The sequence below is a fragment of the Bradyrhizobium manausense genome, assembly GCF_001440035.1.
GTDB lineage: Bacteria > Pseudomonadota > Alphaproteobacteria > Rhizobiales > Xanthobacteraceae > Bradyrhizobium > Bradyrhizobium manausense.
Genome location: NZ_LJYG01000104.1, coordinates 112,887 through 170,218 on the forward strand (window position 1 = coordinate 112,887; position 57,332 = coordinate 170,218).

General features: G+C 64.1%; 51 protein-coding genes (1 of these 51 only partly in view). 17 read left to right on the forward strand and 34 right to left on the reverse strand.

Features of this window, described 5'->3' with window-relative positions; all coding sequences use genetic code 11:
* Positions 1–140 precede the first annotated feature (140 nt).
* Both AOQ71_RS27640 and AOQ71_RS27645 read right to left on the reverse strand, forming a co-directional pair.
* Positions 141–1,136 carry a TRAP transporter substrate-binding protein gene (locus AOQ71_RS27640; protein WP_057753300.1) on the reverse strand — a complete coding sequence of 332 codons (996 nt, stop codon included), beginning with the start codon at positions 1,134–1,136 and terminating at the stop codon, positions 141–143.
* 63 nt (positions 1,137–1,199) lie between these two features.
* A complete protein-coding gene (locus AOQ71_RS27645; protein WP_057753302.1) occupies positions 1,200–2,912 on the reverse strand; it encodes an IlvD/Edd family dehydratase in 1,713 nt (570 codons plus the stop codon).
* Between the two features lie 173 nt (positions 2,913–3,085).
* On the opposite strand from AOQ71_RS27645, the gene AOQ71_RS27650 reads away from it, so the two are divergent.
* Positions 3,086–3,766, forward strand: coding sequence for a GntR family transcriptional regulator (locus AOQ71_RS27650; RefSeq protein WP_057753304.1), 681 nt, complete (start codon positions 3,086–3,088; stop codon positions 3,764–3,766).
* Positions 3,767–4,060: 294 nt separating this feature from the next.
* Here the strand turns inward: AOQ71_RS27650 and AOQ71_RS27655 are convergent, their stop codons facing one another.
* A complete protein-coding gene (locus AOQ71_RS27655) occupies positions 4,061–4,471 on the reverse strand; it encodes a hypothetical protein (RefSeq protein ID WP_057753306.1) in 411 nt (136 codons plus the stop codon).
* A complete protein-coding gene (locus AOQ71_RS27660; RefSeq protein ID WP_057753806.1) occupies positions 4,468–4,731 on the reverse strand; it encodes a GlsB/YeaQ/YmgE family stress response membrane protein in 264 nt (87 codons plus the stop codon). Before AOQ71_RS27660 ends, AOQ71_RS27655 begins: the two co-directional genes overlap by 4 nt.
* A gap of 197 nt (positions 4,732–4,928) precedes the next feature.
* On the opposite strand from AOQ71_RS27660, the gene AOQ71_RS27665 reads away from it, so the two are divergent.
* Together AOQ71_RS27665 and AOQ71_RS27670 are read left to right on the forward strand one after the other, a co-directional pair.
* Complete coding sequence (locus AOQ71_RS27665; protein ID WP_057753308.1) at positions 4,929–5,834, forward strand: transglutaminase family protein; 906 nt, start codon at positions 4,929–4,931, stop codon at positions 5,832–5,834.
* Between the two features lie 13 nt (positions 5,835–5,847).
* Positions 5,848–6,678, forward strand: coding sequence for an ion transporter (locus AOQ71_RS27670; protein ID WP_083514528.1), 831 nt, complete (start codon positions 5,848–5,850; stop codon positions 6,676–6,678).
* Positions 6,679–6,998: 320 nt separating this feature from the next.
* Here the strand turns inward: AOQ71_RS27670 and AOQ71_RS27675 are convergent, their stop codons facing one another.
* The gene (locus tag AOQ71_RS27675; RefSeq protein WP_057753310.1) at positions 6,999–7,823 is read right to left on the reverse strand and encodes an NAD-dependent epimerase/dehydratase family protein; all 825 of its coding nucleotides are present in this window, start codon (positions 7,821–7,823) and stop codon (positions 6,999–7,001) included.
* 89 nt (positions 7,824–7,912) lie between these two features.
* Here AOQ71_RS27675 and AOQ71_RS27680 point away from each other — a divergent pair, with 89 nt between their 5' ends.
* Entirely contained in the window at positions 7,913–8,881 is a 969-nt protein-coding gene (locus tag AOQ71_RS27680; RefSeq protein WP_057753312.1) for an SMP-30/gluconolactonase/LRE family protein, read from the forward strand.
* A 379-nt stretch (positions 8,882–9,260) separates the two neighbouring features.
* On the opposite strand, the gene AOQ71_RS27685 is transcribed toward AOQ71_RS27680, so the two are convergent.
* Both AOQ71_RS27685 and AOQ71_RS27690 read right to left on the reverse strand, forming a co-directional pair.
* Positions 9,261–10,691, reverse strand: a complete 1,431-nt coding sequence (locus AOQ71_RS27685; RefSeq protein ID WP_057753314.1) for an aldehyde dehydrogenase family protein — start codon at positions 10,689–10,691, stop codon at positions 9,261–9,263.
* Positions 10,692–10,938: 247 nt separating this feature from the next.
* Positions 10,939–13,302 carry a transketolase gene (locus AOQ71_RS27690; RefSeq protein WP_057753812.1) on the reverse strand — a complete coding sequence of 788 codons (2,364 nt, stop codon included), beginning with the start codon at positions 13,300–13,302 and terminating at the stop codon, positions 10,939–10,941.
* 130 nt (positions 13,303–13,432) lie between these two features.
* On the opposite strand from AOQ71_RS27690, the gene AOQ71_RS27695 reads away from it, so the two are divergent.
* Positions 13,433–13,894, forward strand: a complete 462-nt coding sequence (locus AOQ71_RS27695) for an Lrp/AsnC family transcriptional regulator (RefSeq protein ID WP_057753316.1) — start codon at positions 13,433–13,435, stop codon at positions 13,892–13,894.
* Between the two features lie 34 nt (positions 13,895–13,928).
* On the opposite strand, the gene AOQ71_RS27700 is transcribed toward AOQ71_RS27695, so the two are convergent.
* The 8 genes from AOQ71_RS27700 to AOQ71_RS45425 all read right to left on the reverse strand — a co-directional run bounded on the left by AOQ71_RS27700 (position 13,929) and on the right by AOQ71_RS45425 (position 23,553).
* Positions 13,929–15,008: a zinc-binding dehydrogenase gene (locus AOQ71_RS27700; protein ID WP_057753319.1), complete on the reverse strand. Its 1,080-nt coding sequence runs from the start codon at positions 15,006–15,008 to the stop codon at positions 13,929–13,931.
* A 60-nt stretch (positions 15,009–15,068) separates the two neighbouring features.
* On the reverse strand, positions 15,069–16,010 hold the full coding sequence (locus AOQ71_RS27705) for a DMT family transporter (protein WP_205668268.1): 942 nt from the start codon (positions 16,008–16,010) through the stop codon (positions 15,069–15,071).
* A 186-nt stretch (positions 16,011–16,196) separates the two neighbouring features.
* Positions 16,197–17,036, reverse strand: a complete 840-nt coding sequence (locus tag AOQ71_RS27710; RefSeq protein ID WP_057753322.1) for an aldo/keto reductase — start codon at positions 17,034–17,036, stop codon at positions 16,197–16,199.
* Between the two features lie 311 nt (positions 17,037–17,347).
* Positions 17,348–20,053, reverse strand: a complete 2,706-nt coding sequence (locus AOQ71_RS27715; RefSeq protein WP_057753323.1) for a nitrate reductase — start codon at positions 20,051–20,053, stop codon at positions 17,348–17,350.
* 1 nt (position 20,054) lies between these two features.
* Complete coding sequence (locus AOQ71_RS27720) at positions 20,055–21,272, reverse strand: NAD(P)/FAD-dependent oxidoreductase (protein ID WP_083514530.1); 1,218 nt, start codon at positions 21,270–21,272, stop codon at positions 20,055–20,057.
* Between the two features lie 10 nt (positions 21,273–21,282).
* Positions 21,283–21,711 carry a globin family protein gene (locus tag AOQ71_RS27725; protein WP_057753819.1) on the reverse strand — a complete coding sequence of 143 codons (429 nt, stop codon included), beginning with the start codon at positions 21,709–21,711 and terminating at the stop codon, positions 21,283–21,285.
* Positions 21,712–21,833: 122 nt separating this feature from the next.
* Positions 21,834–23,216: an MFS transporter gene (locus AOQ71_RS27730; protein ID WP_057753327.1), complete on the reverse strand. Its 1,383-nt coding sequence runs from the start codon at positions 23,214–23,216 to the stop codon at positions 21,834–21,836.
* 142 nt (positions 23,217–23,358) lie between these two features.
* Positions 23,359–23,553 carry a hypothetical protein gene (locus tag AOQ71_RS45425; protein WP_157083662.1) on the reverse strand — a complete coding sequence of 65 codons (195 nt, stop codon included), beginning with the start codon at positions 23,551–23,553 and terminating at the stop codon, positions 23,359–23,361.
* Positions 23,554–23,911: 358 nt separating this feature from the next.
* On the opposite strand from AOQ71_RS45425, the gene AOQ71_RS27735 reads away from it, so the two are divergent.
* On the forward strand, positions 23,912–24,751 hold the full coding sequence (locus AOQ71_RS27735; RefSeq protein ID WP_057753329.1) for a formate/nitrite transporter family protein: 840 nt from the start codon (positions 23,912–23,914) through the stop codon (positions 24,749–24,751).
* Positions 24,752–24,834: 83 nt separating this feature from the next.
* Positions 24,835–26,568 carry a bifunctional protein-serine/threonine kinase/phosphatase gene (locus AOQ71_RS27740; RefSeq protein ID WP_057753331.1) on the forward strand — a complete coding sequence of 578 codons (1,734 nt, stop codon included), beginning with the start codon at positions 24,835–24,837 and terminating at the stop codon, positions 26,566–26,568.
* A 12-nt stretch (positions 26,569–26,580) separates the two neighbouring features.
* Here AOQ71_RS27740 and AOQ71_RS27745 read toward each other — a convergent pair whose 3' ends face one another.
* Entirely contained in the window at positions 26,581–27,498 is a 918-nt protein-coding gene (locus AOQ71_RS27745; protein ID WP_057753333.1) for an intradiol ring-cleavage dioxygenase, read from the reverse strand.
* Between the two features lie 161 nt (positions 27,499–27,659).
* Between AOQ71_RS27745 and AOQ71_RS27750 the strand changes: the two genes are divergently transcribed.
* On the forward strand, positions 27,660–28,934 hold the full coding sequence (locus AOQ71_RS27750; RefSeq protein ID WP_057753335.1) for a serine hydrolase domain-containing protein: 1,275 nt from the start codon (positions 27,660–27,662) through the stop codon (positions 28,932–28,934).
* A 169-nt stretch (positions 28,935–29,103) separates the two neighbouring features.
* Here AOQ71_RS27750 and AOQ71_RS27755 read toward each other — a convergent pair whose 3' ends face one another.
* The gene (locus AOQ71_RS27755; protein ID WP_057753337.1) at positions 29,104–29,337 is read right to left on the reverse strand and encodes a hypothetical protein; all 234 of its coding nucleotides are present in this window, start codon (positions 29,335–29,337) and stop codon (positions 29,104–29,106) included.
* A gap of 135 nt (positions 29,338–29,472) precedes the next feature.
* On the opposite strand from AOQ71_RS27755, the gene AOQ71_RS27760 reads away from it, so the two are divergent.
* The 3 genes from AOQ71_RS27760 (at position 29,473) to AOQ71_RS27770 (ending at position 32,807) form a co-directional block, all read left to right on the forward strand.
* A complete protein-coding gene (locus AOQ71_RS27760; RefSeq protein WP_057753339.1) occupies positions 29,473–29,817 on the forward strand; it encodes a DUF1236 domain-containing protein in 345 nt (114 codons plus the stop codon).
* 357 nt (positions 29,818–30,174) lie between these two features.
* Positions 30,175–31,632, forward strand: a complete 1,458-nt coding sequence (locus AOQ71_RS27765; protein ID WP_057753822.1) for a sensor histidine kinase — start codon at positions 30,175–30,177, stop codon at positions 31,630–31,632.
* A gap of 14 nt (positions 31,633–31,646) precedes the next feature.
* Complete coding sequence (locus AOQ71_RS27770; RefSeq protein ID WP_057753341.1) at positions 31,647–32,807, forward strand: mandelate racemase/muconate lactonizing enzyme family protein; 1,161 nt, start codon at positions 31,647–31,649, stop codon at positions 32,805–32,807.
* Between the two features lie 20 nt (positions 32,808–32,827).
* Here the strand turns inward: AOQ71_RS27770 and AOQ71_RS27775 are convergent, their stop codons facing one another.
* Both AOQ71_RS27775 and AOQ71_RS27780 read right to left on the reverse strand, forming a co-directional pair.
* Complete coding sequence (locus AOQ71_RS27775) at positions 32,828–33,559, reverse strand: cytochrome c biogenesis CcdA family protein (RefSeq protein WP_057753343.1); 732 nt, start codon at positions 33,557–33,559, stop codon at positions 32,828–32,830.
* A gap of 208 nt (positions 33,560–33,767) precedes the next feature.
* Positions 33,768–34,034, reverse strand: a complete 267-nt coding sequence (locus tag AOQ71_RS27780; RefSeq protein WP_057753345.1) for a hypothetical protein — start codon at positions 34,032–34,034, stop codon at positions 33,768–33,770.
* 470 nt (positions 34,035–34,504) lie between these two features.
* Here AOQ71_RS27780 and AOQ71_RS27785 point away from each other — a divergent pair, with 470 nt between their 5' ends.
* The 5 genes from AOQ71_RS27785 (at position 34,505) to AOQ71_RS27805 (ending at position 39,222) form a co-directional block, all read left to right on the forward strand.
* The gene (locus tag AOQ71_RS27785; protein ID WP_057753347.1) at positions 34,505–35,554 is read left to right on the forward strand and encodes a LysR family transcriptional regulator; all 1,050 of its coding nucleotides are present in this window, start codon (positions 34,505–34,507) and stop codon (positions 35,552–35,554) included.
* Positions 35,555–35,583: 29 nt separating this feature from the next.
* Complete coding sequence (locus AOQ71_RS27790) at positions 35,584–35,955, forward strand: helix-turn-helix domain-containing protein (protein WP_020608151.1); 372 nt, start codon at positions 35,584–35,586, stop codon at positions 35,953–35,955.
* Between the two features lie 405 nt (positions 35,956–36,360).
* The gene (locus AOQ71_RS27795; RefSeq protein WP_057753825.1) at positions 36,361–37,725 is read left to right on the forward strand and encodes a L,D-transpeptidase family protein; all 1,365 of its coding nucleotides are present in this window, start codon (positions 36,361–36,363) and stop codon (positions 37,723–37,725) included.
* Positions 37,726–37,834: 109 nt separating this feature from the next.
* Entirely contained in the window at positions 37,835–38,650 is an 816-nt protein-coding gene (locus tag AOQ71_RS27800) for an enoyl-CoA hydratase (RefSeq protein ID WP_057753349.1), read from the forward strand.
* Between the two features lie 296 nt (positions 38,651–38,946).
* Entirely contained in the window at positions 38,947–39,222 is a 276-nt protein-coding gene (locus AOQ71_RS27805) for a hypothetical protein (RefSeq protein WP_057753352.1), read from the forward strand.
* 42 nt (positions 39,223–39,264) lie between these two features.
* Here AOQ71_RS27805 and AOQ71_RS27810 read toward each other — a convergent pair whose 3' ends face one another.
* From AOQ71_RS27810 to AOQ71_RS27845, 8 genes are all read right to left on the reverse strand, one after another.
* Positions 39,265–40,344, reverse strand: coding sequence for an isocitrate/isopropylmalate dehydrogenase family protein (locus tag AOQ71_RS27810; protein WP_057753354.1), 1,080 nt, complete (start codon positions 40,342–40,344; stop codon positions 39,265–39,267).
* Positions 40,345–40,475: 131 nt separating this feature from the next.
* Entirely contained in the window at positions 40,476–41,543 is a 1,068-nt protein-coding gene (locus AOQ71_RS27815) for an alcohol dehydrogenase (RefSeq protein ID WP_057753356.1), read from the reverse strand.
* Positions 41,544–41,622: 79 nt separating this feature from the next.
* Positions 41,623–42,594, reverse strand: a complete 972-nt coding sequence (locus tag AOQ71_RS27820) for an ABC transporter ATP-binding protein (RefSeq protein WP_057753359.1) — start codon at positions 42,592–42,594, stop codon at positions 41,623–41,625.
* Positions 42,591–43,583, reverse strand: a complete 993-nt coding sequence (locus tag AOQ71_RS27825) for an ABC transporter ATP-binding protein (protein ID WP_057753361.1) — start codon at positions 43,581–43,583, stop codon at positions 42,591–42,593. Before AOQ71_RS27825 ends, AOQ71_RS27820 begins: the two co-directional genes overlap by 4 nt.
* Positions 43,580–44,290 carry an ABC transporter permease gene (locus AOQ71_RS27830; protein ID WP_347336716.1) on the reverse strand — a complete coding sequence of 237 codons (711 nt, stop codon included), beginning with the start codon at positions 44,288–44,290 and terminating at the stop codon, positions 43,580–43,582. Before AOQ71_RS27830 ends, AOQ71_RS27825 begins: the two co-directional genes overlap by 4 nt.
* Positions 44,291–44,441: 151 nt before the next feature.
* Positions 44,442–45,392, reverse strand: coding sequence for an ABC transporter permease (locus AOQ71_RS27835; protein WP_057753366.1), 951 nt, complete (start codon positions 45,390–45,392; stop codon positions 44,442–44,444).
* 7 nt (positions 45,393–45,399) lie between these two features.
* Positions 45,400–46,872 carry an ABC transporter substrate-binding protein gene (locus AOQ71_RS27840; protein WP_245317215.1) on the reverse strand — a complete coding sequence of 491 codons (1,473 nt, stop codon included), beginning with the start codon at positions 46,870–46,872 and terminating at the stop codon, positions 45,400–45,402.
* A 204-nt stretch (positions 46,873–47,076) separates the two neighbouring features.
* Positions 47,077–48,273 carry a CaiB/BaiF CoA transferase family protein gene (locus AOQ71_RS27845; RefSeq protein WP_057753368.1) on the reverse strand — a complete coding sequence of 399 codons (1,197 nt, stop codon included), beginning with the start codon at positions 48,271–48,273 and terminating at the stop codon, positions 47,077–47,079.
* A 204-nt stretch (positions 48,274–48,477) separates the two neighbouring features.
* On the opposite strand from AOQ71_RS27845, the gene glgA reads away from it, so the two are divergent.
* Positions 48,478–49,893, forward strand: a complete 1,416-nt coding sequence (gene glgA / locus AOQ71_RS27850; RefSeq protein ID WP_057753370.1) for a glycogen synthase GlgA — start codon at positions 48,478–48,480, stop codon at positions 49,891–49,893.
* A gap of 138 nt (positions 49,894–50,031) precedes the next feature.
* On the opposite strand, the gene AOQ71_RS27855 is transcribed toward glgA, so the two are convergent.
* The 7 genes from AOQ71_RS27855 to ccoP all read right to left on the reverse strand — a co-directional run.
* Positions 50,032–50,982: an oxygenase MpaB family protein gene (locus tag AOQ71_RS27855; RefSeq protein WP_057753372.1), complete on the reverse strand. Its 951-nt coding sequence runs from the start codon at positions 50,980–50,982 to the stop codon at positions 50,032–50,034.
* A gap of 68 nt (positions 50,983–51,050) precedes the next feature.
* Positions 51,051–52,190 carry a DUF3734 domain-containing protein gene (locus tag AOQ71_RS27860; RefSeq protein WP_057753375.1) on the reverse strand — a complete coding sequence of 380 codons (1,140 nt, stop codon included), beginning with the start codon at positions 52,188–52,190 and terminating at the stop codon, positions 51,051–51,053.
* A gap of 129 nt (positions 52,191–52,319) precedes the next feature.
* Positions 52,320–52,490 carry a cbb3-type cytochrome oxidase assembly protein CcoS gene (gene ccoS, locus AOQ71_RS27865; protein WP_057753377.1) on the reverse strand — a complete coding sequence of 57 codons (171 nt, stop codon included), beginning with the start codon at positions 52,488–52,490 and terminating at the stop codon, positions 52,320–52,322.
* Positions 52,490–54,679: a cation-translocating P-type ATPase gene (locus tag AOQ71_RS27870; RefSeq protein ID WP_057753379.1), complete on the reverse strand. Its 2,190-nt coding sequence runs from the start codon at positions 54,677–54,679 to the stop codon at positions 52,490–52,492. Before AOQ71_RS27870 ends, ccoS begins: the two co-directional genes overlap by 1 nt.
* 10 nt (positions 54,680–54,689) lie before the next feature.
* A complete protein-coding gene (locus AOQ71_RS27875) occupies positions 54,690–55,175 on the reverse strand; it encodes a FixH family protein (protein WP_057753381.1) in 486 nt (161 codons plus the stop codon).
* Between the two features lie 15 nt (positions 55,176–55,190).
* Positions 55,191–56,657 carry a cytochrome c oxidase accessory protein CcoG gene (gene ccoG, locus AOQ71_RS27880; RefSeq protein ID WP_057753383.1) on the reverse strand — a complete coding sequence of 489 codons (1,467 nt, stop codon included), beginning with the start codon at positions 56,655–56,657 and terminating at the stop codon, positions 55,191–55,193.
* A gap of 121 nt (positions 56,658–56,778) precedes the next feature.
* A protein-coding gene (gene ccoP / locus AOQ71_RS27885) for a cytochrome-c oxidase, cbb3-type subunit III (protein WP_057753385.1) crosses the window boundary here: on the reverse strand, positions 56,779–57,332 show its 3' portion. It continues 322 nt past the right edge of the window; the window shows 554 of its 876 coding nt (coding positions 323–876); its start codon lies off the right edge, out of view; its stop codon occupies positions 56,779–56,781.

The window sequence follows — 57,332 nt, forward strand, 5'->3', positions numbered from 1 at the left end:
CCCGGCGAAGGCCGGGACCCATAACCCCGAAAGGGAGTTGTTGCGCGAGCTGGCGACTCCGAGTCTTCGCCAAACTCAATCCTGTGGTTATGGGTCCCGGCCTTCGCCGGGACGACTCGGTGAAAGAGCCGAGCACCGCCCTAATTAATCGCCCGGATCAGGTCCTTGATCTTCTCGGCATGCGGGCCGAGATCCTTGGCGAGCTTGTCGAGATAGGGATTGGCGATCGCAATGAAGCCCGACTTGTCGACATCGGGAACGATCTTGACGCCGATCGCTTTCAGCTTGACTTGCGATTGATGCTCGAGCTCGATCGCCTTGGCCGGCTGCGTCCTGTTGACTTCGTCCGCCGCGGCCTGAACCCAACCCTGCTGCTCAGGTGTGAGGCTGTTCCAGAGCTTGTCGCTGATCCAGACCAGGCTGTTGTTGGCCTCATGCTCGGTCATCGAGAGCACCGGCGCCACCTCGTAATGCTTGTTGGCGAGATAGACGTTGACGCCGTTCTCGGCGACATCGACCACGCCGGTTTGCAAGGACGTGTAGACGCTGCCGAATGGCATGTGCACGATTTGCGCGCCGTAGGCCGGGAACATGGTGTCCTCGGTCGGCGTCGCCTGCACTCGCACCTTCAGGCCCTTCATGTCGTCGACCTTCTTGATCTCGCGCTTGGAATACATGTTGCGTAGACCAAGAGTCGCAAGCGCAATGACGTGGGCGCCCTGAACCGTGTCCGAGATCATCGCTTTGACTGCGCTCGCCACCGCAGGATCCGCCATTGCCTTGATGAGATGGTCTTCCGAGCGGAACAGGAAATGCATCGACATCACGCCGGCCTGCGGCGAGAGCGTCGCGGCGTTCGCAGACGACGAGATACAGAATTCGATATCACCCGCCTTGACGAGCTGCAGCACCTGCGGCTCCTGCCCGAGCTGCGCGCCGGGATACTGGTCGATGAGCATCGTGCCTTTGCTCAGCGCCTTCAGCTTTTCGGCAAAGATGTCGCCAAGGATTCCATAGCCCGTGATCTTGGGCTGGTCGTAGGCGAAGCGATAATGCTTCACCTCCTGTGCCCCCGCGCCTGTGACGAACAGCATGGCGGCCGCAGCCACCAATGCACGCATGGATCGCGCAATCATCGTCTCCCCCTGTTTTATCGCCCGCCGCTTTCAGCGGTCTCGGCGCTCGTTGGTTGTCAGCCCTTACTCCGTCTTCTTCCCAGTCCTCTGCATGAAGTCGAAGTCGCAGCCCTCGTCGGCCTGCATGATGGTCTCGTTGAACAGCCAGGCATAGCCGCGCCGCGCTTCATCCGGCGCAGCAGCCGGCTTCAAGACCGCGCGCCGGCGCTCCAGCTCGGCGGCATCGACCAGCAGCTCGATGCTGCGCTTGGCCACGTCGAGACTGATCATGTCGCCGTTCTTGACCAGCGCCAGCGGCCCGCCGACGGCGGATTCCGGCGTAATGTGCAATACGATGGTGCCGAACGCGGTGCCGCTCATGCGCGCATCGGAAATGCGCACCATGTCCTTGGTGCCGCCACGCGCCAGCTTCTTCGGGATAGGAAGATAGCCGGCTTCGGGCATACCAGGCGCGCCCTTGGGACCGGCATTGCGCAGCACCAGCACGTCATCGGCGCTGACGTCGAGCTCGGGATCGTCGACCCGCAGGGTCATGTCCTCGACAGATTCGAACACCACGGCGCGTCCCGTGTGCTTCAACAATTTCGGGCTCGCGGCGGACTGCTTGATGACCGCACCGCGCGGGGCGAGGTTGCCGTGCAGGATGGCGAGGCCGCCCTCCTTCTTGATCGGATTGTCGCGCGAACGGATGGCGTCCTGGCCCGGCACGTCCTCGGCGTTGGCGACGACATCGCGCAGCGTCTGGCCGCTGATGGTCTTCGCATCGAGATCGACGAGATCGCCGAGCTGCGCCAGCAATTTCGGCACGCCGCCAGCGTGATGGAAATGCTCCATATAATGCTCGCCCGACGGCTTGAGGTCGACCAGCACCGGCACCTCGCGGCCGATCCGGTCGAACGCCGGGAGATCGATCCGGTGTGGGGAGCGATGCGCCATCGCGGTCAGATGGATCAGGCCGTTGGTCGAGCCGCCGATCGCCTGCAGCACGACCTGGGCGTTCCTGAAGGAAGCCGGCGTCAAGAGTTCGCTCGGCTTCGGGCCCTTGGTCTTGGCCATCTCGGCGGCGACCCGGCCGCTCGCTTCTGCAAGGCGAAAACGCTCGGCATGCGGCGCCGGGATTGTCGCGCTCATCGGCAGCGCCAGGCCCATGGCTTCGATCATGCAGGCCATGGTCGAGGCGGTGCCCATTACCATACAAGTGCCGACCGATGGCGCGAGGCGGCCGTTCACCGCCTCGATCTCGGTGTCGTCGATCTCGCCGGCGCGATACTTGCCCCACAGACGGCGGCAATCGGTGCAGGCGCCCAGCACCTCGCCCTTGTGATGACCGACCACCATGGGCCCGACCGGAATGACCACGGTGGGCAGATCCGCGCTGATCGCCGCCATCACCTGCGCCGGCAGCGTCTTGTCGCAGCCGCCGATCACGATCACCGAGTCCATAGGCTGGGCCCGGATCATCTCCTCGGTGTCCATCGCCATCAGATTGCGCAGATACATCGAGGTCGGATGCGCAAAGCTCTCCGCGATCGAGATGGTCGGGAACACGAACGGCATCGCGCCCGACAGCATCACGCCGCGCTTGGCGGCCTCGATGATCTGCGGGACGTTGCCGTGGCAGGGATTGTAGTCGCTATAGGTGTTGGTGATGCCGACGATCGGGCGCTCCAGCGCATCGTCGGAATAGCCCATGGCCTTGATGAACGCCTTGCGCAGGAACAGCGAGAAGCCGGCATCGCCATAGCTCGTCAGCCCCTTGCGCAAACCACCCGTCATCGGACCGCTCCTTCTCGCCTGCCATTGTGCTACAGCCTGCCCCCTGATTGTCAATAAGACAGGCGTCTACTTCACCATTTCGGGACTGTCGCACCGCCAAACAGTCAGATTATTGACAATCCGCCTCTTCCCTGCTCCCTAAAGGCAACCGGCAGACGCCGGAGGCCGAGGGCATGTCCGACATTCGCACCGCAGATGCCATGCCTGCCAGGCGCGACGACCCCGACGATGTCGTCGCGCGGCTGGAGGAGGACATCATCTTCGGCCGCCTCGCGCCGGGCGCGCGGCTGACCGAGGACGCGCTGATGTCGGCATATGGCACCTCGCGCCATTTCGTGCGGCAGGCGCTGGTGGACGCGGAGCGCCGCGGCATCGTCCGCCGCGAGAAGAATGTCGGCGCCACCGTGCGGTTCTACTCGGCCGAAGAGGTCCGGCAGATCTACGAAGTCAGGGAGATGTTGACGCGGCAAGCTGCGCTGATGATCCCGCTGCCCGCGCCGCAAGCCCTGATCGACGAACTGACCGCTTTGCAGCGCGACTATTGCGCGAAGGCGGATGTGCGCGACCTGCGCGGGATCCACGAAGCCAACGATGCCTTCCACCTCGCGCTATTCTCCGCCTGCGGCAATCCCTACCTGGTGCGGTCGCTGCAGGACTATATGAACCTGACACTGCCGATGCGCGCAAAAAACCTCGCCGACCGCGAGGGGCTGACGCAATCGCGGCGGCAGCACGAACTGATGATCGAGCTGCTGAAAGGCCGCGACAGCTGGGCGCTGGCGCAGCTTTGCGTGGACCACATGCAGTTCAGCAAGGCCGATTATCTGGCGAGGATTGCGGGGGAGGAAAGCTAGCGCCGCCTTCGCCTCTCCCCGCTTGCGGGGAGAAGCCGGAATTCACGCTGAAAGCGGGAATTCCGGGTGAGGGGGACTCTCCGCAAGTTCAACGCTCACGCGATGCATCGCTCCCTCAGCGCNCGTCATTGCGAGCGCAGCGAAGCAAACCAGACTGTCACTGCGGAGGGACTCTGGCTTCGCTGCGCTCGCAATGACGTGTGGTGAGCAGTTGCTCGTCCAACTCTCACCTCCCCCGCTGAGACTCCCCCTCACCCCAACCCTCTCCCCGCAAGCGGAGCGAGGGAGCGCACCTCAGTATCGCCTCAGCAGGCCGCGATCGACGCTGGCGGTGCCATACGCGGCGCAGGCGCGTTCCGGGTCGTCGATCAAGCCGGCTCGAACGCGCTTGAACGTTCTTCCGGCGGCCTCAAGCACCTCGACGCGGAATTTGACGGGATCGTAGCTCTCGCCATCGCGGGCCTTGATGGCGGCGGAATACGCGTCGATCAGCGCCATCGCGGCATTGGGGCTGCCGAGCAGCCGTGCCCCGAGCTGAACGGCGCCGGCGCCATCGACCTCGTAGCCGACGCAACGTTGCTCCAGCACCACGGATGCCGTGACGAGTTCTTCGAGAAACGTCGCCTCGGCGTCGCTGAGCGGTGCGGCGTGCGATGGTCCTGCCAGCATCGCAAGCACCGCGACGACGGACAGGGTGATTTTCAAGCGTGCCCCTGACGGCCCACGACAAGGCCATACAGGAAGAGAAGGATGATGGCGCCAACCACGCTACCGATGAAGCCGGCGCCTTCCCCGAAACGATACCATCCCACGGCTTGACCGAGCCAGGTCGCGACGAACGCGCCGACGATCCCCAAAACTGTCGTCAGGATGAACCCCTTGGGCTCGGATTTGTCGCCGGGCATGATGAACTTCGCGACCAGTCCGACCAGAAATCCGATGATGATCGTCCAAAGGATGCCCATGTCCATCGCTCCATTCGGTCGGTTCGCCTGTCAACGTTTGAAGGATTGCGTCATCCTTTGAGCTAGAGCCGCCCGATCCCGGGTCACGTTGATCTAGATCAATTCGGCGAAAGCGACCGAACCGAAAGCTGGAGGCGTTGTCGACGCTCACTCTGGCGACAGTTGCGCAATGCGGATGCCTCGAAGCGGATCAATGCATGGCGATCATTGGCGAAATCATCCACACCACGACCTACCGCTATGCGAAGCCGGTGACATTCGGCACGCACCGGGCCATGTTCCTGCCGCGGCGCGGCGCCTCGACCCGGCTGCTTCGCTGGTCCGCCCAGACCAACCTGTCGTGCAAGGTGCATTGGGTCACCGACTCACGCTCCAATACCGTCACAGTGATCGACATCGGCGAGCCCGGCACAGAGCTGACATTCACGTTCAGGGTTCGCGGCATCTATTTCGGGATCAAGGGACTTGAGTCGTTTCCGCTCGAGGCTCGCGCCGAGGAAGTGCCGGTGCAGTATACGCCGGACGAATGGACCGACCTTGCCGGTTATCTCCGTCCGCATGCCGATGATCCCGACGGCAGCCACGCGGCGTGGACCAAGAGCTTTGTTGCCGGCGATCAGGATCAGACGGCAGATGTGCTGCGCCGCTTGCTGGGCTCGTTTCGCAACGAGTTCAACTATCGCAGCAGAGATGCGGAAGGCACCCAGTCGCCGGCGGAAACGCTGCGCACGAAATCGGGCACCTGCCGGGATTTCGCCTGGCTGATGATCGAGACGCTGCGCCGCCTCGGCTTCGCGGCGCGCTTCGTCAGCGGCTACCTCTACGACTCCGCGCTCGACGGCGGCGCCGTGGGCATGACCGGCTCCGGCGCGACCCACGCCTGGGTGCAGGTGTTCCTGCCCGGGGCCGGTTGGCTGGATTACGATCCGACCAATAGCCTGAGCGCCGGTTTCGACCTCATCCCCGTGGCGATCGCGCGCCATCCGGGCCAGGCCATTCCGCTGGCCGGCTCGTGGTTGGGCGATGCCGGCGACTATCAGGGCATGTCGATCAACGTCGCAGTTCACAAGATCGGCGAAATGCTCGATCCCTCGGAGGGATAGGCGCGCAGCGACGATGACATCCTATCGCAACAAGGCAAAGGGACATGAACTCCTCGACGCCCTCGTCGGCCCATTTGAGACTCTCAAGATCAGGATTCGACAGCTCTATGAAGGCGACACGCCCGGCTGCATAAAGTTCCGATACGCTCTGCTCGCGCTCGACATCGTCACGGTTCTGTTCATCATCGCGACATCGTTCCTGCCCCGCACCGGGGTCATCGAGTCGTTCGATATCGTGTTCGGCGTCCTGATCCTTGCCGACTTCGCTGCACGGATGATCATCAGCCGTCAACCGCTGCATGACCTTGCGCGGCTGTCGACCTGGACCGACGTCGTCGTCATCATCTCGTTCCTTGCGCCGCTCGCCGGGGAAGCCGGCGGCTTCCTGCGGGCATTTCGAACATTGCGGCTGCTGCGCGACTATCGAATGGTCGCGCGCTTGCGGACCGACAGCGCCTTCTTTCGAAAAAACGAGGAAGTCGTCTTTGCGGTCGCCAATCTCGGCGTGTTCATCTTCGTGATGACAGGGGTCGTCTACGAAACCCAGAAGTCTCACAACCCCCAGATTACCAATTATGCCGACGCACTCTACTTCACGGTCACCGCGCTGACCACGACCGGTTTCGGCGACATTACCCTGCCCGGCACCATGGGGCGGCTGATCACAGTCGTCATCATGATTTTCGGCGTGACGTTGTTCCTGAATCTCGCCAAGGCCCTGCTCGCGCCCTCCAAGGTGCGCTTCCCCTGCCCGGTCTGCGGCTTGCAGCGGCATGACGTGGACGCCGTGCATTGCAAGGCTTGCGGAACGATTCTGAACATTCCGGATGAGGGGATGGACTAAGGCGCGATGAGATTGGGATGAATCGTCATCGCGCTTTAGGTTATTGTTTGAGCATGATCTTTTCGGAAAATCGCTTCGCACTTTTCCGGATCATGCTCTGGGTTCCGCGAGTTAGGTGCTCGTTGGTGGCTCGCTCTTTCAACTCGTCATTGCGAGCGCAGCGAAGCAATCCAGAGTCTTTCCGCGGAGGGATTCTGGATTGCTTCGCTGCGCTCCCAATGACGGGTGGGGCGGCTGCGAGCCTAACCTTCACCGTTGTTGTAGAGGCAACCGCTCACCCCAACCCTACCCGAGCGAGCACACCCGTATCGCAGCAAGCGCTAGCGCTTATTCCAATCGATGATCCGGCTGGCGTCCCCATCGAATTCGTTGCTGCAGAATGTGCCGCCCTGGAAATGATCGCCGACCGGATCCGGCTTCAGCTTGGCCTGCTCGGCCATCGCGTGCTCGCGGAAATCCTCGGCCCGCCCCGTGGGACGATAGCCGAATTCGTAGGCGCGATGATTGTCCCACCAGGCGCGCTCGTTGAAAGAGGCGCCATAGAACACCTCGAAATGGATGTCGGGATGCTCTAACCCGATCCGGCAGAGCTGCACCAAATCTTCCGGCTTCAGCCAGATCGAAAGCCGGCGCTGGTCGAGCGGCATGTCGCCGAAATTGCCGATGCGCAGGCACGTCACCTTCAGCCCGTGCTTGTCGGCATAGAGGGCGCCGACGGCTTCGCCAAAGACCTTGCTGACGCCGTAGCGGCTGTCGGGGCGCGCGGTGACGTCGGTGCCGATCTTGTGGTGGCGCGGATAGAAGCCGACGGCGTGGTTCGACGAGGCGAAGACCACACGCTTGACGCCCTTGCGATACGCCGCCTCGAACAAATTGTAACCGCCGATGATATTGGCCTGGAGGATCTGGTCCCAGCTGCCTTCGACCGAATAGCCGCCGAAATGGATGATGCCGTCGACGCCCTCGCAGATCGCCTCGACTTGCGCGAGATCGGCGAGGTCAGCCGCCTTGAACTGCTCGTTCGCGCCGAGATCGGCGGGCGGCTTGATGTCGGAGAGCAGGAGGTCCGGATAGATCGGCGGCAGCAATTTGCGCAGGCTCGTGCCGATTCCGCCCGAAGCTCCCGTCATCAAGATACGCGCCATGTTGTCCCTCGCCGTTGGTGACCGATTTGCGGTCACGTGTCTCTAATGATAGCAGCATTGTCCAGAGGGAACGAAACGAGAGAACCGACATGAATGAGGCATCGTCCCATAACCAAGGCTGGCGGCCGGCGACTTATTACCCTGATCCCGCGATAAAAGCACTGGATCCCCGTTTCGAAAAATACTGGCTAAAGCTGTCGGCGGTGGAGCGGCTGGCGACCGGCCTGCGCTGGGCCGAGGGTCCCGTGTGGTTCGGCGACGGGCGTTATCTGCTCTGTAGCGACATTCCAAACCAGCGCATCATCAAATGGGAGGAAGAGACCGGCGCGGTTTCGGTGTTCCGCAAACCCTCCAATTTCGCCAACGGCAATACGCGTGACCGCCAGGGCCGGCTCGTCACTTGCGAGCATGGCGGGCGCCGCGTGACCCGCACCGAATATGACGGCGAGATCACCGTGCTGATGGATCAATTCAACGGCAAGCGGTTGAACTCGCCGAACGATGTCGTTGTCAAATCGGACGGCTCGATCTGGTTCACCGATCCGACCTTCGGCCTGCTCGGCAATTACGAGGGCTACAAGTCCGAGCCCGAGCTCGACATGAACGTCTACAGGCTCGACCCGGAGACCCGCAAAGCCACAATCGTCGCCGAGGGTGTGCTCGGGCCGAACGGGATCGCCTTCTCGCCGGACGAGAAAATCCTCTATCTCATCGAATCCCGGGGCGTTCCGACCCGCAAAATTCTCGCCTATGACGTCTCGCCTTCCGGTGACAAGCTTTCGAACAAGCGCGTCTTCGTCGATGCCGGCCCCGGAACGCCGGACGGTTTCCGCGTCGACATCGACGGCAATCTCTGGTGCGGCTGGGGCATGGGCGATCCCGAGCTCGACGGCGTCGTCGTGTTCGCACCCGACGGAATCATGATCGGCCGCATCGCGCTGCCCGAGCGCTGCGCAAATCTCTGCTTCGGCGGCGTCAAGCGCAACCGCCTGTTCATGGCGGCGAGCCAGTCGATCTACGCGCTGTATGTGAACACGCAGGGCGCGTTGGGGGGATAGGTCTTTCCTCCACGGCGGTCTCGTAGGGTAGGCAAAGCGAAGCGTGCCCACGCATTTTAGCTACCGAGAGAGATGGTGGGCACGTCGCTTCGCTCCTTTGCCCACCCTACGAGATCTCTCCTCCGTCATTGCGAGGAGCTCGCGACAAAATTGCGTAGCAATTTTGCGCTGATGCGACGAAGCAATCCAGACTGTCCCCGTGGAGGGATTCCGGATTGCTTCGCTTCGCTCGCAATGACGAAGGAGAGACTTGATAGCCCGAATGGAGCGAAGCGCAATCCGGGATCGGTCCCGCATTACGCTTCGCTCCATGCGGGCTACAAAGAAAAACGCCGGAGCGGAGGCCGCTCCGGCGTCATGTTCATTCAACCGCTAGAACTTACGCCGCGTTGAAGCCGGCGACGGCCTTCACTTCGAGGAAGTCCTCGAGGCCGTACTTGCCCCACTCGCGGCCGTTGCCCGACTGCTTGTAGCCGCCGAACGGCGCGGTGCGGTCGTTGGGCACGCCCTGGAGGTTGACGTTGCCGGCGCGGATCTGGCGGCCGACGCGCTTGGCATCCTCGACCGACGGACCGTAGACGTAGCCGGCGAGGCCGTAAGGCGTGTCGTTGGCAATCTTGACGGCGTCGGCTTCGTCCTTGGCGCCGAGGATGGTCAGCACCGGTCCAAAAATCTCTTCGCGCGCGATCGTCATCTCGGGCGTGACGTCGGCGAAGATGGTCGGGCGGACATAGAAGCCCTTGTTGACGCCTTCCGGCAGACCAGGACCACCGGCGACGAGCGTTGCGCCCTCGTCGATGCCCTTCTTGATCAGCGCCTGGATCTTGTCCCACTGGCCGCGGTTGACGACGGGGCCGATGGTGGTGCCATCGGCGCGCGGATCGCCCGCCTTGGTCTTGTCGGCGACGGCTTTCGCGATCGCGGCGACCTCTTTCATCTTCGACAGCGGCACGATCATGCGCGAGGGCGCATTGCAGGACTGGCCGGAGTTGTTGAACATGTGCATCACGCCGCCGGTCACCGCTTTCGTCAGGTCGGCGCCTTCGAGGATGACGTTCGGCGACTTGCCGCCGAGCTCCTGGCTGACGCGCTTCACGGTGGGCGCGGCGCGCTTGGCCACATCGATGCCGGCGCGGGTCGAGCCGGTGAAGGAGATCATGTCGATATCGGGGTGCTCGCTCATGGCGGCGCCGACCTCGGGGCCGAGGCCGTTGACGAGGTTGAACACGCCCTTCGGCAGGCCGGCTTCATGCAGGATCTCCGCAAAAATCAAAGCCGAAGTGGGCGTGAACTCGCTGGGCTTCAGGATCATGGTGCAGCCGGCGGCGAGCGCGGGCGCGACCTTGCAGGCGATCTGGTTGAGCGGCCAGTTCCAGGGCGTGATCATGCCGACCACGCCGATCGGCTCGCGCAGCACCATGGCGGTGCCGATCGGCTCCTCGAAATGATAGTTCTTGAGCACGTCGAGCGTGGTCATGAGATGGCCAAGGCCGGCGCCGGCCTGGAGCTTCTCCGCCATCGGCAACGGCGCGCCCATCTCGTCGGAGACGGCGGCGCCGATCTCCTTGATGCGGGTCTTGTAGATCTCGATGATTTTGCTGAGCAGCGCGACGCGCTCCTCACGGCTGGTCTGGGAGAACGTTGCGAAGGCGCGCTTGGCGGCGGCAACGGCCTTGTCGACATCGGCCTTGGAGCCGAGCGCAACCTCGTACATCGCCTCTTCCGTCGCGGGATTGACCACGGCGGTGGACTTCTTGACGGCGGGATCGACCCAGGCGCCGTCGATGTAGAATTGCATGCGATTGACCATCGTTAACCTCTTCTTGGGGGCTTGGGGGGCGTTTCGGCAGGCATCCTTGCACGAAAGCGCCGGCAATTGAACCCGCCNGGAGGTTATATGAGCTGGTGGCGGGAACGAGGCAAGGTTCTCTCAGCCGTCATTCCGGGGCGCGCGGAGCGCGAGCCCGGAATCCATCTCACCACCAGGACTGAGGCCCAATGGATTCCGGGTTCGATGCTGCGCATCGCCCCGGAATGACCGAGGCGGGTTACCTCGACTACACCGCCATCTTCCGATGCAGCACCGGCGCGCCGGTGGTGAGGCTTTCGGCCGCATCGATGATGGCATTGGCATCGATGCCGTAATGGCGGTAGAGGTCGGCGATGGTGCCGGTCTGGCCGAACTGCTCGACGCCGAGCGCCTCGACGCGATGGCCGCGGACGCTGCCGAGCCAGCCGAGCGCGGAGGGGTGGCCGTCGATCACGGTCACGATGCCGCAGTCGCGCGGCAGCGGCGCCAGCAATTGTTCGATATGGCTGAGATGCTGCACGCCACGGCGGTCGCGCCGCAATTTTCGCGCGGCAGTCCAGCCGGAATGGAGGCGATCGGCCGAGGTGATCGCGAGCAGGCCGATGTCGCGCCTGACCTCGCCGATGAAGCCGGTCGCCTCGATCGCCTCAGGCGCGACCGCGCCGGTATAGGCGATCACGAGCTCGGCATTGGGACCGGGCTTGCGCAGCCAATAGGCGCCGTCGGTGATGCCCTGCTGCAACTCCGGCGTCATGATGCGCTGCGCCTGCTCGATGCTGCGCGTCGAGAGGCGGAGATAGACCGAGCCGCCCTCGCCCGGATCGCGCTGCATGTGCTCAAAGCCCCAGCCCATGATCACCGCGAGCTCGTCGACGAAGGCTGGCTCGAACGAGGCAAGCCCGTCCTGCGCCATGCCGATCAAAGGCGTTGCGATCGACTGGTGCGCGCCGCCCTCGGGCGCCAGCGTGATGCCTGACGGCGTCGCCGCCACCATGAAGCGCGCGTCCTGGTAGCAGGCATAGTTCAGCGCATCGAGGCCGCGCTCGATGAAGGGATCGTAGAGCGTGCCGACCGGCAAGAGCCGCGCGCCGTTGATCTGGTGCGACAGGCCGAGCGCCGAGAGCATGATGAACAAATTCATCTCGGCGATGCCGAGCTCGAGATGCTGGCCCTTCGGCGAAGCGTCCCAATTGTAGGTCGAGGGAATTTTCTCGCTGCGGAATAAGTCCGCCTTCGCGGCATTGGCGAACAGGCCGCGCCGGTTCACCCAGGGGCCGAGATTGGTCGAGACGGTGACATCGGGCGAGGTCGTGACGATGCGCTTTGCCAGCTCGCTGTCGCCGCGCGCGATCTCGTTCAGCACGAGGCCAAAACCCTGCTGCGTCGACATCTGCGACGACGGCTTGAAGGCGAGCTGGGCGGGCACCTCGACCACCGGCGCGGTCAGGCGGCGGCCGTCCTGGTTGAACGGCACGCGCGCGAGAAACGCGTCGAGCTCGGCGGCGCTCTGCGGCAGGCCCTCGTACTTGTCCCATTCATGGCCGGGGCGGATGTTCTGGCTCTCGCGATATTTCTCCATCTGAGTAACCGTCATCAGGCCGGCATGGTTGTCCTTGTGGCCCTGGAACGGCAGGCCTACGCCCTTGATGGTGTAGGCGATGAAGCAGACCGGGCGGTCATGGTCGATGGACTCGAACGCCTCGACCATGCTCGCCATGTCGTGGCCGCCGAGATTCGACATCAACGCCAGCAGCTCCTCGTCGCTGCGCTTGTCGATCAGCGCAGTGATCGGGCCCTGGTCGCCGATCTCGTCGTGCAGATGCTTGCGGAACGCCGCGCCGCCCTGGAAGCATAGCGCGGCGTAGAGCGCGTTCGGGCAATTGTCGATCCAGCGCTTCAGCGCCTCGCCGCCCGGCTCCGCGAAAGCCTCGCGCATCAGCCGGCCGTATTTCACGATCACCACGTCCCAGCCGAAATTGCGGAACATGGTCTCGAACTTTTCCCACAGACCTTCGCGCACGACGGCGTCGAGCGACTGCCTGTTATAGTCGACCACCCACCAGGTGTTGCGCAGGCCGTGCTTCCAGCCCTCGGCCAGCGCCTCGAAGATGTTGCCCTCGTCCATCTCGGCATCGCCGACGAGGGCGATCATCCGCCCTTCGCGGCGATCCTTCATCCAGCCATGCGCCTTGACGTAATCCTGCACCAGCGAGGCAAACAGCGTCTGCGCGACGCCGAGGCCGACCGAGCCGGTGGAGAAGTCGACGTCGTCGACGTCCTTGGTGCGCGAGGGATAGGACTGCGCGCCCTTGAAGCCGCGGAAGTTCTCCAGCTTTTCGCGGCTTTGCCGGCCGAACAGATACTGGATGGCATGGAACACCGGGCTCGCATGCGGCTTCACCGCGACGCGGTCCTCTGGCCGCAGCACATGAAAGTACAGCGCCGACATGATGGTGGCGAGCGAGGCCGAGGAGGCCTGATGGCCGCCGACCTTGAGTCCGTCCGCGTTGGAGCGGATGTGGTTGGCGTGGTGGATGGTCCATGACGACAGCCACAGCGCCTTGCGGGCGAGAGCAGTCAGGATTTCGAGACGCGCGGAATCGACGGGCATGGCGATGCTCCGGAAAATAAGGCGGATCATACGCCCGCCGGCGGCGCCAGATTTCTCAATTTTTCGCGTCATACCGACCGATATTGGGATACCATACCAACACCGGCCATGAAATACAGGTTCTATTCCAATGCCCGAGCTCGACGCCATCGACCGCAAGATCCTCAGCCATCTCCAGAACGACAGCCGCCTGACCATGCAGGAACTCGCCGACAGGGTCGGCCTGTCGGTCTCGCCCTGTCATCGCCGGGTCAAGCTGCTGGAGGAGCGCGGCGTGATCTCGCGCTATGTCGCGACCGTCGACCAGAAGGCGCTGGGGCTGCATGTCAGCGTCTTCATCTCGATCAAGCTGGCGCGGCAGAAGGAGGAGGACCTCAACCGCTTCGCCCGCGCCATCTCGAAATGGGACGAGGTGCTGGAGTGCTATCTGATGACCGGCAACCGCGATTATCTGCTGCGCGTGGTCGCAGCCGACCTCGCCTCCTACGAGACGTTCCTGAAGACCAAGCTGACCCGGCTCGACGGCATCGCATCGATCGAGTCCAGCTTTGCGCTCAGCCAGGTCAAATATTCGATCGCGCTGCCGGTGTGAGGCGACGCTCCCTCGTCGTCATTGCCGGTGACTGTCATCGCCACGGCTGCACGATGATCTTGGTGTGGGCCTCGGGATTGGCGAGATCGGCGAAGGCTTTGGCAACGCCGTCGATGCCGACCTCCGCCGTCACCATCGCCGCGGCGTCCACCTGTCCTTCGGCGATCAGGCGCAGCGAGGCTGCAAACTCTTCCGGCGTGTAGCCGAGCACGTACTGGACGTTGAGCTCCTTCATGATGCCGAGCATGGGCTCGTGTCTGTCGCTCTCCATGCAGACGCCGACCACGACGATCCTGGCGTCGCGCGGGGCGCCCTCGAACACTTGCTGCAACAAGCCGGGCACGCCGACGCATTCGAAGATGATCGCGGGCTTCAGCGCCGGCAGCATGGCCTGTAACGGCGGTCGCGCCGCCTTCTCCGCCTCCGACATCTGCGCGTGCTCGGCCCAGGTCGCATAGGGCTGCGACACCTTGGGATCGACGACGATATCGGCGCCGAGCTTTGCGGCGAGCGCCCGCCGCGCCGGCGAATAGTCGGCGGCGATGATCGGGTGCAGGCCCTCGATCTTCAGCGCCGCGATCACGGCAAGGCCGACCGGGCCGCAGCCGATCACCAGCGGCACCTCGCCGCCTTGGATATTTGCCTTCGCCACGGCGTGAACGCCGACCGCGAGCGGCTCGGTCAGCGCGGCATGTTCCGGCGCGAGGCCGTTCGGCACTTCCAGCAGCAGCGGCTCGCTGAGCAGCATCTGCTCCGCATAGCCGCCGACAAACTCGTTGGAATAACCGATGCCCTTGATGCCCTCAGGCGTCAGCAGCGCGGGCAGCGAGCACACATGTGTGCCGGGCTTCAGCTTGCGCGTCGTGCCGGGGCCGAAATCGACGATCTCGCAGCAGAACTCGTGACCGAACACGACATCCCGCGACAGATCCATCGGGGTGCGCCCGGTCTTCTTGGCCATCTCGACCATCCGCGGCGCGTGCTGGCGCGCGTGCAGGTCGGAACCGCAGATGCCGCAGGCGAGCGTCTTGACCAGCACCTGGCCGTGACAGGGCTTCGGCTCCGCCATCTGCCCGGCGACAATCTCGCCGTTCCTGAAAATCGCCGCGCGCATTCGGCCCCTCCTGATGTGTTGGAGCCGTTGATAGCACGTATCAGCGCGCGCAAACTTGCGTCAGGGGTTCGGAGACCGTGCCGCCTGCACCAAAACCTGGGCGCGGCGGACGCGCTCGCGGTGGGCGATGTAGAGCCCGCTGGCGACGATGAAGGCCGCTCCCGTGATGGTCCAGACATCGGGCAGCTCGCCGAAGACGAAGAAGCCCAAAATGCTGACCCACAGCAGCTGCGTGTACGAGAACGGCGCCAGCACCGAGGCATCGCCGTAGCGATAGGCCAGCACGATGATCCACTGCCCGACGGTGGAGGCCAGGCCGATCACGATGCCGAGCCCGATGCCTGTCCAGGTCGGCGTGACCCAGACGAACGGCACCATCACGGTGAGGATCGCAACACCCGTGAGCGCCGAATAGGCCATCGTGGTGAGAACGGCCTCACGCCCGCTCATCAGGCGCGTCATGATCAGTGCGGCGGCCCAGCAGAATGCCGAGACGATCGGGAAGAACGCCGCGACGTGGAATGTGGCCGAGCCCGGACGAATGATGATCATCACGCCAACCAGGCCGACCGCGGTCGCGATCCAGCGGCGCATGCCGACCTTCTCGCTGAGGAAGACGATCGAGAGTGCGGTGACGAACAGCGGCGAGATGAAGCCGGTGGCAGAGGCCTCCGCGATGGGAAGGAAGCGCAAGCCGGTGATGAAGAAGAGCGAGGAACCGAGCAGCGCCGTGCCGCGCATGATCTGCAGGCCCAGCCGCTCGGTCCGCATCGCATGCAGCGGCGAGCCCGGCAGCATCACCGGCAGGAACATGAGCGCGAAGGTGACGAAGCGAATCCAGGTGATCTCGATCGACGGCAGGCTCGATGACAAATATTTCGAAGTGACGTCGGAGCAGCCGAGAAATACCGTCGACAGCAGTACCAGCGCGATGCCCTTGAAGGGATGGTCGACGCGCGCAGGCGCGCGGCGAGCCTCCTGCTTCTTCTCCGGCAAGGGCATGGGAATACTGTCGAGCCTTGCGGCTGCAGCAGGTGGCGGTGTCACTGTAGGAACCCGGCAAAAGGCGAATCGAGAGGCCTCATAAAAACGACAAATGCGCCGCGTTCACAACTTCCGAAAACAGGATGCCGATATGCACTGACGTCCACGCGCGTCAACGCCCGGTTAATATTGCACGTTTGTGCGCTACAGCATCGGCAGGCTGCGCGGCTTCGGGCCGCGCGGAAACGCCGCATCCAGCGCCGAAATCTCCTCTTTCGTCAGCACGAGATCGCCGGCCGCCGCATTTTCGCCGGCATGTTCCGCGGACGACGCCTTCGGGATCGCGAACACCGTAGTCGCACGGGTGAGGAAGCTCAGCGCGACCTGACGCGGTGTCGCACGACGTGCCTCTGCAATGCGCGCCAGCACCGCGCCGCCCTTGCTGCGCGCATCCGGAAAATCATCGTGCCCGAACGGCGAATAGGCGACGACGGCAACGCCGTGCCGCTCGCACCACGGGATCACGGCATGCTCGATCGCGCGCTCCTTGAGATGATAAAGCACCTGATTGCAGGCGATCTTGCCTTCGCCCGCAACCTCGAGAATCTCGTCGAGATCATCGGCATCGAAATTGGAGACGCCCCAGGACTTGATCTTGCCTGATGTCACCAGCTCCTCGAATGCAGCGACGGTGTCCTCGAGATCATACGAGCCGCGCCAGTGCAGCAGATAGCAATCGAGACGATCCGTCCTCAGCCGCTTCAGCGAGCGCTCGCAGGCCGTGATGGTGCCACGGCGCGAGGCGTTGCTCGGCAGCACCTTGGAAACCAGAAACACCTCATCACGACGGCCCGCGATCGCATCGGCAATGACAAGCTCGGCATCGCCATACATCTCGGCGGTGTCGATATGGGTCATGCCGAGATCGAGCCCGCGCTGAAGTGCCGCGATGGCGCGCTTGCGCTCGCCATGGTCGAGATACCAGGTGCCCTGCCCGATGACAGAGACGTCGGTGCCGGTCTTGCCGAAGGGTTTTGTTTTCATGTTTGTCTCCGGTCTTTATGTCGTCCTGGCCTAGTGCGCAATTGCGCACGGGAGCCAGGACCCATTACCACAGGGAGAGGTTGTTGCAGTAGATGGTGGCCACAGTGCGCCTCGACAACGCTGACCGGAAGTAATGGGTCCTGGCTTTTCGTGCGCAATTGCGCACTGGGCCAGGACGGCGATGGGAGACAATAGGAGTCCGACTATATCCACATCGTCATTGCGAGCGCAGCGAAGCAATCCAGACTGTCACCTCGGAGGGACTCTGGATTGCTTCGCTGCGCTCGCAATGACGGTGGAAAAAGCCGGGCCTAACTTGCCGCGCCCGCGACCTTCGCCTGCTGCGCCGGCGCCACGTCCGTCGTCGCAATCAGGCGCTTCAGCTCGGGAATGCAGGAGCCGCAATTGGTGCCTGCTTTGAGCTTTACACCGATCTCGGCTGGGGTGCGCGCGCCGCCGGCGATCGCATCGCAGATGGTGCCGCGGCCGACGCCGAAGCAGGCGCAGACGACAGGGCCGGTCGAGACGGCGCCTTCGCTGGACTTGCCGGACAAGAGCAAGCGGCGTTGGTCGTCGGTGACGCGATCGGCCGCAAACACGCTCTTCACGACCTCCCAGTCGCCGGCATCATGCGCGGGGCCGACGAACAGGCAGGTCTCGATCCGGTCGGCCGCAAACGAAGCGGCGCGGAAAACGCCGCCGCCGAAATCGCGGTACTCGGCCACGTCCTCGCCGCCGATGCTTGCGAGCCAGGCCGGCCAGCGCGACAGGTCAGCATTATCAGCGAAGAGATAGCCGAAGCCGCCGCTGACCGTGACGCGGGTCCACAACAGGTTTGGCGGCAGGGCGAGCTGCTTGCGCGACAGCGCAAAACCGCGGAAGACATATTCGTAGGGCGCGATCGCAGCCGGCGTCGCTTTCGATTCCGGCTGGCCCGAGAATGGATCGGTAAACGAGTGCACCAGCGCGCCGACGCGGCCATGCGAGGCGTTCATCGCGCTCCAATGGATCGGTGTGAACAGCGTGCCGCGCTGCTGCCGGTCGGTGACGACGACCTTCAAAATGCACTGGCCGTAATCGGTGGTGATGCGGGCATAGCCGTCGTGAACAATGCCGTATTTGCTGGCATCGTCTGGATGGATCTCGACGAAGGGTTCGGGCAGATGCGCACCCAGCCGCTGGCTGAGACCTGTGCGCGTCATGGTGTGCCACTGGTCGCGGATGCGTCCGGTGTTGAGCCTCAGGGGACGCGACGGGCCGGTTTCGGCCCGCAGCGAAGGCACTTCCGGGGCGACGAAGCGACCTTTGCCGTCATTGGTGAAGAAGCCACCTTCCGCGAAGAATCGTTCGCCAGGTGCACCACCTCCAGGGGCCGGCCATTGCACCGGCGTCAAGGCATCGAAGGCCTCGTCGGACAGCGCGCTCAGCGCGCCGATGTCGAAATCGCGGCTGCCATTGTTCTCGAAGGCCGAGAGCGCGGCATGCTCGCGGAAAATATCGGCGGCCGATTTGTAATTGAAGCTGTCGCCGAAGCCGAGACGCTTGGCGGTCTCGCTCAAAATCCACCAGTCCGGCCGCGCCTCGCCGGGCGCCGGCAGGAACGAACGCTGGCGCGAGATGCGGCGCTCGGAATTGGTCACCGTGCCCGACTTCTCGCCCCAGGCCAGCGCCGGCAGCAGCACATGCGGGCCGGCTTCGACCGTATCGTTGCCGAGCACGTTCTCGGACACCACGAACAGCTCCAGCTTCTTCAGCGCCTCGCGCACGACGTCCGCGTCGGGCAGCGACACCGCCGGATTGGTGCCCATCACCCAGAGCGCCTTGACCTCGCCCCGGTTGATCGCCTCGAACAGCTGCACCGCCTTCAGCCCTTCATGGGTGGCGATGCGCGGCGCCTTCCAGAACCGCCTGACCCGATCGATGTCGGGCGGCGTGAAGCCCATGTGCGCGGCGAGCATATTGGCGAGGCCGCCGACCTCGCGGCCGCCCATCGCATTGGGCTGGCCGGTGAGCGAGAACGGCGAGGCGCCCGGCTTGCCGATGCGCCCCGTGGCCAGATGGCAATTCAGGATCGCATTGACCTTGTCGGTGCCCTGCGCCGACTGGTTGACGCCCTGCGAGTAGAGGGTGACGACGCGCGTCGTGTCACGGAACATCCGGAAGAAGGCGGCGACGTCCTGCTCGGAGAGCCCGGTCGCAAGCGCAGTCGCGGTGATGCTTCCCGCGATGTTACGCGCACGCGCCAGCGCATCGTCGAAGCCAGAGGTATTGTTCGCGATGTAATTCTGATCGAGCGCACCATTGTCGGCGAGATGCACGAACAGGCCGGAGAACAGCGCGGTGTCGGTACCGGGCCTGAGGCCGAGGAACAGATCGACGTCACCAGCGGTGTCGGTGCGGCGCGGATCGATCACGATCATGCGCGCGCCGCGCTCTGCGCGGTTCTTCAGCATGCGCTGGAACAGCACCGGATGGCACCAGGCCGCGTTCGAGCCGACGAAAATCAGGAGATCGGCCTGGTCGAGATCCTCATAACAGCCGGGCACGGTATCGGCGCCGAAGGCGCGGCGATGGCCGGCGACCGAGGATGACATGCAGAGCCGGGAATTGGTGTCGACATTGGCGGTGCCGACAAAGCCCTTCATCAGCTTGTTGGCGACGTAATAATCCTCGGTGAGAAGCTGGCCCGAAAGATAGAAGGCGACCGCATCGGCGCCATCGCGCGCGACAATGTGCTTCATGCGATGCGCGACATGGTCGAGCGCGTCACTCCAGGCCACGCGCTCCATCACACCCTTGCAGCGGATCATCGGATAGAGCAGCCGGCCCTCCAGCCCGACGGTCTCACCGAGCGCAGAGCCCTTCGAGCACAGCCGGCCGAAATTGGCGGGATGGTCGGGGTCGCCCGCGATCGCTGCGCCGCCCGCGCCATCGGGCGTTGCGAGCACGCCGCAGCCGACGCCGCAATAGGGACAGGTGGTCTTGGTGGTGCGGAGCGTGGGATCGATCGCCGTCATATCAGGCAGCCTTGGAAGGCACGGCGAGGACGCGGCCGAACATCATGTCGGCCCGGATGGCGGCAATCTTCTCGCGGGTGCGGATCAGCTCGAGATACCAGAGCGCGTCAGCGGTATCGCCGACCAGCACGGCGCCGGTGAGGCACCCGTCTGAAATCACGAGCTTCTTGTAGGTGCCGCATCGGCTGTCCGACAGGACGAGGCTCTCGCTGCCCTCACCGCCCATGAAGTCGCCTGCCGAGAACACGCTGACGCCTGATACTTTCAGATTGGTCGAGACCACGCTGCCCTGGTAGGCGGCGGGGCGGCCACCGAGATGCCGGGCCAGCACCCGCGCCTGCTCATAGGCCGGCTCGACCAGGCCATAGCAGGTGCCGCGATGCTCGGCGCATTCACCGAGCGCGTAGATGTCGGCAGACGCCGTCTGCATCACGTCATTGACGACGATGCCGCGGTTGACCGCGATGCCGGCGTCCTTGGCGAGCGCAATGTTGGGCCTGATGCCGGCTGCGAAGATCACGGCGTCCGCCTCGATCCGGCTGCCATCGGCCAGCTCCACGGCTTCGACATGGCGCTCGCCGTGGATGCGGGCGGTCGAGGCCTTGAGCAGGATGCGGATGCCCTTGCGTTCCACGAGCGTCTTGAGCAGATCGGCGGCCGGCCCGTCGAGCTGGCGCTCCATCAGCCGGTCCATCAGATGCAGCAGGGTCACGGGCGCACCGGCCTTGGCAAGGCCATAGGCCGCTTCAAGCCCGAGCAGGCCGCCGCCGACCACGACGACGCGCTTCCTCGCCGCGGCCAGCGTCAGCAGCAGGTCGACATCGCGGGTGTCGCGAAAGGTATGCACGCCGGCAAGATCGGCGCCCGGCACGTTGAGCCGCAGCGGCGTCGACCCCGTCGCGAGCACGAGCCTGGAATATTCCATGCTCTCTTCGCCTGATATCTTGAGCTCGCGGCGGCCGGTGTCGATCTCGGTGACGCGATAGCCGCAGCGGACGGTGACGCCGCGATCACGCCACCACTCCGCTGGTCGGAGCTCGATCTCGTGCGAGCCGGTCTCGCCGGCCAGCACGGATGAGAGCAGCACCCTGTTGTAAGCGAGCCGCGGCTCTTCGCCGATCACAGCGACCGCATAGCGGCCGAGCGCGGTGCTGGCGAGCTCGTCGACCAGACGCGCGGCTGCCATACCGTTACCGACGATGACGAGCGGTTCACTCACAAGGCATCTCCTATTCGGCGGCCTGCGCCGGTGAGCCGTAGGCCTCGGAAATCATGTAACCGGACAGCACGCCGTAGGCGTCGGTCCAGGCGGTTGCGAGCTCGGGCGTCCAGGCCTCGCCGAGGCCCTTCTCCAGGGTCCACAGCAAGGTCGCGCCGACCACGGGATAGTGCTCGGCCTTGGCGCCATAGGCGACGTGGCGCTTGGCGAGCGCCGAGGCCGCGGGAAGAATCGTCTCGAGATTGGACAGGCCGCCGACGACAGCGGCGAGCATGGCCATCAGCTTCTTGCGCTGCTCGGTCATGTCTTCGGGAAACATCGCGCGCACGGAGGGAGCGACCTCGAACAAGCGGTCGTAGAACAGCTGCGAAGCTGCTTCGGAAATCGGTGCGACCTTGGCGAAGCTTTGCTGGATGAGGGTAATCTGTTCGGGCGTCACAATGGTCTCCTGTCTGTTTCGGTCTGCTTTTGTCCGCGCCATTGCGAACAAGGTTCATGGGTCAAACGTCATCAGAGAGTCTTCTCCCCGCGTACGGGGAGAAGCGTGTTTCATGCCGAGGATCACACACGCGCTTCGGCCAGGCTTGCCGCGCCTTCTGTTTGCGGGCCGCGACGCAGGTAGAACCACCAGGTGAGGGCAAGGCAGGAGGCGTAGAACACGAGGAAGACCGCGAGCGCGACCTGCGGACCGCCGGTCGCTGCAATCGACTTGCCGAAGCTGCTCGGGATCAGATAGCCGCCGACGGCACCGACCGCGCCGATGAAGCCGACCGCCGCACCGCTCTCGATGCTCGCCGTCTTCAGCGCCATCGCGCGCGCCGCATCGCCCTTGCCGCGCACCTTGAACAGGTTTTCTTCGCGGAAGATCGACGGGATCATGCGATAGGTCGAGCCGTTGCCGATGCCTGTCGTCACGAACAGGATCAGGAACATCGTGAGGAAGCCGGTGAAGTCCTTTTGTCCGACGAAGTAAAGGACGCCGATCGTTGCCGCCGCCATCGCGATGAAATTCCAGAAGGTGATGATCGAGCCGCCGATCTTGTCGGCGAGCCAGCCGCCGAGCGGCCGCGCCAGCGACCCGACCAGCGGCCCGAGGAACGCGATCCCGATCGTCACCGTCGGAAACTGCGTCTTGATCAGCAGCGGAAACGCCGCCGAGTAGCCGATGAAGGAGCCGAACGTCCCGATGTAGATGAAGGCCATGATCCAGGTGTGCTTGCGCTTGACGATCGCGAGCTGGTTCTTCACCGACGACTTGGCCGAGCTCAGATTGTTCATGAAGAAGACCGCACCGAACACCGCAATCGCGATCGGCAGCACCCACATCAGGCCCGCGTTCTGCAGATAGACACCGCCGACCGGCGTCGCCTGGAACAGGTTGATGACGCCAAGGCTCATCAGCATCGGGGTCAGAAGCTGCACGCTGGAGACGCCGATATTGCCGCCGGCGGCGTTGATGCCGAGCGCCGAGCCCTTCATCCTGTCAGGGAAGAAGAAGGAGATGTTGGTCATGCTGGAGGCGAAATTGCCGCCGCCGAGGCCCGCCGTCGACGCGATCAGCAGCATCAACCAGAACGGCGTCTCGGGCTGGCTCACGAAGTAGGCGAGCGACAGCGTCGGAATGAACAGGATCGCCGCACTGAAGATGGTCCAGTTGCGGCCGCCGAAGGTTGTCACCGCAAACGTATAGGGGAAGCGCATCAGCGCGCCGATCAGGCCGGGGACGGCCACGAGCTGGAACAGCTCATCGGTCGAGTAGTGGAAGCCTGCCTGCGGCAGCTTGGTCGCGACGATGCTCCAGATCAGCCACACCGAGAAACCGATATGCTCGGCCACGATCGACCAGATCAGGTTACGCCGGGCAATGGTCTTGCCCGTCGCATTCCAGAATGCTTCATCCTCCGGTCTCCAGTCTGAGATCCAGGTCGGATTGTCTTCCCTCATTGGAAAATTCCTTTCACTAGGAAGGCGCGACACCGGCAAATCGCGGACGCAAAGAGGCGCACTCGGGGGAAAGCCCCGATTGGGCGGTGTCACAGATTGGATGATTGCTTGTGACGGCGTCGATGGCGTCAGAACTCGTAATTCAAGCCTTGTGCCAACGCCGATCGTTGGGAAAATGTTTTTTAAAGCAATCGGTTAGCGCCATTGGCGATTCTTTGAGCAAGCCTATAATTGCATCAAACTTCGGCTTCTCGCTCAATTCTTGAATGCTGATTCGCCCGTTGATTGTGCGTCGCGCAAGAGTTGTGCAACCGCCTGGTTTTTCGCCACCGACCATTTGGCGGCCCCCCGGAAGGGGAATTTGCGCTGAGCAATTCCCTGCAAATGGGGTGGAGGAGGAGCCCCGGCAGACGCACGCCCGGGACGCCGTGCCTCTGGCACATCGATTGCTTCACGATGTGCAGGTCAACGATGACTGCAGTGCGCCGGGGGCATCGAGCTTCCGACGGCCACTAGGATAGCGAAGCCTGTTCGCTGAACCGCCGAAGTGCGGTCATCGTGACGTTATCCCAGTGTCTGCCGACATCGCCCCGGTCGCCCGCTCCCGGCTCGCGGGGTGCAGCCGATCGGGTTGACCAGGGCACGGTCCGGCAACGGCCGCGCCTCAAGGAGTCACACGCACAAAGGAACTGACGATGTCGTATCTCGCGCCTTCGGAATTCGTCACCAAGATGGTGGACGCAGGGGAATCCAAGATCTTCATGTCCACCCGGGATACGGTCATCCGCGCCTATATGGCCGGCGCCATCCTGGCGCTCGCGGCATGGTTCGCCGTCACCATCAACGTCAACACTGGCCAGCCGCTGGTCGGCGCGCTGCTGTTTCCGGTCGGCTTCTCCATGCTCTATCTCCTGGGCTTCGATCTTCTGACCGGCGTCTTCGTCCTTTCCCCGCTCGCGCTGATCGACAAGCGGCCGGGCGTCACGCTCGGCGGCGTCCTGCGCAATTGGGGTCTCGTCTTCATCGGCAATTTCGCCGGGGCGCTCACCGTGGCCTTCATGATGGCGTTCGTGACGACCTTCGGCTTCACCCAGGACCCCGACAAGGTCGGCATGACGATCGGCAATATCGGCGAGGGCCGCACCCTCGGCTACGCCGCCCACGGCGCCGCCGGCATGGCGACGCTGTTCATCCGCGGCATGCTCTGCAACTGGATGGTCTCGACCGGCGTCGTCGGCGCGATGATCTCGACCACCGTCCCGGGCAAGGTCATCGCGATGTGGATGCCGATCCTGGTGTTCTTCTACATGGTGTTCGAGCACTCCGTGGTGAACATGTTCCTGTTCCCGTCGGGGCTGATGCTGCACGCCAAGTTCTCGATCATGGATTATTTCATCTGGAACGAGATCCCGACCGTGCTCGGCAATCTCGTCGGCGGCCTCGCCTTCACCGGCTTGACCTTGTACGCCACGCATGTGCTGACCAAGCCGAAGCGTGAGGTGGCGGCAAAGAGCCAGCCGCGCGCAGCCGCCTGAGCGATCGCTGTTCAACGAGGAGCGTTGTCGAAGAAGGGAGCTTTGCCTGCTAGGGTGAGGCTCCCTTTGCATTGGTGGCGAGGATGAGCCGGGGCTTGCGCATTTCGATCGGGCAGCACTCCGACAAGGGGCGCAAGCCGGTCAACCAGGACTTTCACGGCGCGCTGATCCCGACCGAGCCGCTGTTGAGCCTGAAGGGCATCGCCGTCGTCTTGGCAGACGGCATCTCGAGCAGCGCCGTGAGCCAGGTCGCGAGCGAGTCCGCGGTCAAGAGCTTCCTGACCGATTATTACTGCACCTCCGAATCCTGGACGGTGAAGCATTCGGCGCGGCGCGTTCTGGAAGCGACCAATTCGTGGCTGCATGCGGAAACCCGGCGCAGCCAATATGCTTACGACCGCGACAAGGGCTACGTCTGCACCTTCACGGCCATGGTCGTCAAATCGACCACAGCCCACATCTTTCACGTCGGCGACTGCCGGATTTATCGGATCGCCGGCAAGGCCCTCGAGCAGCTCACCGAGGATCACCGGATCATTGTCTCGTCCGAGCAGACCTATCTCGGCCGCGCGCTCGGGATCAATCCGCAGATCGAAATCGACTACCAGGCGATTCAGGTCGAGCCTGGCGACATCTTCCTGCTCGCGACCGACGGCGCCTACGAATTCGTCGATCATCGCTTTGTCACCAGCACCCTTGCAGCCTCTGCCGCCGATCTCGATGCAGCCGCGCTAACCATCGTCGAGGAGGCCTACCGGCGCGGCAGCGACGACAACATCACCGTACAGATCCTGCGCATCGATGAGATACCGCGGACGGGCTCGGTCGATATTTTCGGTGGCACGGCCGAACTGCCGCTGCCGCCCCTGCTGGAGCCGCGCGCCTTGTTCGACGGCTATCGCATCGTCCGCGAAGTGCATGCCTCCAGCCGCAGCCACATCTACCTCGCCATCGACACCGAGACCGAGGAGATGGTCGCGCTGAAGATTCCGTCGATCGATCTGCGCGACGATGCCGCCTATCTGAAGCGTTTCCTGATGGAGGAGTGGATCGCGCGCCGGATCGACAGCCCTCACGTCCTCAAGCCCCGCTTACGATCCAGGCGGCGCAACTATCTCTACGTCGCCACCGAGTTCATCGAGGGACAGACGCTGAGGCAATGGATGCTGGACAATCCGCGCCCCGACCTCGAAACCGTGCGCGGCATCGTCGACCAGGTCGCGGCGGGCTTGCGCGCCTTCCATCGCATGGAGATGCTGCACCAGGATTTGAGGCCGGACAACATTCTGATCGACAAGACCGGCACGGCGAAGATCATCGACTTCGGGGCCGTCAAGGTTGCCGGCGTCATCGAAGCAGCCGCCAATCCGGCTGACGCCGAGATCCTCGGCACGGTTCAGTACACAGCGCCGGAATATTTTCTCGGCGAAGGCGGTTCGCCGCAGTCGGACATGTTTTCGCTCGCGAGCATCTGCTACCAGATGCTGACCGGAAGCCTGCCCTATGGCGCCCAGCTCGCGCGCATCAGGGGAAGATCGGATGCGTGGAAGCTCAGGTATCGTCCGGCCAGCCACGATGACCGCGCAGTCCCCGTCTGGATCGATGGCGCGTTGCGGAAGGCCCTGCATCCCGATCCCAACAAGCGCCACGAGGATCTGTTCGAATTCACCTACGAGCTGCGCAACCCCAATCCGGCTTATCTCAGCACGCGGACCACGCCTTTGCTGGAGCGTAATCCGCTGCTGTTCTGGAAGCTGACAACGGTGACACTGGCCTGCGTCGTCGTGGTCCTGCTCGCACTGCTCCACGCGCGCTAGCGCAACGATCGCTCAAGCCGGTTCAGCCGCCCTCGTCCCCAGCGGTTTGGGCGCGATGCCACCACCGGGCTTGAGATGGAATTCGTAGCTCATCAGGTGCCACTTCCCGTTCGCCTTGCCGCCGTCGGGCATCTCAGGATCGTTGCGCGGCTCGACCTTGGCGATCAAATCGTCCTTCACCCCGAACACCACATCGGAATCGAGATATTTGTCGCCGTCCATGAAGACGTGGGTGATCAGCGGCTCGTAGCCTTTGGCATTGACCAGGAAGTGCACATGCGCGGGACGCATCGGATGGCGCCTGGTCTGCACGATCATCTCGCCCACCGGCCCGTCCGTCGGGATCGGATAGCTGCACGGCAAGATCGTGCGGAAGAAGAAGCGGCCGTCGGCATCGGTGATGAAGCGCGCCCGCGCCGAGGCCCCGACCTTGTCGTAATTCGCCTTCTGGGAATCATAGAAGCCGTCATCGTCGGCGTGCCAGACGTCGACCGGGACGTTCGCGAGCGGTTTGCCGTGGAGGTCGGTGACACGGCTCTGCACGAACATCCGTTCGCCCGTGAGATTGTTCGGCGAGATGTCGGTGCCGTGAGCGGTGACCTTGTGCTCGCCGACATAGAACGGGCCGAGCACGGTGGTCTGCGTCGCGCCGTCGCGATCGCGATGGTTGACCGCGTCGACCAGCATGGAGACGCCGAGCACGTCGGAGAGCAGGATGAACTCCTGGCGGGTGTCGGTGCATTTCTGGCCGGTTCGGGTGAGAAAATCGATGGCGTATTCCCACTCCTCGAAGGTGAGACCGGTCTTGCTCACGTAATCGTGCAGCGACTTCACCAATTCCTGGAGCAGGAATTTCGCACGCGGGTTTGGCGTGTTGTCGAAGCTCTTGACGACGGCTTCGGTGAGTTCGGTCTCGTTGAACTGGGTCATGGTGCGTTGCCCTGGATTTTTTCTCGTTGGCCCGGCGGGGCTTTTGACGGCGTTCCGAACCGGAGCCTACACCAACCCGCAGCCCCGCGTTAAGCGCGTCCCGCTTGGAATAGGGTCGTCATTTCGGCTATCAACGCCTGACAAACTGCCTGGAGGAACCGATGCTCGCCCCTACCCCCGCCTCGCCCGAATCCGTGGGCATGTCCAAGGCCGCGCTCGACCGCGTCGATGCCCATCTGAAGGCCAGGTACATCGATGCCGGCCGTTTCCCCGGCACGCATCTCCTGGTCTACCGCCGCGGCAAGGTGGCCCACAGCACCGTGCAAGGCTTTGCCGATATCGAGCGCAAGGCGCCGGTCAAGGACGACACGATTTACCGCATCTATTCCATGACCAAGCCGCTCACCAGCGTTGCCTTCATGATGCTGGTCGAGGAAGGCCTGGTCGCGATCGACGAGCCGGTCGCAAAGTACATTCCGGAATGGAAGAATCTCGGAGTCTTCGTCGCCGGCAGCTGGCCCAACTTCCTCACCCGGCCGCCGTCCCGGCCGATGCTGATCGTCGACCTGCTCCGGCATACGTCCGGTCTGACCTACGGCTTCCAGCAGCGCTCCAACGTCGATGCCGCCTATCGCGCCGAGAAGATCGGCGAGGTCGAGAAATCAGGCACGCTCCAGACCATGATCGAGAGCCTTGCAAAAATCCCGCTGGAGTTCTCGCCGGGCGAGTCCTGGAACTACTCCGTCTCTACCGACGTGATCGGCTACCTCATCGGCAAGATCTCAGGAATTCCCTTCGAGCAGTTCTTGAAGCAACGCATCCTCGATCCGCTTGGGATGACGGATACCGATTTCCATGTGCCCGTCTCGAAGGCGCATCGCTTCGCCGCCTGCTATTCCGCCGATCCCGGCGGCGGCATGACCTTCCATGCCGGCCAGCGCCGGCAGGGGCTGACGGTGCAAGACGACCCGACCACGAGTTCGTTCTTGTCTCCGCCCTCCTTCATCTCCGGCGGTGGCGGCCTATGCTCGACGATGGCCGACTATCTCACCTTCTGCCGGGCGCTGCTCAATGGCGGCGAGCTTGGTGGTGTCAGACTGATCGGGCCGAAGACGCTGGCGCTGATGACGACCAACCACATTCCGGGCGGACAGGCACTGCCGGACGTATCGCGCTCGCTGTTCTCCGAGGCGACCTATAACGGCATCGGCTTCGGCCTCGGTTTTGCAGTGACGATGCGCCCAGCCGAGACGCTGATCGCGGGCAGCCCTGGCGAATACAATTGGGGCGGCGCGGCCACGACCTCGTTCTGGATCGATCCCGCCGAGGAACTGATCACGATCTTCATGACCCAGGTGCTGCCGTCGAGCGCCTATCCGATCCGGCGCGAGCTACGCAGCATGGTCTATGCCGCGATCACCGAGAGCAATCTCTGACATCTCGAATCTTCTTCGTTCGGCTTCGCCAAGGCGTGGATGGCCGGGACAAGCCCGGCCATGATGCTCGTTTTGAATCAGTGGAAATGACCGATCAGATAGATGCCGCCGCCAATCACCAGCACGGCCGGCACGGCCCACAAAATCAAGACTGGCATGTGCTTCCTCCTCAGTTTGACGTGCAGACCTTGACGGTCTTCATGCCGCTCTCAGCCTCGGTGCGCGATTTGTAGATCGTGCCCGACGGGCTGACGACGGTCATGCTCGTGTCCGTCGGCTTCTTGTCGACCACCGTGCACTTCTTGGTCTTGACGTCCTGCACGACATAGAACTCGTCGGCCGCGAACGCCGGCAACGAAAATGCAGCGATCATCACTGCTGCGGTTGCGATCCTCAGCTTCATTCTCTCCTCCTCCAATCCGGGTGTTCCTCGCCCGGTCCAGATGCAAACGGGAAAAACTAGCAATTTGTTCCTATCCGTCGGGGAACGTCATCGGCGGTGAGATGTTGGTGCGGCGCTTGTTATGAGGAGGACGATATGAAAAAGCTGTTCCTACTTTCCGCGGCGGCGCTGATGGTCTCGACCGGCGCGTTCGCACAATCCACCGTGGTGACCACGACCGGAACCGGTCATGCCGCGGCGGTCCAGATCGAGCCGCAATACCGGACGCGGATCAAATCCTACGTCACCGAGCATCATCTGCGGCCGGTGACGACGAAGGAGAAGATCATCGTCGGTGCGAAGGTTCCAAGTGATGTCGAACTCGAGTCGGTTCCGGCCGATTGGGGTCCGTCGCTGACGCAATATCGCTACGTCTACTCCGGCGATCGCGTGATGCTGGTCGATCCCGGCACCCGCACGGTCGTGCAGGAAATCGACTAGGACGTAACCGGACGAGCGGCCGCCTTCCTGGGCGGCCGCTCTCTCGGAGCTGATCACATGACACCGCATCGAGAAGCCCGGATTGCCGGGCTCAGCCTGGCGGCCGTGTACGCCATGTGCCTGCTGCTCACTGCCATTAGCATGAGCTGACGCAACGACGTTCCGCGCCGTCAGCGACCGCGCTGCAAAAATCTCCTCGGCCTGCTCGCCCGATGCGAAAATCGTGGCGCCGCGCAATTCCTGCCCGTATGGTTCTCTGCAAAATCATAATCCGGCGCTTAAGCGCCGGAATCGGGACGTCCGCGTTTGTCAAAGCTCACCCTGCCGGTCCGGCTCGCTCTCCTGGTCACGGGAACGATGTTGCCGCTCATCGTCTTCGCCGTCGGCATCGCGTTCTACAATTACAAGCAGGACCGCAGCGATGCGACCCGCCGCGTGCTGGAGAACGTACGCAGCATGCGCCTGGTGCTGGATTCCGAGGTGCAGCGGATGACCGGCGGGTTGCAGGTGCTGGCGCTCACGGACTCGCTCCGCAACGACGACTTTGTCAATTTTCGCAGTATCGCGCTCGGCTTCCTCGAACAATATGGCAAGAGCGGCCTCGTGCTGATCTCCGACAGCAAGGGACGCATCCTGTTTTCCTCCACGACGGAAGACACTGCGAGCCTGCCGCCACGCGGCAATATGGCGATCGTGGAGAGATTGTTCGCGATCAAGGCGCCGCAATATTCCGATTTGTTCAATGGCGTCTACAATCATCGTCAGGTTCTCACCGTAGAGGTTCCGGTGTTTCGCGACGGCGAAGTCGTCTACGACCTCTGCTTCAGCCCGCCCATCGGCATCTTCCAGACTCTCGTCGAGAAGCAGCGGCCCAACACGGAGTGGACGGTGTCTCTGCTCGACACCACAGGCACCGTGTTCGCCCGCGTGCCCAACCCTGGCGAAACCTTCGGCAAGCGCGCCGCGCCATCGCTCTACGCCGAGATGTTTCGCAGCGACGAGGCTGCACTCTCATCGGTGTCGCTCGACGGCATTGCCCTCGCCTCCGCCTATACGCGATCGCATCTGACGGGCTGGACGGTCGCCGCCGGGGTCCCTGAAAGCTCGCTGATCGCACCGCTCTGGCGCAACATCGCGATCACGAGCCTGATCGGCGGCGTGCTGCTGCTGATCGGCCTCACCTTCGCCGTCAGGATGGCGACCACGATCGCGCGCGGCGAGATGCTGCACAATCTCTTGGTCGAGGAGCTCAACCATCGCGTCAAGAACACCTTGGCCTTGATGCAGGCGATCGCGGTGCAGACTTTTCGCAGCGCCAGCCGCGACGAGCGGACCAAGTTCGAGGGGCGTCTCAGTGCGCTCGCCGAAGCGCACAATCTTCTCAGCCAGGAGAAATGGGCGGGCTCGGAGCTGCGGGACGTGATCGCGCGTGCGCTCCAGCCGTTCCTGCTGGCAAATCCCGACCGCATCCGCATGTCAGGGCCGGCGGTGCCGCTTTCGCCGCGGCTCGCGGTGGTGCTGTCGATGATCGTGCACGAGATCGCGACCAACGCCGCGAAATACGGCGCACTTTCCAACGAGACCGGCAGGGTCACGCTGGACTGGGAGGTCATCGCCGATATACCGAAGCCGCGGCTCCGGCTGATCTGGACCGAGACCGGCGGGCCCCCGGTGACGGAGCCGGTGCGGCGCGGCTTCGGCTCGCGCCTGATCGAGCGCAGCGCCCGCGACCAGCTCGGCGGCGAGGCAACGGTGGACTTCCTGCCGCGCGGCGTGGTCTGCACGGTGACATGCGTGCTGGACGAGACAAGGTGAACGGGATCGGGACGATGAAGATCACTGGGATTCGGACGCACATCCTTGAAGCAAGACTGTCCCAGCCCTTCGCCTATTCGCGCGCCTGGTACGACACTCGCACCGCCATGCTGGTCGAGGTCGAGACGGACACCGGCCTGACCGGCTGGGGCGAGTGCTACGGTCCTGCGCGGATGACTGCGGCCGTCGTGCAGGGCGTCGCGCCGTGGCTGGTCGGCCAGGATCCACTGCAAACCGACGTGCTGTGGCGGATGATCTATGCACGCCTGCGCGATCACGGCCAGAAGGGCGTGGTGATCCAGGGATTGAGTGGCATCGACATCGCGCTGTGGGACATCAAGGGCAAGCATTTTGGCGTACCGGCCTATCAATTGCTCGGAGGCGCCGCGCGCAAGGAGGTGCAGGCCTACGCGACCGGGCTCTACCGGCGCAGGTCAGGCGATCCCCTCAAATATCTGCCGGAGGAAGCAGCCAGCTATGCCGCGGAAGGCTTTCGCGCCGTAAAGCTGAAGGTCGGCTTCGGCATCGAGGAAGACGCTGCAGTCACGCACGCCGTGCGCGAGGCGATTGGCGGCGATGTCGCTCTGATGGTCGACGCGAACCACGCCTATGATGCCGTCGCCGCGATCCGACTCGGACGGCTGATCGAGCGTCACGACATCTCCTGGTTCGAGGAGCCGGTGCCGCCGGAGGACGTCGCCGGCTATCGCGCGGTGAGGTCCGCGCTCTCCATTCCCATCGCCGGCGGCGAATGCGAGTTCACGCGCTTCGGCTTCCGCGACCTGTTTGCCTCGCATGCCCTCGACATCGCCCAGCCCGACACTTGCGCGGCCGGGGGACTCACCGAATGCAAGAAGATCGCCGACATGAGCGAAGCGTTCAGCGTCCGCTACAACCCGCACGTCTGGGGCACCGGAATCGCGATCGCCGCCTCGCTGCAGCTCCTCGCGGTGCTGCCCTCGCATACGCCAACTTCGCTGGCGCCGCTCGAGCCAATGCTCGAATTCGACCGCACCGAGCATCCGATCCGGCAGGCGATCCTGAAAGAGCCGATCGAGCACCGTAACGGCATCGTTCGCGTGCCTGACGATCCCGGACTCGGCATCGAGGTCGACCGCGAGGCGATGGCGCGGTTTGTCGTGAATGAGAACTGGACCCCGCAACGCGGCGTGTGAACCTTCCGATTTGCACAGCCCTACCCGATCGTCTGCAGCACCGGGAACGTCTCCAGCAGCCAGATGCTGACATTGGAGACCGCGCCGGTGAGGAAGCCGATGCCGGTGATGACCATCAGCACGCCCATGGCGCGCTCGACATTGACAAGGTGGCCCTTCATCCGCGCGAACAGCGTGGAGAACTGCTCGATCATCAGCGCGGCGATCAGGAAGGGGATGCCGAGGCCCGCGGAATAGACCGCGAGCAGACCTGCGCCCTTCGTCACCGTCGCCTCGGCCGCCGCGATCGACAGGATCGCGGCGAGGATCGGGCCGATGCACGGCGTCCAGCCGAACGCGAAGGCGAGCCCCATGATATAGGCGCCCCACAGCCCGACGGGCTTCGGGATCGGAAGCCGACCTTCGCGCATCAGGAAGCCGATCCGCGTCAGCCCGAGGAAGTGCAGACCCATGATGATGATGACGATGCCGGCAAGGATCGACAATTCCGCCGACCAGGCCCGGATCAGCCCGCCGATCAGCGAGGCACTGGCGCCGAGCGCCACGAACACCGTGGAGAAGCCGAGCACGAACAGCAGCGCCGCCATGATGATGGCGCGCTTGGACGCCGTGTCAGGCTCGCCGCTCTCGACGTGCTCGATCGTGGCGCCGGTGAGATAGATCAGATAGGGCGGGACCAGGGGCAGGACGCAGGGCGAAAGGAAGCTGACGAGACCGGCAATCATCGCCGCGGGAATCGAAACATTTTGCATGATGCAGTCGGAGCCATCCCGGGCCCTCGGGCCGGGCGCGGGGACTGCGCACGTGACTTGGGCCGAACCGGCTCTGGTGTAGCCGATGCCGGGGAATGCGCAACAGAGGCGCGATCAAACCAGGGCTCCTCCCGATGCCGTCTGTGATCACAGGTGCGGCATCGGGACGCGCACAATTCTCGCCAAAAAGCGAGATTCGGCGGCGCGGCTACTTCACCACGCGGAGCAGCGGACGCCGGGGCTGGTCCTGCGTCTGCTTGGAGGGGGGCGGCGGCGCGCTGGCGGCGCTCCGCAACATTTCGTCGCACAGGGCCTTGAGATCGGCGCTGTCGATTCCTTTGAGCTTCATCCTGACATCGAGGATGACGATCGAGAGCAGCTCGGCCGACTCGCGGCTGTTGCTCTCGTTGAGAACCTTGCGGCACTCCTCGAGCGTCTCGAGCACCGACTGCAATTGTTCGTCTGTATGCGACACCGGCGTTCTTTCCGTTATTTCAGGCTGGAGACGTGCTTGAAGTGATTCCCTCGGCCCCCCAAGCGACCGAAGGATAGCACGAGGGATCCGAGCCCTCGAATACGAATTCAACGTGTTTCTGCGTCGAAACTGCGGTTCCGGACGGCATTGCTTCGCGGCGCAAGTCGGAACGGTCGAGGACGAAACGCTTGGCCAGGTGTGATCGATCCACTTCCCGGGAACGCGCGTCATAGCGTACGCCGTCCTGAGATCCACATGGACCCGGCAATCCCGCAGCCACGTCAAGGCTCGCAACGGAACGCACAACTACCCCTCTTCCGAGCAACAATTTGCCCGATTCCCGGCGCTAGCAACACTCCAATACCACGTCAGGCGCGGTAAGTATGCCGTTCAAAACTCGCCGTTCCCCAACCCGTCGTGGTTGTGGTTTGCGCTAGATTCTGCCAGTTTAGCGGTCCGAAGGGACTTGTATGCACTCCTTGGCGGAAAGGGGCGTTCCCCTGGAGGAACGCCTAAAAACAAATTTCAGCGGCCTCTCCGATTGGGACGCGGCCCGCATATTTCTGGAAGTCGTTCGATGCGGCAGTTTCCGCTCGGCGGCCGAACGTCTGTCTCTGTCGATCAACGCTGTCCGCCGCCGAATCGATGATTTTGAGCGCCAGACCGGCACGACCCTGTTCACCCGCGACGTCCACGGCACCCATCTCACTGACGAAGGCGCGATGGTGGTGTCTGCCGTCGAGCGCATGGAGGCGGCGGCCTTCGACGTGTTGCGCACCAGCGATTCCACCGCCAACGCCCTCACCGGCGAGGTCCGCGTCGCCGTGACGGAAGGGTTGGGAACGTTCTGGCTTGCTCCGCGCCTGGTCGAATTCCAGCAGGCCTATCCGAAAGTCCTGGTCGATTTGCATTGCGCGATGCGGTCGGCCGACGTCTCCCGCCACGAGGCCGACGTCGCCATCCATCTGTCGCGGCCCTCGGCCCTCGACGTCAAGCTGGTCCGGCTCGGCCGCATGCATCTGATGTTCTGGGCTTCGGAAAAGTACCTTGAGAAATACGGCACGCCGCGCTCGGCCCACGAATTGATCAAGCACCGCCTGGTGCTGCAATTCGCCGACCAGCTCGCCGCCAAGGAAACCTTTGAAAGCTTCTTCCCGGGCGTTCAGGAACGTGACCTCCTGGTCATGAAGACAAACGTCTCAAGCGCCAACTACTGGGCGGTCGCGAACGGCGCCGGCATCGGCGTCTTCCCGAGCTATGCCATTGCGCTTGGCGGGAAGTTGATTCCACTGGAGGTCGAATTGAACCGACCACTGGATATCTGGTTGTCTTACCATCCCGGTAGCGGCCGGATTCCCCGCGTGCGGCACATGATTGACTGGCTGATCGAAGCTTTCAATCCGGCTCGCTTCCCGTGGTTTAAGGAAGAATTCGTGCACCCGCATGAATTCAAGGACTCGTATATGGGCGAACCCCTGACCCAGCTCTTCGGGGGATTTTCAACCGAAGAACAAAGGTGAAAACCAAAATGAAAGCAGCGGCGAAGAGAATGAAGCAGCGCAGTGCCGGCAAGCCGGACATCGAGCTTGGCAAGCGGATCCGCTTGCGGCGCGTCGAGATGAAGATCTCGCAGGCTGAGCTCGGCGAAAAGCTTGGCGTGAGCTTCCAACAGGTCCAGAAATACGAGAAGGGCGTCAATCGCGTCGGCGCGGCTCGGCTTCAGCAGATCGCCTCCGCTCTCGACGTGCCCGTGACCTTCTTCTATGACGGCGACAACAAGGCCCGCGAAGTCGAAAGCCTCCTGTTCCTGGACTCGGCTTTCAGCCTCCGCCTGCTGCGCGCCTACAGCAAGATCAAGGATCAGACGGTGCAGCGTCAGCTCGTCTCGCTGATGGAATCGATCGCAGCGAACGAAAGCTGAGCCGATCTGCGGTCCGGCCACCATGGCCGATGTTCAATCCGCCACGTCACGGCGGCGTGGCCGGATTGGACTGGACTGACGGACCCGATCTGACGGATCAGATTGGCCTATGCGTGATCTGCGCGCGGTCACGGCTTCTGGGCGGTGTTGCCGCCCCTTTTCTCTGGTCATTGCCCCGCCATTCGGCGCTGATTTTGCGAACCCATTCCTGCTCTGCAGCGACCAATCGAGAGCCTTCGCACTGGGAGGCGCGGGGTTTTTGATTCGCTGTGCTTAATGGGGCCTCAACCCTGACGACCTAGATTGCCGCCGATTCTAACGAATCGGCGCACACGGCACGGCGGCCGGAAATTGCTGATGCGAGCGTCCGTTGCGGGCCTCGTCCTCATGGGGAAGACCAGACAGATGTCGAAACGCCTTGCCGTGATCATTGCCACGAATCTGTTCGCGACGGGCCTGCTCGCCAGCGCGTCCGCGTTGGCGCAGACCGAGACCACGGGCCAGGCCGGCCCCAAACCCGCCGCCCCGTCCGGGACGGTACCGGCAACCGCCAACCCGGCTCACGCCGCCGCGCCCAAAACCGCAGTCGCGGCCCCGGCGTCGACCGCCGAGAGCCGCTCCGCCGCGGCGCTCGCGCTGACGCGTGAGCCGACCTATGACGAGGGCACCGCCCAGCGGATCAAGGACGCGGCGTTGAGCTATTCCGATCTCGCTGTGCGCGGCGGCTGGCCTGCGATTCCCGCGGACGCCAAGTTCGCGCTCGGCGTCCAGGGCGCCTATGACGACCTCCTGCGCAAGCGCCTGATCCTTTCCGGTGACCTCGCGGCCGACAAGGCGAGCGGCGCCTTCGACCAGGATCTGGCCGATGCCGTGAAACGCTTCCAGGCCCGACACGGTCTTGCGCCGACCGGCACGATGACGCCGCGCACGCTCGCGGCGATGAACGTGTCCGTGCAAAAGCGCATCCGCCAGCTCGAGGCCTCGCTCGAGCGGCTGGAGAACACGAATTTCTCCTTCGGCCAACGCTACGTCGTGGTCAACATCCCCGCCGCCTTCGCCGAGGCGGTCGAGAACGATGTCGTGGTGCGGCGCTATCGCGTCATCGTCGGCAAGACCGAAAAACCCTCGCCGACGCTGACGGCCCAGATCACGGGCGTGGTGCTCAACCCGACCTGGACGGTGCCCTCCTCGATCGCCAAGACCGAGATCTCAGCGCATATGCGCAAGGACCCGACCTATCTGTCGCGCATGCACATGGAGGTGCTCGACGCCCACGACAATCCGATCGATCCGCATTCGGTCGACTGGTCGGGCACGCACACGCCGAACTTCACCGTGCGGCAGCAGAACGGCAGCTTCAATGCGCTCGGCGCGGTGAAGATCGACATGCCGAACTCCTATTCGGTCTATATGCACGACACCAACCAGCGCAATCTGTTCAGCGACGACTACCGTTTTGATTCCCACGGTTGCTCCCGCGTCGACAATGTGCGCGATCTCGCGGCCTGGCTGCTCAAGGACCAGCCGAAATGGACGCGCGCGGCGATCGACGCCGAGATCGCCACCGGTCAGCATCAGGAGGTCGCCATGGCCAAGAAGGTGCCGGTGGCCTGGATCTATCTCACGGCGTGGATGACCAAGGACCAGACCATCCAGTTCCGCAACGACGTCTATAACCAGGACGAGCAGTTGCTCGAGGCCACCGCGGAAGAGGCTGCGTTCTTCAGCAATGCCGGCAACCATCCGCTGACCGCGCATATGGCGCAGTAGACATGCAATCGCGGTACGGGCGGATGCAGAGCCGCATCCCCGGCCGCGGTTGACCCGGGCCTCGGCCTGACAGCACATTGTGCCTCGCCAAACGACAAGCGAGCGCGCGATGCCTGATCTGTCCCAAGAGACTCCCTACGCCGACGGCAAGATCCTCAAGCAGGTCACCGACGGCGTCGGAATCATCACCTTCAACAATCCCGACAAGCGCAACGCGATGTCGCTGGAGATGTGGGAGGGATTTGGCGAAGCGCTGACGTCCTTGCGCGACGACGAGGCGGTGCGCGTCGTGATCCTGCGCGGCGCCGGCGGCAAGGCGTTCGTCTCGGGCGCCGACATCAGCCAGTTCGAGAAGGTCAGGCACAACGCGGCCGCGTCCGAGGAATACGGCAAGCGCAGTGCGGCCCAGCGCGCGCTGCTCGCCGATTTCCCCAAGCCGACGATTGCCTGCATCCAGGGCTTCTGCCTCGGCGGCGGCATGCAGGTCGCGATGCTGGCCGACATCCGCATTGCCGCGCATGACAGCCAGTTCGGCATTCCCGCGGCGAAGCTCGGCATCGCCTATGGCTATGACGGGTTGAAGCATCTGGTGTCGCTGGTCGGCCCGTCCTGGGCGCGGCTGTTGATGTATACGGGCATGCGCATCGATTCCAGCGAGGCGCTGCGCATTGGCCTGGTCGAACGCGTGATCCCGGACGACCAGCTCTGGGGCGAGACCATGGCCATTGCACTGACGATTTCGCAGAACGCGCCGCTTGCGATCAAGGCCGCCAAGATCACCATCGCAGAGGTGCTGAAGGACGAAAGCGCGCGCGACATGGGCGCCATCAAGGCGATCGGCACCGCCTGCATGGACAGCGCCGATTTCCGCGAGGGCCGGCAGGCCTTCATGGAGAAGCGCAAGCCGCAGTTCAGGGGAAAGTGACTCCTCCGTCGCGAGCTCACATCTCTCGCCACCGTCATTGCGAGGAGCTCTTGCGACGAGGCAATCCAGAATCTTCCGCGGTGGGATTCTGGATTGCTCCGCGGAGCCTGTCATCGGGCCGCGCTTCGCGCGGACCCGGTGGCTCGCAATGACGAGGTGGAGAGACCAAGCACACCAGGAACTCTCACCTAAGCTGAACCTTCATTCACCAAGATTAAATTCCTCACTTCCCCGCATCGCGATAGCAACCAATTGATCCGCCGAAGGTTCTCCCGCCACCAACGAGGGAGATCGCGATGAAACTCAAACTTGCCGTTCTTGGTCTGGCTGCGCTCGGCAGCGCGGCGCTGGCGTCGGGACAAGCGCTGGCGGCGATGCCGAACGGCATTCCCCAAGCTGATCAGGTCGCCGGCGGTCCGGCCGCCCAGGTCGACCAGGTGCGGATGGTCTGCAACGCCTGGGGCCGCTGCTGGTGGCGCCCGAACTATTATAGCGCCTATGGTTACTATGGCCCGCGCCCGTTCTACGGACGTCCCTGGGGCTGGCGGCACCGCCACTGGCACCGCTGGTAGATGACGAAGGGGCCGCAAGGCCCCTTTTTTTGAGTGCGCTCGCTACAGCGCCCCGAGCACCGCCTTGGTGATATCTGCCGTGCCGTTGCTGCCGCCGAACTCCATCGGCTTGAGCCCGCCGGCATAGACCTGGTCCACCGCCCGCTCGATTTGGTCGCCGGCTTCCGCGACGCCTTCGAGGCCGTGCTTGTCGGCGAGCCAGTCCAGCATCATCGCGGCCGACAGGATCATGCCGGTGGGATTGGCCTTGCCCTGCCCCATGATATCAGGGGCGGTGCCGTGACACGGCTGGAACACGGCGTATTTGTCGCCAATGTCGGCGGACGGCGCCATGCCGAGACCTCCGATCAGGCTCGCGGTGATGTCGGAGACGATGTCGCCGAACATGTTCTCCATCACCATCACGTCGAAATCCCAGGGACGCTTGACCAGCATCGCCGAGCAGGCATCGACATAGAGATGATCGGTATTCACATCGGGATGACGCTGGGCGGCTTCGTCAAAGATCCGGCGGAAGAAGGCAAACGCCTTGAACACGTTCGCCTTGTCGACGCACGCGAGGCTGCCAGGCTTGCCGCGCGCCTTGCGCCGCTCGGCGAGGCGGAACGAGAATTCGAACAACCGCTCCGAGGTCTTGCGCGTGATGACCAGCGTTTCGCGCGCGTCCTCATGGGTGACGATGCCCTTGCCCATCGAGGCGAACAGGCCTTCGGTGGATTCGCGGATCACGACGAGATCGATGCCGCGCTTGTCGGCACCGACGATCGGGCTCGGCACGCCCGGAATGAGACGCGCCGGACGCACGCCGGCGTAGAGATCGAAGATGAAGCGCAGCTCGATCTGCGGCGCGATCTCGGTGTTATCAGGATAGCGCACCGACGGCAGGCCGCAGGCCCCGAGCAGGATGGCGTCCGCCTCCTCGCACAGCTTGATGGTCGAGTCCGGCATCGACTTGCCGGTGGCGAGATAGTTGTTGGCGCCTGCAGCCGCCTCGGTAAAGCGGAAGCGCAAGCCTGACCTCGTCTCGATCTTGCGCAGCACCTCGAGCGCGGGCGCCATGACTTCGGGACCAATGCCGTCACCGGCGAGCACGGCAATGTGGAAGGCGTTGTTTGCGGACATTTAAGGGGCCTCAAGGCAGGGAATTAGCCAGGTCGTCATTGCGAGCGAAGCGAAGCAATCCAGAACGACATCTGCGGAGATCGTCTGGATTGCTTCAGTTCGCTCGCAATGACGGGGAAGAGAGCGTCGAACTACGGCGTCAGCACCGTGCGCCCGACCACCGCGCCCTGCTGCAATTGCAACAGCGCATCGTTGGCTTTGCTGAGCGGCGCCGTCGTCACCGGGATCGGCGGGATCTTCTTGGCTCGCACGAGATCGAGCAGCTCCTGCGTTTCGCGCAGGTTGCCGACATAGCTGCCCTGGATCGTCACGGCCTTGATCGGAATCAGCGGCAGCGCCCAGGTCGCCCCGCCACCGAACAGGCCGACGATGACGAGCTTGCCGCCCTTGGTCAGGCAATCGAAGCCGAGCTGCGTCGTGGCAGAGTTGCCGACGAGATCGATCACGGCGCGGATCGGACCGCCCGCCTTCTTTGCGAGCTGCTCCAACGCGTCGCCCGCCTTGGGATCGACCGTGGCGAGCGCGCCGGCCTTCTCCGCGGCCTCGCGCTTCCTGGCATCGATGTCGACCATGATCGCGCCCTTGCCGCCCATCGCCTTGAGCAGCGACAGCGCCATCAACCCGAGGCCGCCGGCGCCGAACATCACGATCGGCGTGTCAAAATGCTGCTCGACCTTCTTCAGCGCGCTGTAGGTGGTGACACCCGAGCAGGCATAGGGCGCAGTGGTCGCGGGATCGAGCCCTTTCAGGTTGAGCAGGTAGCGCGGATGCGGCACCAGCATGTGGTCGGAATAGCCGCCGTCGCAATAGACGCCGAGCGAGCGCGGCGTCAGGCACATGTTTTCATCACCGGCAAGGCACGTCGCACACTTGCCGCAACCGATCCAGGGATAGACCAGGCCGACGTCCCCGAGCTTGAGGTCGCCTTGGTCCGTCGGCTTCACATCGGGACCGAACGCCAGGACTTCACCGACGGTCTCGTGGCCCATGGTCAGCGGCAGATTGATGCCGCGGTCTTTCAGCGACAGCGGCTTGCGGCCGTGACCGAGATCGTAGCCGCCTTCCCAGATGTGGAGATCGCTGTGGCAGACGCCGGCAGCCTTCACCTTGATCAGCACCTGCGTGCCCGTGGGCTGCGGCGTCGCCTCGTCGAACTCCTGCAGCGGCGCCTTGAAATCGGCGACCTTGAAACTCTTCATGGCGTCCTCCCGGCATGCTTGTTGTCGCGCCACCATGCCATGGGCGGCGGGGCGAGACAAACCCGGCAGGGGTCTTAAGTCAGGCCAGCGGATGATGACAAGCCGCGAACTGGCCGGATGCGACCTCGCGCAGCTCCGGTATCTCCGCGCTGCATCGCAGGTCTGCTCGCGGGCATCGCGTGCGGAAACGGCAGCCGGATGGCGGCGCAATCGGCGATGGCGGCTCGCCGGTCGCCACGCTTTCGGCGGGACGAACATCCGGATCAGGCACCGGGATCGCCTGCAGCAGCAGCGCGGTGTAGGGATGCACGGGTCGTGCAAACAATTGCTCCGACGGGGCGACCTCGCAGAGCCGGCCGAGATACATCACCGCGACGCGATCGCTGACGGCTTTGACCACGGCAAGATCATGCGCGATGAACAGCAGCGTAAGGCCGAAGCGCGCCTTCATCTCTTCCAGCAGATTGAGGATCTGCGCGCGGATGGAGACGTCGAGCGCCGAGACCGGCTCGTCGCAGACGACGAATTCCGGATTGAGCACCAGCGCCCGCGCGATGCAGATGCGCTGGCACTGACCACCTGAGAATTCATGCGGCAGGCGGTTCGTCACAAGATCTGGATCAAGCCCGACCGCGGAGAGCACCTCCTGCACGCGGCGTTTGCGCTCGGCAGCGTCCTTGACGCCGGCAATGATCAGCGGCTCGGCGACGATGTCGCCAATGCGCCGGCGCGGATTGAGCGAGGCGATCGGATCCTGGAAGATCAGCTGCACGCGGCGGCGCATTTTTCGCAGCGCCTCGCCTTCCATCGCCGTCAGGTCTTCGCCGTCGAACAGCACGCGGCCGGACTTGGCACGGCGCAATTGCAGCACTGCGCGCCCCAGCGTCGACTTGCCGCAGCCGGATTCGCCGACCAGCCCCAACGTCTCGCCACGCGCGACGTGAAGGCTGACACCGGAGACGGCATGCACGATCTTGTTGCCAAGACCGTATTCGACAACGAGATTGTCAACGTTCAGGAGCGGCTGATCGCGAACGGCCAGTTGCATCATGCGCCCACCCCCTCCGTCATCTGGATCGGATGGAAGCAGGCATAGAGATGCTCCGATATCTCCGCGCTTTTCAGCTCGGGCTTGGCCTCACGGCAACGCCCGGTCGCATAGGGGCAGCGCGGCGCGAAGGAGCAACCCTTGAGCGGTCGCGTCGGATCGGGCGGGCGGCCGGAGATGGCCGGCAGCGGCGTGTGCGGCGCGGTTTCCAGCTTCGGGATTGCCGCCAGCAGTGCCTCGGTGTAGGGCATGTGCATGCGCTTGAACAAGGCCAGCGTCGGTGCGCGCTCCACCACCCTGCCCGCATACATCACCGCGACCTCATCGGCACGGCCGGCGACGACGCCGAGATCGTGGGTGATGATGATCATGGCCATATGGCGTCGCCGCTGCTCGCGTGCCAGCAGATCGAGAATTTGCGCCTGGATGGTGACGTCGAGCGCCGTGGTCGGCTCGTCCGCAATCAGCAATTTTGGCTCGCAGGACAGCGCGATCGCAATGGCAATACGCTGGCGCATGCCGCCGGAGCATTGATGCGGATATTGCGCCAGCCGCTGCTCCGGCGCGGGAATCCCGACGGCCGCGAGCAGCTCGATGCTGCGCTTGCGCGCCGCGGGCGCATCGAGCTCGAGATGCTCCTGGATCGTCTCCATCAACTGCGTGCCGATCGTGAGCACCGGATTGAGCGAGGTCATGGGATCCTGGAACACGACCGCGAGCTCGCGCGCGCGCAGGCGCCGCAGGCTTTCCGGCACGAGTCGGACCAGATCCTGGCCATCGAACATCACGCGCCCGGAGAGTTTTGCCTTGTTCGGCAGCAGCTGGAGCACCGCGCGCGACAGCATGGTCTTGCCGCAGCCGGATTCGCCGACGATGCCGAGCGTACGGCCCGCCTCCAACGACAGATCGACGCGATCAACCGCGCGCAAATTGCCGCGCGGCGTCGGCAGCTCGACGGCGACATCCTCGATGGTCAGGAGCGGCATACTCACAGCGCCCCCTGACGCGGGTCGGTCAGCGCCCGCATGGTGTCGCCGACGAGATTGAAGGCCAGCACGGTCAGGAACAGCCCGGCTGCCGGCAGGAAGGCCAGCCGCGGCGCGACGTCGAGACTGTCGCGCCCCTCGCCGATCATGCTGCCCCAGCTCGCCATCGGGGGCGGCACGCCAAGCCCGAGGAAGGACAGCGCGCCCTCGACCACGATGGTGACGGCGACGCCGAGCAAAAAGAAGGCCAGCAGCGGCAGGATCACGTTCGGCAAGAGCTCACGCAGCAGGATGCGCGCGTGGCTGGCGCCCAGCGCCTCAGCCGCTATTACGAACTCGCGCCGCGCCAGCGACAGCGTCGCCGCGCGCGCCACCCGCATGAAGGCGGGAATACCGAGCACGCCAAGGATCACGGTCAGGTTGGGAATGGACTGGCCGAGATAGGCCGTCACGGCGAGGGCAAAGATCAGCGGCGGAAAGGCGAGAAGCACATCCATGCTGCCGACCACCAGTGTCTCGAACCGGCCGCGGAAATAGCCGGCGAGAAGGCCCAGCGCGCCGCCGATGCCAAGACCGATCATCGGGGCGATCAGCCCGACCGTCAGTGACACGCGCGCGCCAAAGATCAGACGGGCAAGCTCGTCGCGGCCAAGGCCGTCGGTGCCGAGCCAATGCTCGCCCGAGAACGCGGCGCGGCGCTCCAGCATGTCCATGTCGACAGGGTTCTGCAGCGGCAGCACCGGCGCCAGAATCGCCAGTGTCAGGATGATCGCGAGCCAGCCGCTCGCGATCCAGAACAACAGGCCGAGCTTGCGCCCGCGGCNGCGGGTCGGCTCGGATGCAATCTCGTCCTGGATTGACAGCTCAAGCGTGGCCATGGCGGATCCTCGGATCGAGCACGGCGTAGAGCATGTCGACGATGAAATTCACGATGACGAAGCCGCAGGCCACCAGCAGCACCACGCCCTGGAGGATGACGAGGTCGCGGGTGTAGATCGCGCCGACCAGCAGCCGGCCGATGCCCGGCAGTGCGAAGATGGACTCAACGATCAGCGTGCCGCCGAGCAGGCGGCCGATATTGATGCCCGTCACCGTCACCAGCGTCAACGACGACGGTTTCAGCGCGTGGACGAACAGGATGCGCGAAGGCCTCAGGCCCTTGGCTTTGGCCAGCGCAATATAGTCCTCCTGCAAGGTTGCGATCATGTCGGAGCGCAGCACGCGCATGATCCCCGGCCATTCCGCCAGCGCCAGCGTCAGGGCCGGCAGCACGAAGAAGCGCAAATTGGCCAGCGGGTCCTCAGTGAACGGCACATAGCCGGTCGCCGGCAGCCAATGCAGCTCGACCGCGAACAGGTAGATCAGCAGGATCGCGACCAGAAAGGACGGCATCGACAGCATCGCAAAGGCGCTCCCGGTCATGAAGCGGTCGAATGCGCCGCCGGCGCGCGCGGCACAGGCGATGGCGACGGGAACGCCGATCAAGAGGCCGATGAACTCGGCCATCAGCATCAGCTCGAGCGAGACCGGGATGCGCTCGCTGACCGCCTGCAGCACCGTCTGCCCGGTGCGGAACGAGCGACCGAGATCGCCTTGAAGCAGGTGACCGAGCCAGCTCAGGTAACGCCACCACAGCGGCTGGTCGAGCCCCATATCATGGCGCAGCGCCGCGACCTTCTCAGGCGTCGCCTGATCGCCCAGGATGACATAGGCGAGATCGCCCGGGAGCAGCGAGGCGATCAGGAAGGTGAGCAGCGAGACGGCAAGCAGGACCGGCACAATGTACAAGAAGCGGCGCGCAACGAAGCCGACCATGCGCGGGCTATTCCTTCCAGACGCGGGACACGTCGATCATCCCGCTGTACATCTTGGGCAGCCCTTTGATGTTGGCGCTCGACACCGCGTAATAGGTGTTCTGGAAGGTCCAGAACCAGATCGCTTCCTTGTTGATCACACGCGTGGCCGCACAATAGTCGTCAATGCGCTTGTCGATCTCGGCGGTCACACGCGCGTGCTCGAGCAGCTTGTCCAGCTCCGGATTCGAATAATTTGCCAGTGCGACCGGGCTGCCGGTGTGGAAGTTGGCGAACATCTGCGGATCGGGATCGGCGAGGTCGACGATGCGCCATGGGAGAAGCTGGAATTGCCGCATGAAGCCGCGCGGCGGAATGGTCGCCTGGTCGACCTGGTCGAGCTCCATGCTGGCACCGACATTCTTCCAGAATTGCTGCAACACCTGTCCGATGATGCGGCCGCGCGGAGTGGCCGTGACCACCATCTTGAATTCGACCGGCTTGCCATACTCCTGGATCAGGGCCTTGGCCTTTGCGACGTCAAGCGGCAACGCGCCGTCATCCTTGCACTTGACCCACGAGCCGTCGCCGTACGGATTTGTCGCGGGCTTGGCGAGCCCGTTCGTGACCGCCTGTGACATCTTCTTGCGGTCGATCGCCATCACCAGCGCCTGCCGCACCCGGACGTCATCGAAGGGCGGTGCCTTCGTATTGAATGCGTAGACCTGAGCGCCCGAGCCCGTATAGCTGTGCACGGTCAGCTTCGGATCCTTCTGGGCCTTCTGAAGATTGTCGGGATCGTATTCGTCATCCCAGATGAGATCGGCTTCACCCGACTGCAGGCTTGCAAAGCGCGATTGCGCGTCGGGCAGCGGCTTCAGGATGATGCGATCGAGAAAAACCTTGTTCTTGTCCCAATAATCGGGATTCCGCTCCAGCACCATGCGATCGCCGGCGGTCCATGACTTCAAAATGTAGGGCCCGGTGCCGACGGGGTTGCGGTTGTAGTCGTCGCCCCTGGTCTTCCAGGCGGTCGGCGAATGCACGGCGGCGTTCTGGTGCGGATAGGACACCAGCGTCGGATAATTCACGGAAGGATCGTTCAGATTGTAAACGACCGTCAGCTCGTCGGGCGCCTGAACGTTGTTGACTGCAGCGATGTAGAATGCGCACCGGCACTTGTTGGCGGGATCTTTCTGCCGGTCGAAATTGGCCTTGTAAGCCTCGGCGTTGAACGGCGTGCCATCGTGGAATTTGACGCCGGGGCGCAGCTTGAACGTCCAGGTCTTGAAGTCGTCTGAATGCGTCCAGGACAGCGCAAGCCTGGGCTGCGGCTCGCCTTTGTCGTCGAGATAGGTCAGCGTGTCGAAGATGGCGGCGGCCGGGGTGAGCGCGGCCGCATCGTAGACGCCGACCTTGAGCGGATCGAAGCCGGGAACGTCGAGCTCCAGCCCGACGGTAATGCTGCCGCCAGCCTTCTGCGCCTGCGCGGGCTCAGCCAATGGAAGGAACGCAAATGCCGTAGCAAGGAAAATCGGCGCGCGCTTGCGCGCCGNGCGGCAGCGATGTTCGTCATGGTTCCTCCCGGGATCCCTCGTCCGATGTTTCGGATCGTTGAATGACTCGGGCGAGATTGGCGAGAAATGCTCGCCACGGCAAGAGGAACGGAAGGGAGTTCGATGCCGCTTATATGCGGCGTGACGTGCTCAGCTGATCGCTTCCGTTTTGCCTGACGGAATTGGCGCATCATCGGCGAGGCCAATCTCCCCGCGCAGCTCGCGCGTGTGCTCTCCGAGCGCAGCGATGGTCTTGCCCGGCCTCGTATCGGCGCCCGTCATCCGGAACGGCAGATTGATGACCCTGAACGAGCCGCCGCCATCCTCCACGGATGAAAGCGCCTGCCGGTGCGCCAGTTGCGGATCATCAAGGGCTTCCTTGATGGTGCGATAGGCCGAGGCCGGCACGCCGGCCGCGCCTAGGGCGACAAGGCAGGCGTCGGTCGACAGCTGCCGCGACCAGGCCTCGACGCCGTCCATCATGTCGGCCCAGTGCTCGCGCCTTGGGGCGTAAGACGAAAAGCGCGGATCGGAGATCCATTCGGGGCGACCGATCACACCCATCAAGGCCTGAAAGGTCTTCTCGCTCGCGACAGTGATCATGACATAGCCGTTGGCGGTCTCGGTCGGGCCGAACATCGGCCGCGGCGGCGGCTTCACCGCAAATTGCGAGCTCTGCAATTCGATCACCGTCAGCGTGAGCATCGACTCCAGCATGGAGACGTCGATGTGCTGGCCGAGCCCCGTCACGGTGCGCTGATAGAGCGCGGAGGCGATCGCACCAAAACCATAGGTGCCGGTGACGACGTCGGCATGGTAGATGCCGCAATAGTCCGGCCTGTTGCGGCCGGGCTGGTAGGCAAGATGCGCCATGTCGTAGCCGGAGGCCGCATGGATCACCGGTGCGTAGGCCGGCAGCTCGGCCGACGGACCGGTCTGGCCGTAGCCCGAGATCGAGCAGTAGATCAGCCTGGGATTGACCGGGCGGAGGCTGTCGTAGTCGAGCCGCAGCCGGCGCATCACGCCCGGGCGAAAATTCTCGACCAGGATGTCCGCGGTCGCGACCAGACGCCGCACCGCCTCCCGACCGTCCTCGGACTTGAGGTCGAGCACCACGCTCTTCTTGCCGACATTGAGCTGCCCGAACACGGTGCTGAAGCCCTTGCGCAGCGGCGGCCGCGTCCGCATCGTCTCGCCCTCGTCGGTCTCGATCTTGATGACCTCGGCGCCCATGTCGGCCAGCATCCGCGCGCAATGGGGTCCGGCGATCGTGGTCGAAAAATCCAGCACCCTGAGACCGGCGAAGGCCTTTGTCGTCGTCGCTTCGTGCTTATCTGCTAATTGCATCCGTGCCGCGCCCTCGCCGAGTCCCTAAGTCCATTTGGAACTATCGTTGTTCTCTCTTGTTGGTGCGCCGACCCTAGATGGCGGCGGCCGAGTAGGAAAGTCTTTACCGAGCCGGTGCGTCTCACGGGGGGGCCGAGAATATCGAGAGGCAACTGGACCCGATCTTGCATAGCAGCAATCGGGATCGGAAGAGGGCAGCCGTTCTTGAGGGTCTTATTCGTTACGACAGAGATGGACGACTTCGTCCGCGTCGGCGGACTTGGTGCCGTTTCCGCGGCCCTCCCAAGAGCGCTCCGCCCCTTCGCCGATATCCGGATCATGCTGCCCGGCTATCGCGACATCATCGAGCAACTCACGCATATTCAGGTCGTTGGACGCTGCCCGGCATTTGCGGAGATGCCGGCCTGCTCGCTTGGACGGGCCGCGACCAAGGACGGAATGCCGGTTTATGTGCTGCTGTGCTCGCAACTCTACGATCGTCCCGGCAACCCTTACGGTGACGAGTCCGGGCGCGACTGGCCCGACAACGACATCCGCTTCGCGCGCTTTGCTTCGGCTGCCGCTGAGCTTGCCATGGGCAAGCTGGACAAGAATTGGGCAGCAGACCTGATCCATGCCAATGACTGGCAGGCCGCGCTCGTACCGGCCTACCTCGCCTGGCAAGGCGCCAAGCTGCCGTCGATCCTGACCATCCACAACCTCGCCTATCAGGGTCTGTTTCCAAAGGAGTCGCTGCGGCGAATCGGCATCCCCGAAAGCTCCTTCCACATCGACGGCGTCGAGTTCTACGACCAGCTCTCCTTCCTCAAGGCAGGCCTGGTCTACGCTTCGCACCTCACCACCGTCAGCGGCACCTATGCGCGCGAGATCACCACGGAGGAATTCGGCTGCGGCCTCGAAGGCCTGCTGCGCGTCCGCTCCGACGCGTCCGAGCTCACCGGCATCCTCAACGGCATCGACGAGAGCTGGGACCCGCGCTCCTGCGCCCAGCTCGCCCAGCAATTCGGCGCCGGCGACTGGGTCGGCAAGAAGGCCAATGCGGACTACGTGCGCAAGCAGTTTGGCCTCGCGGTCTCGCGCGGACCGATGTTCGGCATCGTCGCGCGCCTCGTGCACCAGAAGGGCATCGACCTCGTGCTGTCGGCCGCCGACGAGATCATCGACGCCGGCGGACAGATCGTGGTCACCGGCTCCGGTGAGCCCGCGCTGGAGCAGGCGCTGATCAACGCGCATCGCCGCCGCCCCGATGCCATCGGCGTTGCCATCGGCTTCAACGAGGCGCAGGCCAGGCGCATCTTCGCCGGCAGCGATTTCACCCTGATGCCGTCACGGTTCGAGCCGTGCGGTCTCAGCCAGATGTACGCCCAGCGCTTCGGCTCGCTGCCGATCGGCCACCAGACCGGTGGCCTTGCCGAGACCATCACCGACGGCGAGACCGGCTTCCTGTTCTCGCGCCCCTCGCACGAATCCTTCCTTGGCGGCGTCCGCCGCGCCTTCGAGGCGTTCATGGCCCAGGACCAGCTCGACACCATGCGCCGCAGCGCCATGGGCCGGTCGTTCTCGTGGAGCATCTCGGCGGGAAGCTACAGCAAGCTGTACAGGAAGCTGGCGGTAGCGTGAGGCTGGGGCCGTCTCCTCATCCTCCGTCATTGCGAGCGGAGCGAAGCAATCCAGACTGTCTCCGCGGAAGCGGTCTGGATTGCTTCGTCGCAAGAGCTCCTCGCAATGACGGCGCGCGTGTGGCACGAGCGGGCGCCTTCACCCCTTCCCGCGCACATCCATCTGCGGCCGGCCGATCCAAAGCCTGTTGAGACCACGTGTCAGCCAGTCGGGCTGCGGCTCGCCGCGCAGGCGCGCCTGCGCTTCGTGGTAAGGGCTGGCATAGCGCAGCCTGTCGGGCAGTTTCGGATAGATGCGCCGGATCCAGCGCAGCGCTGTGTCGGCAGACCTTGCGTCCCGCTCGTCAATCGCAAGCCCCAAGCCGGCGCGGAGCCGCTCCGGCAGCATCTTTGCGGTGAGCGCCCGATACCAGCGCGGCGGCCGCAACCAGGGCCGCGCGCCACCAAGGATCTGCGCGGCGATCTCGCGCGCGGCCGGACTGACGGTCAACGTCTCCGATTGCATCATCTTCGCCGTATAAGCCGCAAAGCCAGCCCAGTCCGCCGGCAGATCATCATCAGTCAGTCCGAACAGCGCGCCATAGGTCCGGCTCTCGGCCCAGTAGCGCTCGCGCTCCTCGACCATGAGCGGAGGCAGGATCAGGTCATGCGCCATCAGCGCCGACCCGACCAGCGTCGCATGAACCCAGCGCAGCGACGCGATGTCGTTGGCGCAGTAGCGCGACCCGGCCGCGAACGGGCCGACGGTCTCGGGCATCTCGCCGACGATCATGGTGTGGCGCCGGTGCAGTTGCCGGGCCGACAGCAGCGCCCGGTCGAGCGAGCCGAACACCATGGCAAAGACGACGTCGAAGGTGCGGTGAAAGCGGCCGACCGGATCGACAAGGGTCGTCGAGTGCTCGGCAATGGCGGCTGCCACCCAGGGATGGGCGAGTTGAAGCAGCAGCGCGCGGCCGGCACCAAGAAAGACGGCGGCTTCGCGGTCGATCCGCCAGGTCATCGACTCCGGCCCGAACACACCGGCCACGGGTCCCGCCGCGTCGACGCGGACCTTGTCGAGAGCAGATTCCAGATCATTCTCGGATACCAATGCTGGACCTTTCGATTCCGGACGTCTGACGATCCACAAGGCCTGTGGCAATTCGATGAAGCGGACCGCTACTCCGCTGCCAGCGGCATCTCGTCGATATGGTCGTGCAGCACGACGCCCGACAACGGATCGAACTCGCCGATCCACGGCGTACGCGCCAACACCGACCTTGTATGCGCATAGCCGGCGTCCCAACGCTGCTTGATGCCGGACGGGCTGAAGTCGATGTCCTTGGTATGGGTCTCGCGCGCGAGCTGCGGCGCCAGCAGCCGCACGACATGCATGCGCGTCGAGCAGCCGTAGGCGATCAACTCCCTCACCGCGGGATCATCGCGCTCGCCCTCGGGCAATCGCGCCGCAAGCTGGTTGATGACGTGGCGCAGGCGATGGGCCTGTTGCTGGCGCTCGATCTGGCTCGTGATCCGGCTGGAATATTGCACGTCCTTGTGCCGGGTCAGGACCTCTCTCATCGTCGTCGGTTCGGCGCCGACGGGATTCCACAGATGCACGGAGAAGATCAGCGAATCCCGGCGCGGATTGTCGTCGAACACGGCTTCCGTCGGCGAGTTCGAAAGAATGCCGCCGTCCCAATAAAGCTCGCCGTCAATACGCACCGCCGGGAAGGCCGGCGGCAGCGCGCCCGAGGCCATCACGTGCTTCACGGTCAGCTCACAGTCGCGCGTGTCGAAATAGCGCATCTGGCTGCTGCCGACATGCGCAGCACCAACCGTGAGGCGCGGCGCGCCGCAATTGGCGCGGCCGAAATCGACGAGCTCGGCCAGCGTGCGCTCCAGCGGCGCTGTCGAATAATAGCCGGCGCGATCGGCGCCGAGCGGGAAGCACTCGCCGGCATGCGCCAGCGGATTGGGCTGGAAGAAGCCGGCAATGCCGTGGGCAACTGTCGACCAATAGGCAAGCGCGTCATCGAAGCCGGGAACGCCCGTTGGTAGAGGCCAGACCGGCTTCTGCTCCATCCGCTTCCAGAATTCCTTCAGGCGCGCGAGCCTGACTTCCGGCGCATTGCCGGCGATCAGGCTGGCATTGATGGCACCGATCGAGGTGCCGATCACCCAGTCCGGCTCGATGCCCGCCTCATGCAGGGCCTGGTAGACACCCGCCTGATAGGCGCCGAGCGCGCCGCCGCCTTGCAGCACCAGCACGATCTGTCCCGGCAGGCCACTCGGCCTGCACACCCCGGCATTTCCCATGCCCGCCGCACTCCTGCTCCGGAAGAGCCTTACGCAAAATCCTCCGTCATTGTTACGCCCGACGACCATCGGCCGTCCAGCATCCATCGTCCGGGAGGGAGTGCAGAAGCTTACGCAGCCAAGGATGCGTTAACGCTTTGCCGGCGCCTCCTGGGGCGGCGGCTCGTCATCCGCAATCGCCCGCCAGGCAGCGCCGTCGAGATCGTCATACTGGCCGCTGCGGAGCGACCAGAGGAAGGCGGCAAGGCCGGCACCTCCAAGCATCAGCGCCAGGGGCACCAGGATGACCAGGATCTCCATCACACGATCTCCCGCGAGGCGCTGCGGGCCCGCAGCGAGTTCAGCATGACCAGGATCGAGGATCCGCTCATGGCGGCCGCGGCAATCAAGGGCGTCACCACGCCGCTGATCGCGACCGGCACGGCCAGCACATTATAGCCGATCGCAAGCCAGAGGTTTTGCCGCATCAGATGCAGCGCCTTGCGCGCGGAATCGATCGCCGCGACGACCGGGGCCAGCGGCCGGCCGAGGAAGACGAGATCGGCAGTGGCCTGGCTCAGATGTGCCGCCGAAATCGGCGACATCGAGACATGGGCTGCCGCCAGCGACGGTGCATCGTTCATGCCATCGCCAACCATCAGGACCTTGCTGCCGCGCCGCTTCAGCTCCTCGATCCGCGCGATCTTGTCGGCGGGCGTGACGCCGGCGCGCCATTCGGCGATGCTGAGCGCGTGGGCTGCCGCAATCACCGCGGGCTCGCGGTCGCCGGAGAGGATCTCGACGCCGATGTTGCGATCCTTCAGCGCGGCGATCACGGCCTGCGCATCCGGCCGCAGGCCTTGCCGCACCGAGAGGATGAATTTTTCAGCGCCCTTGCTGAAAGCCACGATAGACGCTTCAGGATCCAGCGTGGCGCGACCGACCAGCGCCTCGGCGCCGCAGAAGGAGGGACGGCCAAGGCGGAGCTCGACATTGTCCACCACAGCACGGACGCCCTGCCCGGCTTCCTCGACCGCGCCCACGATCGGGGACTTTGCATCCGCAGCCTGCGCGACCGCGGCAGCGACCGGGTGATGGCTCGACAGCGCGAGCCGGCCGGCGAGCGCAAAACTGTCGGGGGGAATGTCAGCCGCATTGGTCACATCGAGATCCGGCAGCGTCAGCGTGCCTGTTTTGTCGAAGATGACGTGATCCGCCTCGGCAAGACGCTCGATGGCGTCGCCCGAATTGAGCAGCACGCCGGCCTTGAACATCGCGCCCGAGGCCACCGTCTGCACGGTCGGAATCGCAAGACCGAGCGCACAGGGACAGGTGATGATCAGCACCGCAACGCCTGTCACGATCGCATCGTGCCAGCTCGTCCCCGCGATCACCCAGCCCAGAATGGTGATCAGCGCGGTGGCATGCACCACCGGCGCATAGAGGCGCGAGGCGCGGTCGGCGAGCCGCATGTAACGCGAGCGCGCGGCGAGCGCGTTGTCGAGCAAGCGGGTGATCTCGGCGAGCAGCGTTGCTTCCGACGCAGCCGAAACCCGCACCCGCAAGCTGCCGGAGATGTTCATGGAGCCGGCATAGACAGGCGTGCCGCGCTCGGCCGTGACATAGAGCGTCTCGCCGGTGATCAGGCTCTGGTCGATTTCGGAGCGTCCTTCGATCACGGTGCCGTCGACGGCGCAGCGCTCGCCGGGCCGCAAGAGCACGATGTCACCGGGATGGATCGCCGCGACCGGCACCTGCGAGATCTCGTCGGGCCCGACGAATTTTGCTGCTGTCTCCGCCTTGAGCGCGGCGAGATTGCCGGCGATCGCGCGGGTCCGGCGCCGCATGTTCTGGTCGAGGAAGCGGCCGACCAGAAGGAAGGTCAACAGCATGATTGCCGCGTCGAAATAGGCGTGCTCGGCGTGATTGACGGTCTCGACCACGGACATGCCGAGCGCGAGGCACACGCCGATCGAGATCGGCACGTCCATATTGGTGGTCTTGTTCGACAGCGCCCGCCATGCCGAGCGGAAGAACGGCTGGCCGGCATAGGCCGCCGCCGGCAGCGCGATCAGCGCCGACAGCCAGTGAAAGAAGTCGCGCTGCTCGGGGAGCATGTCCGAGACGTTGCCCGACCACACCGGGATCGACAGCATCATCACGTTCATGGTGGCAAAGGCGGCAACGCCGAGACAACGCAGCAGGAAACGCGATTCCGCCACTTCAGTCGCTTCCGCGCTCTCGGTCTCGTAAGGATAGGCCTTGTAGCCGAGCTCCTCGAGCCGGTCGATGAAGCGGGCGGGATCGAGCCTGCCCTCCTTCCATTCCAGCGCGACGCGGCGGTCGGTAAGGTTCACCCGCGCGAGCGTGACGTCCGGGATCGCAGACAGGCCGCGCTCGATCTTGGCCATGCAGCCGGCGCAGTGAACGCCCTCGACCGCGAGGTCGATGTGCTGGAGGCCCGCGCCTGCGGTGCGGACGTAGTGGGAGAAATCGCGTGTCACCTGCATGGCGGGGCCTTCAGTTCAAGATGACACGGTTGCGCGACAGGAACACGCGCTCACCTTTCGCGTCGCCCTCGATGACGAGATCCCACTGGCCGGGCGCGACGGAGGCGGCATTGCCACGATAGATGCCGATGCCGGCCTCCGCGAGCCCGACCGCGAGATCCGCGCGCTTGTCGGTCGGTCGTTCCAGGCGGCCTGCGAATTTCAATCCGGTCAACGGTTGGCCGCTTGCGTCACGCGCCTCGACCTGAAGCACGGCGTTGCCGTCGGCGCGCCGCTCGATATGGGCGTTGACCTGCCATTTGCGTGAGGCCTGGTCCTGCGCCGCCGAGATCTCGCGGTCGTAGGCGAGACCCGCGGCATAGGGGCTGTCGACATCTGTGCCGGGCAGCGTCGCAATCGCGAGCTTCATCATGGTGACGTTGACACCGATCACGACGCCGAAGAAGGCGACGAGGATCAGGAAGACCTTTGTTCCGGTCAGCGGCCTGGTTGCCATTGCAGTCTCCTGGTCTTACGGCGCGACGAAATTGTCTGTGGTGGATGCAGCCTCGCCGAGCCCGATATCGGTGACGTGGAAGCGAACCGGAATCGACTTCTCCGGATTGCCCTCGGCCGGCGCGGTGACGAGCAGGCGCAGCTCGCTGGTGGAGTCGCGGGGTATCACGATCATCGGGCGGTCCGGCGTCACGGAATCAGCACCGACGACATGGATCGTCGAATTGACCGGGCCGTCGATATCGATCGCGATCACGCGATCATGTCCGCTCTTGTTCAAGAGCCGGGCGGTATAGGCATTGCGAATCGAGCCGTCGCTGAGCCTGACCGCAACCGGGTTGCGGTCATGCAGCACGTTGATGTCGAGCAGGGTGCGGGTCGCCAGCACGTAGATCATGATGCCGCCGACCGCCGCGATGATCGCGCTGTAAACCATGGTGCGCGGACGGACGATGCGGTAGATCGGCGCCTTGCCCTCCTGGCGGCGGTGGATGTTGATGTCGTTGTCATAGGCGATCAGGCGAGTTGGCCGGCCGATCTTGGTCATGACATTGTCGCAGGCGTCGATGCAGAGCCCGCACTGGATGCAGCCCATCTGCGCGCCGTCGCGGATGTCGATGCCGGTCGGACAGACCGCGACGCATTGATAGCAGTCGATGCAGTCACCGACATGCTCGCCGAGCGCGCGCAGCTCGGCGGCCTTCTTCACGGAGGTGCGCTTCTCGCCGCGGTCGTAGCGATAGGTGACGTTGAGCGCCCATTCGTCGGTGAGCGCGGCCTGGATGCGCGGCCACGGGCACATATAGGTGCAGACCTGCTCGCGCATGTAGCCGGCGAGCACGAAGGTGGTCGCGGTGAGGATGCCGATCCAGATATAGGCGAGGGCTGGCGCCTGGAAGGTCAACAGCTGCTTCACAAGCGTCGGGGCGTCGTTGAAATAGAGCACCCAGGCGCCGCCGGTCCACCAGGCGATCATCAGCCAGATGAAATTCTTCAGCGCGATCTCCGAGACACGCCGGATCGTCAACGCGCCGACCGATTTGTCCTTCATCATGCGTTCACGGCGGTCGCCCTCGACGAAGCGCTCGACCGCATAGAACAGGTCGGTCCACACCGTCTGCGGGCAGAGATAGCCGCACCAGATGCGGCCGCCCACCGAGTTCATCAGGAACAGCGCGACCGCGGCGACGATCAGAAGGCCGGTGAAATAGTAGACCTCCTGCGGCCACAGCTCGATGAAGAAGAAATAGAAGCGGCTGTTGGGAAGATCGATCAGCACGGCCTGGCTCGGGGCGCCGAGACCGCGGTTCCAACGGACGAAGGGCAGGAAGTAATAGACGCCGAGGCAGAATGCCATCAGGCCCCATTTGATCCGGCGGAAGGTGCCGTGGACGCTTTGGGGATAGACCTTCTTGCGGGCTGCGTAGAGCGGCCCGTAGTCATCATCTGATGTGAGGTCTTTCGGGTTCACGGCCTTGTTCATCGCTCAAGTCGCCTCGGAAGGTGCGATTAAACCTAGACCCGACGTCGCTGGGTCCGTTGATCCAGCGCAAACGGGGGCGATTTTGTTCGCCCCCGCCTGCCGCCGATCGTCAGTTTTCAGGCTATTTTCCGCCGCCCAGCGAGTGGACATAGACCGCCATCGCCTTGATGGTGGCCGGATCGAGCCGCCCTTCCCAGGCCGGCATGACGCCGGCACGGCCATTCGTGATGGTCTCGATCAGGGTCGCCTCGTCGGAGCCGTAGAGCCAGATCTTGTCGGTCAGGTTTGGCGCACCGAGCTCCTGGTTGCCCTTGCCGCCGTCACCGTGGCAGGCGACGCAATTGTCGTCAAAAATCTTCCCGCCCTTGGCAGCGTCGTAGCCGTTCCGGGTCGGAAGGCCCGCGAGCGAGCGGACATAATTGGCCACCGTGACGATCTCGTCCGGCTTCAGCACGCCGTCCTTGCCGAAGGCGAGCATCTGGCCCTCATGGGTCTTGGCGTGACCGGAGCGTGCGCCGAACTGGATGGTCTGCATGATCTGGTCGAGCGTGCCGCCCCACAGCCAGTCGTCGTCGTTCAGGTTCGGAAAGCCCTTGGCGCCGGCCGCGCCCGAGCCGTGGCACGGCGCGCAATTGTCGCCGAACACGGTCTTGCCCTTGGCGCGGGCGAGCGCCA

Coding starts and splice junctions, on each gene's coding strand:
- AOQ71_RS27640 (WP_057753300.1), bottom strand. CDS start 1,136: ATGATTGCGCGATCCATGCGTGCATTGGTGGCTGCGGCCGCCATGCTG.
- AOQ71_RS27645 (WP_057753302.1), bottom strand. CDS start 2,912: ATGACGGGTGGTTTGCGCAAGGGGCTGACGAGCTATGGCGATGCCGGC.
- AOQ71_RS27650 (WP_057753304.1), top strand. CDS start 3,086: ATGTCCGACATTCGCACCGCAGATGCCATGCCTGCCAGGCGCGACGAC.
- AOQ71_RS27660 (WP_057753806.1), bottom strand. CDS start 4,731: ATGGGCATCCTTTGGACGATCATCATCGGATTTCTGGTCGGACTGGTC.
- AOQ71_RS27665 (WP_057753308.1), top strand. CDS start 4,929: ATGGCGATCATTGGCGAAATCATCCACACCACGACCTACCGCTATGCG.
- AOQ71_RS27670 (WP_083514528.1), top strand. CDS start 5,848: ATGACATCCTATCGCAACAAGGCAAAGGGACATGAACTCCTCGACGCC.
- AOQ71_RS27675 (WP_057753310.1), bottom strand. CDS start 7,823: ATGGCGCGTATCTTGATGACGGGAGCTTCGGGCGGAATCGGCACGAGC.
- AOQ71_RS27680 (WP_057753312.1), top strand. CDS start 7,913: ATGAATGAGGCATCGTCCCATAACCAAGGCTGGCGGCCGGCGACTTAT.
- AOQ71_RS27685 (WP_057753314.1), bottom strand. CDS start 10,691: ATGGTCAATCGCATGCAATTCTACATCGACGGCGCCTGGGTCGATCCC.
- AOQ71_RS27690 (WP_057753812.1), bottom strand. CDS start 13,302: ATGCCCGTCGATTCCGCGCGTCTCGAAATCCTGACTGCTCTCGCCCGC.
- AOQ71_RS27695 (WP_057753316.1), top strand. CDS start 13,433: ATGCCCGAGCTCGACGCCATCGACCGCAAGATCCTCAGCCATCTCCAG.
- AOQ71_RS27700 (WP_057753319.1), bottom strand. CDS start 15,008: ATGCGCGCGGCGATTTTCAGGAACGGCGAGATTGTCGCCGGGCAGATG.
- AOQ71_RS27705 (WP_205668268.1), bottom strand. CDS start 16,010: ATGCCCTTGCCGGAGAAGAAGCAGGAGGCTCGCCGCGCGCCTGCGCGC.
- AOQ71_RS27710 (WP_057753322.1), bottom strand. CDS start 17,036: ATGAAAACAAAACCCTTCGGCAAGACCGGCACCGACGTCTCTGTCATC.
- AOQ71_RS27715 (WP_057753323.1), bottom strand. CDS start 20,053: ATGACGGCGATCGATCCCACGCTCCGCACCACCAAGACCACCTGTCCC.
- AOQ71_RS27730 (WP_057753327.1), bottom strand. CDS start 23,216: ATGAGGGAAGACAATCCGACCTGGATCTCAGACTGGAGACCGGAGGAT.
- AOQ71_RS45425 (WP_157083662.1), bottom strand. CDS start 23,553: ATGGTCGGTGGCGAAAAACCAGGCGGTTGCACAACTCTTGCGCGACGC.
- AOQ71_RS27735 (WP_057753329.1), top strand. CDS start 23,912: ATGTCGTATCTCGCGCCTTCGGAATTCGTCACCAAGATGGTGGACGCA.
- AOQ71_RS27740 (WP_057753331.1), top strand. CDS start 24,835: ATGAGCCGGGGCTTGCGCATTTCGATCGGGCAGCACTCCGACAAGGGG.
- AOQ71_RS27745 (WP_057753333.1), bottom strand. CDS start 27,498: ATGACCCAGTTCAACGAGACCGAACTCACCGAAGCCGTCGTCAAGAGC.
- AOQ71_RS27750 (WP_057753335.1), top strand. CDS start 27,660: ATGCTCGCCCCTACCCCCGCCTCGCCCGAATCCGTGGGCATGTCCAAG.
- AOQ71_RS27755 (WP_057753337.1), bottom strand. CDS start 29,337: ATGAAGCTGAGGATCGCAACCGCAGCAGTGATGATCGCTGCATTTTCG.
- AOQ71_RS27760 (WP_057753339.1), top strand. CDS start 29,473: ATGAAAAAGCTGTTCCTACTTTCCGCGGCGGCGCTGATGGTCTCGACC.
- AOQ71_RS27765 (WP_057753822.1), top strand. CDS start 30,175: ATGTTGCCGCTCATCGTCTTCGCCGTCGGCATCGCGTTCTACAATTAC.
- AOQ71_RS27770 (WP_057753341.1), top strand. CDS start 31,647: ATGAAGATCACTGGGATTCGGACGCACATCCTTGAAGCAAGACTGTCC.
- AOQ71_RS27775 (WP_057753343.1), bottom strand. CDS start 33,559: ATGCAAAATGTTTCGATTCCCGCGGCGATGATTGCCGGTCTCGTCAGC.
- AOQ71_RS27785 (WP_057753347.1), top strand. CDS start 34,505: ATGCACTCCTTGGCGGAAAGGGGCGTTCCCCTGGAGGAACGCCTAAAA.
- AOQ71_RS27790 (WP_020608151.1), top strand. CDS start 35,584: ATGAAGCAGCGCAGTGCCGGCAAGCCGGACATCGAGCTTGGCAAGCGG.
- AOQ71_RS27795 (WP_057753825.1), top strand. CDS start 36,361: ATGTCGAAACGCCTTGCCGTGATCATTGCCACGAATCTGTTCGCGACG.
- AOQ71_RS27800 (WP_057753349.1), top strand. CDS start 37,835: ATGCCTGATCTGTCCCAAGAGACTCCCTACGCCGACGGCAAGATCCTC.
- AOQ71_RS27805 (WP_057753352.1), top strand. CDS start 38,947: ATGAAACTCAAACTTGCCGTTCTTGGTCTGGCTGCGCTCGGCAGCGCG.
- AOQ71_RS27810 (WP_057753354.1), bottom strand. CDS start 40,344: ATGTCCGCAAACAACGCCTTCCACATTGCCGTGCTCGCCGGTGACGGC.
- AOQ71_RS27815 (WP_057753356.1), bottom strand. CDS start 41,543: ATGAAGAGTTTCAAGGTCGCCGATTTCAAGGCGCCGCTGCAGGAGTTC.
- AOQ71_RS27820 (WP_057753359.1), bottom strand. CDS start 42,594: ATGATGCAACTGGCCGTTCGCGATCAGCCGCTCCTGAACGTTGACAAT.
- AOQ71_RS27830 (WP_347336716.1), bottom strand. CDS start 44,290: ATGGACATGCTGGAGCGCCGCGCCGCGTTCTCGGGCGAGCATTGGCTC.
- AOQ71_RS27835 (WP_057753366.1), bottom strand. CDS start 45,392: ATGGTCGGCTTCGTTGCGCGCCGCTTCTTGTACATTGTGCCGGTCCTG.
- AOQ71_RS27845 (WP_057753368.1), bottom strand. CDS start 48,273: ATGCAATTAGCAGATAAGCACGAAGCGACGACGACAAAGGCCTTCGCC.
- AOQ71_RS27860 (WP_057753375.1), bottom strand. CDS start 52,190: ATGGGAAATGCCGGGGTGTGCAGGCCGAGTGGCCTGCCGGGACAGATC.
- ccoS (WP_057753377.1), bottom strand. CDS start 52,490: ATGGAGATCCTGGTCATCCTGGTGCCCCTGGCGCTGATGCTTGGAGGT.
- AOQ71_RS27870 (WP_057753379.1), bottom strand. CDS start 54,679: ATGCAGGTGACACGCGATTTCTCCCACTACGTCCGCACCGCAGGCGCG.
- AOQ71_RS27875 (WP_057753381.1), bottom strand. CDS start 55,175: ATGGCAACCAGGCCGCTGACCGGAACAAAGGTCTTCCTGATCCTCGTC.
- ccoG (WP_057753383.1), bottom strand. CDS start 56,657: ATGAACAAGGCCGTGAACCCGAAAGACCTCACATCAGATGATGACTAC.